Raw genomic sequence first — 56,405 nt, forward strand, 5'->3', positions numbered from 1 at the left:
TGCCGCTCTTCTTCTGCTCGGCCGGCGCTGCGGCGGTGGACGCGGACGTGGCTTCGGCCACGGACATGCGTAATCCCCTTCCCTCATGGGCTTGCGGCCCACGAGGGCCGAGGGATCAAACCAGGATTAGGTCCTCCTAATTCCCGGTTATCAGATATTTAGCCGATTTCACGCAGCTGGATGATGGACAGCGCCCGCCCCCTGCGGATCGGCGATCATCGAGAAGCGGCCGGGAGGCGCGTCCTCCCCGCGCACGAGGACCGACCCGCCCGCGCGCTCGGCGGCGTCGGTGGTGGCGTCGAGGTCGGCGACGGCGAAGTACGTCATCCAGAACGAGGGCGTCTCGGCCGGGTAGTCGGCGAACATCTCCATCATGCCGCCGACGGCCGGCTCGCCCGCGTGCCACTCGGTGTATTTGACCCCGCCCATCTCGAGCAGGTTGGGGGTCCAGCCGAAGACGGCCGGGTAGAAGCTCTCGGCGGCGGCCGGGTCGCGCGTGATCAGCTCGTTCCAGCAGAACGAGACCGGCTCGTTGACCAGCTCGGCGCCGTGGTGCCCGCCCGCCTGCCAGGCGCCCGCGTAGGAGCCGTCGGCGGCGCGGAAGACGGTCATGGTGCCCTGGTCGAAGACCGCCATCGGCTCCATGACGACGGTGCCGCCCGCCTTCCTGACCTTGTCGGCGACGGCCGCGGCGTCGTCGGTGGCGATGAACGTGTTCCACACCGAGGCGCGCTCCCCGCTCGCCACCGGGCTCGCCACCGGGCTCGCCACCGGGCCCAGCCCGGCGACCTTCTTGCCCTGGTGACGGAACATCCCGTAGCCGCCGGCCGCCGGATCGGCGATCATGTCGGCCTCCCAGCCGAAGACCTCTCCGTAGAAGCGGGCGGAAGCGTCGACATCGGTGCTGGACAGGTCCACCCAGCACGGGACTCCCGGGTCGTACGCACTGCGTTGCGACATTGCAACCTCCTGTGACGTGGAGCTCACCGTCAGACTTTCACTCCGTCCCGACACTTTCCTGGAAACGAGCGGGTCAGGGCCTGTCCACATCCGGCCATGCGCCGGCCATGCGCCCGGCATGCATCCGCCATACTTGCGGTCCTGCCCGACTCGTGCTCACCTGCGGCCCGGACCGGGCGGGGTAGTCCCTAAACTCATGGCCATGGAATCCCCAGCCGTCGAGATCGTCGACCTGGTCAAACATTACGGCGGCAGGACCGCCCTCGACGGCCTGTCCCTCCGCGCCGAGCGCGGCGCCGTCACCGCGGTCCTCGGTCCCAACGGCGCCGGCAAGACCTCCACGGTCGAGATCTGCGAGGGGTTCCGCAAGGCCGACGCGGGCACGGTCAGGGTCCTCGGCCTGGCGCCCGCGCTGCCCGAGCTGCGGCCCCGGGTCGGGGTCATGCTGCAGGCGGGCGGCGTGCCGCCGGCCATGCGCTGCGCCGAGTGGCTGCGGCTGGTCTCCCGCTTCTACGCCAGTCCGCTCGACGCCCAGGCGCTCCTGGTGCGGCTCGGGCTCGACGAGCACGTACGCACCCCGTACCGGCGGTTGTCGGGCGGGCAGCAGCAGCGGCTGTCGCTGGCCGCGGCCGTCATCGGGCGGCCCGAGCTGGTCTTCCTCGACGAGCCGACGGCCGGCCTCGACCCGCAGGCCAGGCACGCCTGCTGGGAGCTCGTCGGCGAGCTGCGCGGCGCGGGCGTGTCGATCGTGCTGACCACGCACCACATGGACGAGGCCGAGCGGCTGGCCGACCACGTGGTGATCATCGACAGGGGGCGCGTGGTGGCCCAGGGCAGCCCGGCCTCACTGACCGGGGCCGAGCGGCAGCTCAGGTTCCGGGCCCGTCCTGGGCTGACGCTGGAGGAGCTGCTCAACGCGCTGCCCATGGGGAGCGCGGCCAAGGAGTCGCCCGCCGGCCACTACATCATCGAGGGCCAGGTGGGCCCCGAGCTGCTGGCCACGGTGACGGCCTGGTGCGCGGCCGAGGGCGTCACGGCCGACGACCTGCGCATCGAGCGGCGCACGCTCGAAGACGTCTTCCTCGAACTGACCGGCAGGGAGCTGCGATGACCGCGCTGGACTTCACCCCGGCGCCCGGCGCCGCGCCGTTCCCGCGCATAGTGCTGGCCCAGGCGGGCGCCGAGGTCCGCGCGATGCTGCGCAACGGCGAGCAGCTCCTGCTCACGATGATCATCCCGGTGCTGCTGCTGACCGGGTTCTCGCTGGCGCCGCTGATCGACGTCGGCGGCGGCAGGCGGGTCGACTTCCTGGCCCCGGGCGTGCTGGCGCTGGCGGTCATGTCCACCGCCTTCACCGGGCAGGCCATCGCGACGGGCTTCGAGCGCCGCTACGGCGTGCTGAAGCGGCTGGGCGCCACGCCGCTGTCCAGAGCCGGGCTGATGCTGGGCAAGACGGGGGCCGTGGTGGCCGTGGAGGCCATCCAGGTCGTGGTGATCGTGGCCGTGGGGCTGGCGCTGGGGTGGCGGCCGCACGGGTCGTTCCTGAGCGCGGCGCTGCTGATCGTGCTGGGCACGGCGGCGTTCAGCGGGCTGGGGCTGCTCATGGCCGGCACGCTGCGCGCGGAGGCCACGCTGGCCGGGGCGAATCTCGTCTACCTGGTGCTGCTGGGGGCCGGCGGGGTGATCTTCCCGCTGACGAAGTTCCCCGAGGGGGCGCGGCCGGTGCTGGAGGTGCTGCCCATCTCGGCGCTGACCGGCGGGTTGCGGGCGGTCTTCGTGGAGGGCGCCGCGCTGCCGCTCGGCCCGCTGGCGGTGCTCGCCGCCTGGGCGGTGCTGTCGCTGGGGCTGGTCTCACGCGTGTTCCGCTGGGAGTGACGCCCCCGCGACCCTCGGGCGGTCACTCCGGGCTGCGGGCTCGGGGCCCTCGGGCGGTCACTCCGGGCTGCGGGCTCGGAGCCCTCGGGCGGTCACTCCGGGCTGCGGGCTCGGCGGCTTCGGGCGGTCACTCCGGGCTGCGGGCTCGGGGCCTTCGGGCGGTCACTCCGGCTGGGGCTGGGGGCCTTCCGTACGCAGGGCGCCGTAGCGGCGGCGGGTGAGCGCGGCGACCGCCGTCAGCGGGACCACGGCGCCGGCGGCCAGCCAGAACAGCAGCGCGTAACGGCCCTGCTCGGCCAGCGGCCCGGCGGCCCACGGCGAGACCGCGCTGCCCACGAACAGCGCGGAGGCGAAGAACGCGATCGTCGTCCCCCTGGCTTCGGGGACCACCGAGGTGGCCCAGGTCTGCAGCGAGGAGTGCAGGAACGACCAGCCGCCGCCGAGCAGCAGCGCCGTGACGGCCACCGTGGGCAGGCTCACGTGCACCGCCGCGAGCGCGAACCCGGCGCAGAGCTGCGCACCGCCCACGGCCATCAGCACCGGTGTCGGCCAGCGCCCGGACAGCCGCTTGACCAGCTTCGACAGCAGCCACAGGCCCAGCCCGTACGCGGTGATGGCCAGGCCCGCCACGGCGGTGGCCAGCCCCGTGTGCTCCAGCGCGGGCGCCAGGAACGGCAGGACGCCCAGCAGGATCGCGCCCTCGACGAACGCCAGCCCGAACACCAGCAGCGCCCACGGATGCCCGAGCACCGCACCCAGATACCCGCCCACCCCAGTCCCTCCCCCGGCGGCCCGGTCCTGCGCGCCGGAGCGGGCGCGCTCCGGCCCGGCCACCCCCACGCGGTCCTGCGCGCCGAGGCGGGCGCGTGGTGGCTCGGGGAGGGTGCGGAGCAGGACGGCGCAGACCAGGGCGCAGGCCGCGGGCACCGTGAAGGCCACCCGCCAGTCCAGCAGCCCCGCCACCACCCCGCCGAGCCCGGTGGCCGCGGCCGTGCCGAGTGCGGCGGCGCCCATGAGGTCCGTCAGCGCGCGCTGGCGCACGGACGTGGGCACGGTGTCGCCCACGTACGTCAGCGCGGTCGGGATGACGGCGCCGAAGCACGCGCCGGTCACGACCCTGGCCACCACCAGCGCCCCGAGCACCGGCATCAGCGCGGAGACCACCCCGGCCAGCGCCGCGCCGAACAGCGCCCCGCGCATCACCCGGACCCGCCCGAACCGGTCGGACAGCACCCCCCACAGCGGCTGCGTCAGCCCGTACGCCAGGTAGTAGCCGCTGGCGGCGGTGATGGACGCGGAGAGCGGGACTCCGAGATCCGTCGAGATCAGCACGAGCATCGGGCTCACCGCGAAGCGGTCGAAGCTGCTGACGGCGGCGGCCAGGGACAGGGTCCTCGGCGGGCCGGTGAGGGTGAGGGGAAGTACGGGGGCGTTCATGAGCTCATTTGCTTGTTTGTCCCCAACAAAAGCAGTAATCCCACCCTAAATGGGGGAATGTCGCGCGGCCTGAGTACGCTCTGACGGTTGCCCTCGTTCTCCTTGAGGAGTCCCGTGACCGCCTTCGCCCTGGATGACCCACTCGACCGCGGCTCCGGCCTGCCCAGGCCGGGCAGCCTGCTGCGGACGGCCGCCGACTCGGTCCCGCCCCCGGGGCTCGTGCTGCTGGCCATCGTGTCGGTGCAGCTCGGCGCGGGTTTCGCCAAGGAGCTGTTCGCGGCGCTGCCGCCGAGCGCGGTGGTGTTCCTGCGCATCGGGGCCGGAGCGCTGATCATGGGCGCGCTGGTCAGGCCGCGGCTGAAGGGCCTGGCCTGGCGCGACTGGGCGGTGGGCATCGGCTTCGGCGTCACCCTCGCCGTCATGAACCTGACCTTCTACGAGGCCCTGGCCCGGCTGCCGATGGGGATCGCGGTGGCGATCGAGTTCCTGGGGCCCCTGGGCGTGGCCGTGGCGGCGTCCAGGCGCCGGATCGACCTGCTGTGGATCGGGCTGGCCGGGGCGGGCGTGGTCCTGTTCGCGCCCTGGGGGCAGTCGGCGTCGGTGAGCTGGATCGGCATCGCGTTCGCGATGGCGGCGGGGGCCTGCTGGGCCGGTTACATCCTGCTGTCCGCGGCGGCCGGGCAGCGCTTCCCGGGCACGAGCGGGCTGTCGTTCGCGATGATCGTGTCGGCCGTGGTGATCGCTCCCGTGGGTGTGGCGACCGGCGGGGCCGACCTGTTGCAGCCTGAGCTGCTGCTCATCGGGCTGGGCGTGGGGCTGCTGTCGTCGGTGATCCCGTACTCGCTGGAGCTGCAGGCGCTGCGGCGGATGCCCAAGCATGTGTTCGGCATCCTCATGAGCCTGGAGCCGGCCGTGGCGGCGCTGATCGGGGTGCTGCTGCTGCACGAGTTCCTGCAGGTGCAGCAGTGGGCGGCGATCATCTGCATCGTGGCCGCCAGCCTGGGCTCGACCCGGCTTTCCCGGCGCAAGGAGTAAGCGGCCCTCAAGGAGTGAGCGGCCCTGGAGGGCCCGCCGCGCGCCCGTGGGATGGGGTCTCGGGCGCGCGGCGGAGGGCTCGGCGATGGGCGGGGTGTGCCGAGCCCGCGGAAGGTCAGCGGAGTGCGGGGGTCCGCCTGACCAAGCTGACGCCGGCCTCCTGAAACTGGGTGGCCCCAGGGGAGACCGGGTCGGTCCGATGAGGATCAGGAAGGCGGACCGTCGCGCGTGGCGCCGTCCGGTCGGCCTCAGATTGAGAGTACCTTCCCCGGCGGGTGCCCGATCCCTAAATGTCAGAATTCAGTGCTCGGCCCAAATGCCGCGTACGTGGCCGATGTGCTCCTCCATGAGCTGCGCCACACCCGCGGCGTCGCCGCTCTTGAGCGCGTCGAGCAGCGCGAGGTGCTCCCTGGCGGAATCGCCCAGCGTGCCGCGCTCGGAGAGCTGGGACAGACCGTAGAGCCTGGCCCTGTTACGCAGGTCGCGCACCACCTCGACCAGGTGGGCGTTGCCGGACAGCGCCAGCAGCTCGACGTGGAAGCGCAGGTCGGCGTCCACGTACGCGAGCAGGTCACCGCGCTCGCTGGCCGAGACGATCTCCTGGGCGATGGGCCTGAGCCGCTCGAACTCCTCCGCCCGCGAGCTGTCGGCCAGCCTCGCCGCGGTGGGCACCTCGATGAGCTGGCGGATCTCGGTGAGCTCGTCGAGGTCGCGGTCGGACAGCTCGGTCACCCTGAAGCCCTTGTTGCGCACCGCCTCGACCAGGCCCTCCTTGGCCAGGTCGAGCATGGCCTCGCGGACGGGCGTCGCCGAGACGCCGAACTGCGCGGCCAGCACCGGTGCGGAATAGACCACGCCGGGGCGCATCTCACCGGTGATCAGCGCGGCGCGCAGCGCGTGCGCGACCTGTTCGCGCAGGCTCTGCCGCTCCCCCACCATCGGCAGGTCGAGCCGGTCATCGGCAGCCATCCGCCCATCCCTTCATATCCACGCCTCATAAGCGGCAGCCGCGACCACGAGGTCCTCCCACGCCATGCCCGTGCTCTTGAACACGCGCGGCCCCGGACCGGTGACCACTCCTCCGGCGATCAGCTCGGCGAGGTTACCGGCGAGATGACCAGTCGCGATCGTACCTTGGGAGATCGGGATGATCACATCCCCCGCCTCTTCCAGGGCGGCCGACCTGGCCTCGACGACCACGGTGGCGCGGGCGACGAGGTCGCCGTCGAGCTCGCGGGCGCCGGGCTCGTGCGACCCGACCGCGACGACGGTGACGCCGTCGCGGGCGAGCTTACCGGGGAACAGCGGCTCCCTGGCGGTCGTGCAGCAGGCGATGAGATCCGCCCCGGCCACCGCCTCCGCGACCGCGCCACCAGCCACGACGGGGGCCGGCAGGGCGCGGGCGGTGAGGCCGATTTCGCGGCATCGGACGGCGAGCGCCTCGGCGCGGTCCGCGTCCCGCCCGACCACGGTCACGTCCTCCACGGGCCGCACCGCGCGCAGCGCCAGCACGTGCCCCCACGCCTGCGGCCCGCTCCCGAACACCACCAGGCGCCTGGCCTCGGGATCCGCCAGATGACGGACGGCGAGCGCGGAGACGGCCGGCGTGCGCAGCGAGGTGAGCGCGATCCCGTCCATGGCCGCCAGCGGCGCCAAGGTGCCGCCGTCGAGCAGCAGGTACGTCCCCTGGATCCGGGGCAGCCCCAGCCCGGGGTTGCCCGGCGCGATGGTGACGGCCTTCACCCCGGCGTACCGGCCGGCCGCGGCCGGCATCAGCAGGAGCTGCCCGGCCGGCAGCTCCACGATCGGCCGCTGCGGCGTGCGCTCGGGATCGAGCCCGGCGCGCAGGGCGTCCTCCAGAATCTGTACGGCCCGCCCGACCGGCACCAGCCGCTCCAGCGTGTCCGCGTCGAGATATGGCAGAGCGGTCATCGCAGCGTGAACCCCAAACCGATCGGATCCCCTGGATCGAGCTCGAACGCGTGCCTGCCGGTCCGGTAGGCCATGCCTTCGATCTCGGGAACGACTCCTTCGCCCGCGGGACCGGCCACGCGGGCGCGGAACGTGCTGCCCACGATGCTGCTGTGGATCAGCGGCCCGCGCAATCCCGAGTCGTGCAGCAGCGCCAGCCGGGCGGCCGTGCCCGACCCACAGGGCGAGCGGTCCACCTCGCCGTCGGCGAACACGGTCACGTTGCGCTGGTGCGCCGCGCCGCCGGTCTCCGGCAGTTCGTCGTAGAAGATCACCCCGTAGACGCCGGACAGCCGGTCGTCGGACGGGTGCCTGGAGGCCGGATGCCGGGCCAGGTCGGCCTTGACCAGCCGGGCGTGCTCGACCAGCGCGCCCAGGTGCTGGGGCGCCACCGACAGCCCGAGCGCTCCCGCGGGCATCGACGCGTAGATCGCGCCGCCGTACGAGATGTCCACCTTCGTACCGGCGGCGACCACGTCCCTGGCGATCACGTAGGACGGGACGCTCACGAACGTCACCGACTCCACCCGGCCGCGCGAGCTGCGCACCCGTGCCGTGACCCGGCCGGACGGAACGTCGACGACCACGTCGGTCTCGCCGTCCGGGTCCGCTTCGACCAGCCCTTCGTGCACCGCGTACGCGCCCAGCGCGATCGTGCCGTGCCCGCAGGCGGTGGAGAAGCCGTCCTTGTGCCAGAACAGCGCGCCCAGATGGGCGCCGGGGTCGTCGGGCGGGACGAGGAAGCAGCCGTACATGTCGGCGTGCCCGCGCGGCTCATGGCACAGCAGCCGCCGGACGTCGTCGAACTCGGCGGACGAGGCGGCGGTGGCGCGGCGCGAGAGCACGTCGGCGCCGGGGATCTCGGGCACGCCGCCGGTCACGATGCGGAACGGCTCGCCGCCGGTGTGGTAGTCGACGGTGGTGATCGGCCGCCCGTTCACAGCTCGAACCCGGCGGGGAACGGGTCGCGCGGGTCGAGGAAGTATTGGGCGGTGCCGGTGATCCAGGCCCGGCCGGTGATGGAGGGGACGACGGCGGACGCGCCGCCCACGGTGGTCTCCTCCAGGAGCCTGCCGGTGAAGCTGGTGCCGATGAACGACTCGTTGACGAAGTCCCGCCCGAGCGGCAGCTCGGCGCGCGCGTGCAGCTGGGCCATCCTGGCGCTGGTGCCGGTGCCGCAGGGCGAGCGGTCGAACCAGCCCGGGTGGATGGCCATGGCGTGCCGCGAGTGGTGGGCGTCGGAGCCGGGGGCGGCGAAGTAGACGTGGTGGCAGCCGCGGATGCGGTCGTCCTCGCGGTGCACGGGCTCGTCGGCGGCGTTGATCGCCTCCATGGTGGCCAGCCCGGCGGCGATGATCTCGTTCTTGGCCTTGCGGTCGAAGGGCAGGCCGTAGTGGTCGAGGTTCACGATGGCGTAGAAGTTGCCGCCGTACGCCAGGTCGTACGGGATCTCCCCGAATCCGGGCACGTTCACGGTGGCGTCGAGCCTGTCGCAATAGGAGGGCACGTTGCGCAGGGTCACCGACGTGGCGGCCCCGTCCTCGACGGCCACGTCCACCTCGACGAGCCCGGCCGGGACCTCCAGGCGCACGGTGGTAACCGGCTCGACCACCTCCACCATGCCGGTCTCGACGAGCACGGTGGCCACGCCGATGGTGCCGTGCCCGCACATCGGCAGCAGCCCCGACACCTCGATGAACAGCACCCCCCAGTCCGCGTCCGGCCTGGTGGGCGGCTGCAGGATGGCGCCGCTCATGGCCGCGTGGCCGCGCGGCTCGGTCATCAGCAGGGTGCGGATGTGATCGAGGTGATCACGGAAGTAGACGCGCCGCTCGGCCATGCTCCCGCCGGGGACCACGCCCACCCCGCCGGTGATCACGCGGGTGGGCATGCCCTCGGTGTGGGAGTCGACGGCGTGGAATACGCGCTTGGTCCTCATCGCAGCCCTTCTGCCAGTGCCTTCTCGGTCGCGGCGCGCACGACGGCGGCCTGCTCTCCGGCCAGCGGCAGCCTGGGCTGCCTGCACGGCCCGCCGTGCCGCCCCGCCAGGTCCATCGACAGCTTGATGGCCTGGACGAACTCGGTCTTGGAGTCCCAGCGCAGCAGCGGGTGCAGCGTGCGGTAGAGGGGCAGCGCGGTGTCCAGGTCGCCGTCGAGCGCGGCGCGGTAGAGGGCGACGCTCGCGGCGGGCAGCGCGTTCGGGTAGCCGGCGACCCACCCTACCGCCCCGGCCACGCCCAGTTCGAGCAGCACGTCGTCGGAGCCGACCAGCAGGTCGAGGTCGGGGGCCAGCTCGGCGAGCTCGTACGCCCGCCGCACGTCCCCGCTGAACTCCTTCACCGCCACGATGAGCCCCTCCTCGTGCAGCTTGGCGAGGAGCGCGGGCGTCAGGTCCACCTTGGTGTCGTACGGATTGTTGTAGGCCACGATCGGCACGCCGGCCTTGGCGACCTCGCGGTAGTGCGCGACGACGGCCCGCTCGTCGGCCCGGTAGGAGTTCGGCGGCAGCAGCAGCACCGAGCCGCAGCCCGCCGCGCCGGCCTGCTCGGCCCAGCGGCGGGACTCGGCCGCGCCGTACGCGCCCACGCCCGCCATCACACGGGCGCCGCCGACGGCCTCGACCGCGGCCTCGATCACCCGGGTCCGCTCCTCCGGGGTGAGCGTCTGGTACTCGCCGAGCGACCCGTTCGGCACGACGCCGTCGCAGCCGTTCCCGACCAGCCAGCGGCAGTGGCCGGCGAAGCCGTCGAAGTCGACCGACAGGTCGTCGTGCAGGGGCAGCGCGGTGGCGACCATGACGCCGTGCCAGGGCTTGCTGCGGTTGTCCATCGAAGTCCTCCGTCTAAAGGGTCGTGTGAAGTGGATCGGGTCTCACGTCTCAGGGGGATCCATCGGCATCGCCCCCGCCGGGCGCGTCGCCGGGAGTGCCGGGGGCGCTGGTGCCGGGGATGCTGGAAGCCCTGGACGTGCTCGGGGCACTGGCGGCGCTGGACGTGCTCGGAGCACCGGAAGCGCTGGACGTGCTCGGAGCACCGGTAGCGCTGGACGTGCTCGGAGCACCGGTAGCGCTGGACGTGCTCGGGGCACCGGCGGCGCTGAGGGCGCCGAGCGTGACAGGCTGGGCGATCGGGCGGCGGGGCGGCTGCGGCGGCTCCCCTGCCAGGCAGGAGACGGCGTAGCCGCAGATGCGGCCCTGGCACCAGCCCATGCCGGGCCTGGCCAGCAGCTTGACGGAGCGCGCGTCGGTGGCGCCGAGATCCTGCGCCTCACGTACGCGCGCCAGCGGCACCTCCTCGCACCGGCACACCAGCGTGTCGTCCCGCAGCCACCCCTGCCAGCCGGGCTGTACCGGGTACGCCCGCTGCAACGCCGCGCCGAACGCCCGCCACCGCGCGCGCCGCCGCGCCAGCACCCCCGCCACCTCACCACCGGCACCACCGGCCGCAGCGCTGGCACCGCTGGCCACACCGCTGGCGATACCGCTGGCCGCACCACTGGCCGCACCACTGGCTGGAGGGCCGATGGCGTCGGCGGCGATGGTCAGGCCGGCGATCCGGCCCTCCAGCTCGGAGAGCCGCCACCCGCCCACCCCCGTGGGCTCGCCGGCCGCCCAGACCCCGGGGACGGTGGTGCGCTGGTCGCCGCCGACGTTCAGCACAGGGCTGCCGTCCACGTCCGCCCGGGTCTCGCAGCCGAGCTGCACGCCCAGCTCGATCTGCGGCAGGAACCCGAACCCGGTGGCCACGGTGTCGCACTCGACGACGCGGGTGGCGAGAACGTTCCAGTCCTTGTCGAGCCTGGCCACGGTGACGGCCTCCACCTGGCGCTCGCCGTGCGCCGCGACCACCGCCTGGCGCGTCCGGTACGGCACCCCGTGCCGGGCCAGCTTCGCCGCGTACCCGGCCGCCTCCCCGGCCTTGCCCAGGGCCAGCAGCGGATGCCTGGCCAGCCCGAGCCCGCCGTTGGCCTCGAACACGCCCAGCACCCTGGCCCCCGCGCCGGCCAGCCCGGTCGCCACGGGCAGCAGGAAGGGCCCGGTGCCGGACACGACGATCCGCCCGCCCGCCACCACGCCGTTGCCCTTGAGCAGCGCCTGAGCACCGCCCGCGGTGAGCACGCCGGGCAGGTCCCAGCCGGGGAAGGGCAGCGGCCGGTCGTACGCGCCGGTGGCGATCAGCAGCCGCCGCGCCCGCACGGCCACGGGCCGCTCCACCGGCGAGCCCGAGGCTCCGGGATCCCGCGTCACGCAGTGCACGACGAGGCCGCCGTCCGGCTCGCGGGCCACGCTCCACACCTGATGTCGCAGCAGCAGGTCGGCCCGCTCGCCGAGCGCCCGCGCCTGCCGCAGGAACCGGCCGAGCGCCGCGTCCGCACCGGAAGCGGGCCCGGAAGCGGGCTCAGGGCGGGCGGTGTGGCGGAAGTACTGGCCGCCGAGCCGCGCCGCCGAGTCGACGAGTGCCACGCGGAGCCCGGCCTGCGCCGCCGTGAGCGCGCCCGCCACCCCGGCGGCCCCGCCGCCCACCACCACCAGGTCGTACGTCATGACGTCGTCACCTCGTCACCGGGAGCCGCCTCGACCAGGCAGGCCCGCTCAGGACCCCGCCCGTTGACGGAGATCAGGCAGTCGAAGCAGACCCCGATCCCGCAGAACAGTCCGCGCGGCCGCCCCTCGAACCGGGTGCTGCGCCACGACCGCACCCCGGCCGCGTGCAGCGCCGCGCCGATCGTCTGTCCTGGCACGACCGGCACGGACCGGCCGTCGATCGTGATGTGGAACGTCACAGCGTCTCCTCTGCGAAGCGGTCCGGACGGAAGGGACGCAGGTCGAGATCGGGTTCGGCCCCGGTGAGCAGCTGCGCGAGCAGGTGACCGGTGGCCGGCGCGAGCCCGATGCCCGCCCCTTCGTGGCCGCACGCGTGGTACAGGCCGGGCATGCGCGGGTCGGCGCCGATGACGGGCAGATGGTCGGGACAGTACGGGCGGAACCCGCAGTACGACCTGATGGCCCGCACGTCCCGCAGCGCCGGGAAGAGCGCGACCGCCTGCTCGGCCAGCCGCGCGAGCACGGGGACGGACGTCGTCCTGTCGAACCCGACCCGTTCCCTGCTGGCCCCGATGAGCACGGTCCCCGCCGGGGTGCCCTCCACGACGGCCGAGGTCTCCAGGTCGGCCGAGTCGCTGGCCACATTCGTCACGTAGGCGGCGGTGTAGACCTTGTGCCTGATCAGCGGCTCGGCGAGGGGCTCTGTGACGAGGACGAAGCCGCGCCTGGGCAGGATCGGCAGGTGCACGCCGGCCAGCGCGGCCACCTCGCCGCCCCACGTGCCCGCCGCGTTGATCACAGCGTCGCCGCGCACGTCGCCGTGCGAGGTGCGGACGCCCGTCAGCCGGTCTCCCGAGCTCGTGACCCCGGTCACCGTGACCCCCAGGCGCAGCCGCAGCGTGCCGTGGCCGAAGCGGTCGCCGCCGTGCCTGAGCAGGCGGGCGGCGGCCAGCATGGGCTGCACCTGGGCGTCCTGCGGGTAGTGGACGCCGCCGGCCAGATCCCCCGCCAGGTGCGGCTCGTACTCGCGCAGGGACCCCGCGGCCACGATGGTGTGCTCCACCCCCTGCTTGGCGGCCAGCTCGGCCAGCTGCCGCTGCACCTCGCCGGTCTCCGCGACGACCAGCCCGCCCTTGGCCTCGAACTCGAAGCCGCCCCCCGCAGCGTCATCCGCAGCGCCACTCTCAGGGCCGGGCTCGGCCAGCGAGCGCCACAACCGGTTCGACAGCACGGCCAGGTCGAGCTCCGGCCCCGGCTCCTTGTCGGACACCAGCACGTTGCCCTCACCCGAGCCCGTCGTGCCGCCCGCCACGGGCCCGCGGTCGACCACGGTCACGTCAAGTCCCGCACGCGCGGCGTAGTAGGCGCAGGCCGCCCCCACCACTCCCGCGCCGACGACGATCACGTCGGACATCGACACCTCCCGCTCAGTAATATGTCACATACTTTGTGGCTTGAGAAGTCCGTTCCCACGGGCTGGGACGAGAGCCGGTTCCCGGTGGGCGGACCGGACGACCAGGCCCTTACCATCGATGACGTGAAGCTACCCACGGACCACGCCAACCCTCTCGTGCGCCTGTTGCTCTCCTTCTGGGCGCCCACCACGCGGACGATGCGCGGCTGGGCGATGGCGTCGGTCGTGGTGAACGCGGGCATCGCGGTGACGGGCGCGGGCGTGCGCGTCACCGGGTCCGGGCTCGGCTGCCCGACCTGGCCGAAGTGCACCCCGGACAGCTTCCTGCCGGCCCCGCACCCCGAGGTCTCGATGATCAGCATGTTCGTCGAGTTCGGCAACCGGCTGCTGACGTTCCTGGTGCTGGCGGTGGGGGCCGTGTGCGTGCTCGCGGTGCTGCGCATGGCGCCGCGCAGGCGCTCGCTGCTGTGGCTGGCCGCGCTGCAGCCGGTGGGGATCGTGGCCCAGGCCCTCTGGGGCGGGCTGGTGGTCAGCACGATGCTCAACCCGTTCACGGTCGGCATGCACTTCCTGATCTCCACCGGCCTGATCGCCGCCTGCTGGATGCTGTACGCGCGCTCGGGCGAGGGCGACGGCCCCGCCAGGCGGGTGGTGCACCGCGACCTCCGCCGGCTGGGCTACGCCCTGCTCGCGGCGGTGTTCGCGCTGCTGGTGGCCGGGGTGGTGGTCAGCGGCACGGGCCCGCACTCGGGCGACGTGATGGCCTCGCGCTTCGACCTGGACATCGAGGCCGTGGCGCGGCTGCACGCCGACATCGTCTACATCGTGGTCGGGCTGACGTTCGCGCTGCTGCTCGCGCTGCACGTGAGCAAGGCGCCCAGGCCCGCCAGGCGGGCGGCGCTGGCGCTGCTCGGGGTGGAGCTGGCCCAGGGCGTGATCGGCTACACCCAGTACTTCCTGGCCGTGCCCGCGGTGCTGGTCCTGCTGCACGTGCTCGGCTCCACGGTGGTGTGGATCGCGGCGCTCAGGGTGGTCACCTCGCTGCGCGAGCGGACCCCCGAGACGGTCCCGGCCGGCCACTCCCCCGCCGAAGCGGCCGCTGCCGTCTGAGGGATATGCCAGGGTATGGGGTGCTAAGTCCGCCACTCCCCCGCCCTCGGAGGTGTGCGATTTGCTCGGAAAAGTCCGTCCCACGCGTAAGACGCTGCGCCGTGCGTACCAAGGTCTGGTGGGGCTCAGCGTGCTCGCGCTCGCACCCATGACCTGGGCCTGGCTCAGCAGCTCGGGGCATCGGGCGGCGGCCGAGGGCGACGGCTGGCTGGCCCGCGTGCCCGTGACGCAGGCGGCGCTGGTGCTGGGCGCCGGCGTGTACGGCACGCAGCCCACCCAGATGCTGGCCCGCAGGCTCGACATCGCCGCCGACCTCTACCACGCGGGCAAGGTGCGAGCGCTGCTGCTCTCGGGCGACAACAGCCGCAAGGACTACGACGAGCCCACGGTCATGCGCGACTATCTGCGCGGCAAGGGCGTGCCCGACGCGGTGATGGTGCTGGACTACGCCGGGTTCGACACGTGGGACTCGTGCGTGCGGGCGCGCAAGGTGTTCGGGGCCGAGCGGATCACCGTGGTGACGCAGGAGTTCCACATGCCGAGGGCCGTGACGCTGTGCAGGACGGCCGGGCTGGAGACGTTCGGGGCGGGTGACGACTCGGCCAGGAGATGGGCCTCGATCACCTACGTCTACGCCGCCCGCGAGCTGTTCGCCACCGCCAAGGCGTTCGCCGACGCGAAGATCCTGCACTCCGACCCCGTCTACCCCGGGCCGCGCGAGGTCTCGCTCACCCGGATCCTGGCTCAGCCGGGCGCGCCCGGCGCGTAGCCGGGTGGCGGGCTGCCCCTGGCGACCGACCTGGCGTGCATCGACGGCACGGGGAAGTCCGCGCGGGCGGTGCTCATGCACTCCAGCAGGGCCCGCTGCTCCTCGTGGAAGACCTGCTCGTCGACCATGTGCCGGGCCGCCCGCTCGTGCAGCAGGCCCAGCTCGGTGGCGGCGAGCTGGTAGTCGCGCATCGCGCGCAGCCCGCGCTTGCCGCCGTGGGCCTTGGCCCACTGCCTGGCCTGCCGCCGCCTGGCGAACGCCGACAGCATGTAGACGTCGGCCTGCGTGACCAGCTTGGTCGGCTCGTACGGCGGCAGATACCGGTGGATGAGCGCGACGATGCGCCGCCGGTCCCTGAACACCACGCCCATCAGCACGACGAGCACGACCAGCAGCGCCAGGTAGGCCACCACGAGCCCGGGGAAGCCGCCGTAGGAGGCCAGGCCGTTCCACAGGCCGTGCAGGACCATCGCGCCCGACCAGCCGGCCAGGATGTAGAAGACCCGCTCGGAGCCGCCGCGCTGGGCCGCGTAGGCGACGCCGACTCCGATCATGGAGCTGAACAGGGGGTGCGCCAGCGGCGACAGGATGCCGCGCAGCACCACCGTGACCGCCAGCCCCTTGACGCCCGCCTCGGAGTTGAGGGCGGCGATGTAGTAGCTGACGTTCTCGCTCATGGCGAAGCCGAGGCCGACCATGCTCGCGTAGATGATGCCGTCGGTGGGCCCGTCGAGCTCGGCCCTGCGGAACTTGAGCAGGCCCAGCAGCACCAGGCCCTTCATCGTCTCCTCCACCACGGGGGCGCCGAACGTGGCCGCGATGTTGCGGGCGCTGGCCTCCGACAGCCGGGCGGTGTCGATGATGTAGTGCAGGTTGAGGGAGTTGACCACGCCCGCCGCCAGCACCGCGATGCCCGCGCCCCACGCGAAGGCGAAGATCAGGTTGCTGCGGGGCTCCGGCTCCATCCTGTCGAGCGCCAGCACCCCCGCCAGCAGCAGCGGCACCGGCGCCAGGGCCAGCACGAGCGCGATGAAGAACTGCACCGGCGCGCCGTTGAGCACGTCGAAGGAGAACGAGACGAGAGCGCAGATGCCGGTGAGGACAAGCCCGATGATCAATGCGAACGATGGGCGGTCCTTCAACACCCAGCGTGGATCACGGGTCGCCATAAAGTGACTTTAACGGATCAGGCTGCCGGGGTCCGTGCCGGTCCGCGCCGACCCGCGACGCGGGTAGTCACTCGTCACCGTACGGACATGGATGTCGTTCATCTTCGGCCAGAAGCGCGTCAGGCGAGCAGCGGATCGATCGCGACCGCGAGGAAGAGCAGCGCCAGATAGGCGTTCGACCAGTGGAAGAAGCGCATGGGCCGCAGATCGACGCCGGTCTTGCCGGCGTTGAGCCGGCCCAGCAGGCGGTGCACCTCCCACAGGCACATGACCCCGAGCACGGCCGCCACGGCCGGGTAGAACAGCGTGGTGCCCGCCACCGGCCACAGCGCCAGCGAGCACAGCACCGTCGCCCAGGTGTAGGCGATGGACTCCATGATGACCCGGCGCTCGGTGGCCACGACCGGCAGCATCGGAATCTTGGCCGCCGCGTAGTCCTCCTTGTAGCGCATGGCCAGCGTCCAGGTGTGCGGCGGCGTCCAGAAGAACACCACGCCGAACAGCACCAGCGGCGCCCAGTCGAGCCGCTCCGTGATGCCGGCCCAGCCGATCATGACGGGCATGCAGCCCGCGATGCCGCCCCACACGATGTTCTGGGCGGTGCGCCGCTTCAGCAGCATCGAGTAGACCAGCACGTAGAACAGGATCGCCGCGAGGGCCAGCACCGCGGCCAGCCAGTTGGTGGTGAGCCACAGGCCGGCGGTGGACAGGATGCCCAGCACGATCCCGAAGATCAGCGCGCCGCGCGGCGACACCTGGTGCCTGGCCAGCGGCCTGCGCCGGGTGCGGCGCATCTTCGAGTCGATGTCGCGGTCGACGTAGCAGTTGAGCGCGTTGGCGCTGCCCGCCGATAGGGTGCCGAACACCATGACCGAAATGGACGTCCACAGCGGCGGCAGGCCGCCCGCCGCGAGGAACATCACCGGCAGCGTCGTGATCAGCAGCAGCTCGATGATCCGCGGCTTGGTGAGCGCGATGTAGGCCTTCACGGTCGTGCTGATCGAGCGCGGCTTCCCCACCTGCGGTGATGGGGCCGTGGCCTGCTTGTTGGTCAGCACCGTCAAGGCGCTTCCAGCCTGTGCGGAGTCAACGCGTAACCTCTGATAGAGCGGATCCATGGGTGGGCGCCGTGACGCCCCTGCGAACAACCAAACTGTAGTCGCAGGGGCGGCCGGTCCGGCCAATGGGGGGCTTGCGCCGCACATGGACACGCGAGGGTGGAATGGGAATCGATCGCCAGCTCCACTCGGTTAGGGTCCCGTGTGGGCGGGATAGCCAACCGGCATAACCAATGACAACTAGACTCCGGAGACCGAGCACTTGAGCACCGAACTCGTGCCAGCCCTTGAATGGACCGACCTGGACAGCCGGGCGGTCGACGTCGTTCGAGCCCTGGCGATGGACGCAGTGGAGAAGGCGGGCTCGGGCCACCCCGGCACCGCCATGAGCCTGGCCCCCGCCGCATACCTGCTGTTCCAGCGTGTGATGCGGCACGACCCGACCGACCCGAACTGGATCGGGCGCGACCGGTTCGTGCTGTCGTGCGGGCACACCAGCCTCACCCTTTACATCCAGCTCTACCTTTCCGGCTACGGCCTGACGCTCGACGACCTCAGGCGGCTGCGCCAGTGGGACAGCCTCACGCCGGGTCACCCGGAGCACGGTCACACCGCGGGCGTCGAGACCACCACGGGCCCGCTGGGCCAGGGCCTGGGCAACGCGGTCGGCATGGCGATGGCGGCCCGCCGCGAGCGCGGCCTGTTCGACCCCGAGGCGGAGGCGGGCGCCTCGCCGTTCGACCACCACATCTGGTGCGTCGTCAGCGACGGCGACATCGAGGAGGGCATCAGCCACGAGGCCAGCGCGCTCGCCGGCCACCAGAAGCTGGGCAACCTCGTCGTCCTGTACGACGACAACCACATCTCCATCGAGGACGACACGCTGATCGCCAAGTCCGAGGACGTGGTCAAGCGCTACGAGGCCTACGGCTGGCACACCGAGAGCGTCGACTGGACCTCCTCCGGCGACTACGAGGAGGACGTCCAGGCGCTCTACGACGCGCTCGAGGCGGCCAAGGCGGAGACCGACAGGCCGTCGTTCATCCGGCTGCGCACCATCATCGGCTGGCCCGCCCCCAACAAGCGGAACACCGGCAAGATCCACGGCTCGGCCCTGGGCGAGGCGGAGATCGCCGCGACCAAGGAGATCCTCGGCCTCGACCCGGCCAAGAGCTTCGACGTCTCCGCCGAGGTGCTGGAGCACGCCCGGGGCATCGCCCAGCGCGGTCGCGCCGACCACGCCGAGTGGGAGAAGTCGTACGCGGAATGGCGGCTGGCCAACCCCGAGCGCGCCGCCGAGCTCGACCGCATCTCCCACCGCGAGCTGCCGGCCGGATGGGCCTCCGCGCTGCCGTCGTTCGAGACCGGCACGTCGGTCGCCACCCGCAAGGCCTCGGGCTCGGTGCTCGACGCGCTGGCGCCGGTGCTGCCCGAGCTGTGGGGCGGCTCCGCCGACCTGGCCGAGTCCAACAACACCACGATGAAGGGCGAGCCGTCCTTCATCCCCGACGAATACCAGACCAAGGCGTTCCCGGGTAACCGCTACGGCCGCACGCTGCACTTCGGCATCCGCGAGCACGCCATGGGCGCGATTCTCAACGGCATCGCGCTGCACGGCGGCACGCGCCCGTACGGCGGCACGTTCCTGGTCTTCTCCGACTACATGCGCCCGGCGGTGCGCCTGGCCGCGCTGATGAAGCTGCCGGTCACGTACGTGTGGACGCACGACTCCATCGGCCTCGGCGAGGACGGCCCGACCCACCAGCCGATCGAGCACCTGTGGGCGCTGCGCGCGATCCCCGGCCTCGACGTGGTGCGCCCGGCCGACGCCAACGAGACCGCGTACGCGTGGAAGGCCGTGCTGGAGCACACCGACCGGCCCGCCGCGCTGGCGCTGACCAGGCAGAACCTCCCGGTCTACGAGGGCACCAGCGCCGACGGCGTGGCGCACGGCGGCTACGTGCTGCGCGAGGCGTCCGACGGCCAGCCCAAGGTGATCCTCATCGCCACGGGCAGCGAGGTGCAGGTCGCCGTCGAAGGACGCGAACTGCTGGAGGCGCAGGGCATCCCCACGCGCGTGGTGTCGATGCCGTGTGTCGAGTGGTTCAACGGGCAGGAATCCGCATACAGGCAGACCGTCCTGCCCTCCGCCATCCGAGCCCGGGTGGCGGTCGAGGCGGGCATCGGACTCGGCTGGCACCAGTTCGTCGGCGAGTGCGGAGAAGTGGTCAGCCTCGAACACTTCGGTGCCTCGGCCCCGTACAAGACTTTGTACGAGCAGTTCGGGCTGACGGCGGAGCGCGTGGCGGCGGCGGCCAGGGCGAGCCTGGCCAAGCTGGGTCAGGACAAGGGCGAGACGACGGGAAACTGAACGAACATGAGTGAGATCCTCAATAAGCTGTCCAGCCAGGGCGTGGCCATCTGGCTCGACGACATCAGCAGGGAGCGGCTGCGCACCGGCAACCTGGAGCAGCTCATCCGCGAGAAGAACGTCGTCGGGGTGACCTCCAACCCGACGATCTTCGCCGGCGCGCTCAGCAAGGGCGACGCCTACGACGCCCAGCTCCACGACCTCGCCGTGCGCGGCGTTGACGTGGGCGAGGCCGTGCGGGCCATCACCACCTACGACATCCGCTGGGCCGCCGACGTGCTGCGCCCGGTCTTCGACTCCAGCGGCGGCGTGGACGGCCGCGTCTCGCTGGAGGTGGACCCGCGCCTGGCCCGCGACAGCGACAGGACGATCGCCGAGGCCCGCGCGCTGTGGTGGCTGGTCGACCGGCCCAACCTGTTCATCAAGATCCCGGCCACGGCCGAGGGCCTGCCCGCGATCACGCAGGCGCTCGCCGAGGGCATCAGCGTCAACGTCACGCTGATCTTCTCCCTCGAGCGTTACCGCGCGGTCATGGACGCCTGGCTCGCCGGGCTGGAGGCCGCGCAGGCCAAGGGGATCAACCTGGCCTCGATCGAGTCGGTGGCCTCGTTCTTCGTCAGCCGCGTGGACACCGAGATCGACAAGCGCCTCGACAAGGTCGGCAAGCCGGAGCTGAAGGGCAAGGCGGGCATCGCCAACGCCCGCCTGGCCTACGCGGCGTTCGAGGAGGTCTCGAACTCCGAGCGCTGGCAGCGGCTGCGCGCCGCGGGCGCCCGCCCGCAGCGGCCGCTGTGGGCCTCGACCGGCGTGAAGAACCCCGAATACTCCGACACGATGTACGTCGACCAGCTCGTCGCCCCCGGCACCGTCAACACCATGCCGGAGAAGACGCTCGACGCGGTGGCCGACCACGCCAACATCTCGGGCGACACCGTGCGGCCGTTCTACGAGCAGGCCTGGAACACCATGGCCGCGCTCAAGGACGCCGGCGTCGACTACGACGACGTGGTGAAGGTCCTGGAGGACGAGGGCGTCGAGAAGTTCGAGGCGTCCTGGAACGAGCTGCTGGAGAGCGTCACCAAGAACCTGGTTCCGTGATGGAGGTCTCCTACCGCGAGGAGGGGGTGGCTTCGGCCGCCTCCTCCCTCGCGGGGCGCCTCGTCGCCGACGGCGTGCCCGCGCGGCTCGCCGGCGGCGACCCCACGTTGTGGGGTGAGGACGCCGAGGCGGAGGCGGCGGTCAGGCTCGGCTGGCTGACGCTGCCCCGCTCCTCTCGCGAGCTGCTGCCCGAGCTGGGCAAGCTCGGCGAGAGGGCCCGCGCCGAGGGCCTGACGAACGTGGTCCTGGCCGGCATGGGCGGCTCGTCGCTGGCGGCGGAGGTCATCTGCGCCACCGCCGACGTGCCGCTCACCGTGCTCGACACGACCGACCCCGGGCAGGTGCGCCGCGCGCTGACGGACCGGCTCGACGCCACGATCGTGGTCGTGGCGAGCAAGAGCGGCTCGACCGTGGAGACGGACTGTCATCTGCGGATCTACCAGCGGCTGTTCGCCGACGCGGGCATCGAGCCGGCCGGCCGCATCGTGGTCGTCACCGATCCTGGCTCGCCGCTGGAGCAGCTGGCCGTGGACGGCGGTCACCAGCTCGTGCTGGCCATGCCGGACGTGGGCGGCCGCTACTCGGCGCTGTCGGCGTACGGGCTGGTGCCCAGCGCGCTGGCGGGCGCCGACGTGGAGCGGCTGCTCGACGACGCCGAGGACGTGCTGCCGCTGCTCTCGCGCGACACCGGCAACCCCGGGCTCGACCTGGGGGCCGCGCTCGGCGGCGCGGCGCTGGCCGGGCGCGACAAGCTGCTGCTCGAAGACCAGCTCTCCCCCATCAACGGGCTGCCCGACTGGATCGAGCAGCTCGTCGCGGAGTCCACCGGCAAGCGGGGCAGGGGGATCCTGCCGGTCGTGGGCGCCGACCCCGCCCAGGCGGGCGACGAGCTGATCGTCGCGATCGAGTCCGACATCGGCGACGTACGCGTGGACGGCCCGCTGGGCGCGCAGTTCCTGGTCTGGGAGTACGCCACCGCCGTCGCCGGGCTGCTGCTGGAGATCGACCCTTTCGACCAGCCGAACGTGGCCGAGTCGAAGGAGAACACCGCCGCCCTGCTGGCGCTGCCCGACCTGCCGACCGGCGCCCCGGCGTTCGCGGACGGGCCCGTCGAGGTCTACGGCGCGGTCACGGCCAAGGACCTGCCCGGGGTGTTCGCGGAGCTGCTGCGCGCGATCCCCGACGGCGGCTATCTGGCGATCATGGCCTACCTCGACCGGCTGGCGGCGTTCGACGCCCCGGTGCCTGAGGGGGCCGACTTCGAGCAGATGACCGACGCCTGGATGATGGCCGATCCGGCGACGCTGCGGGCGCTGCTCGCGATGCGTACCGACCGGCCGGTGACGTTCGGGTGGGGGCCGCGGTTGCTGCACTCGACCGGCCAGTACCACAAGGGCGGGCCCCAGAACGGCGTCTTCCTGCAGATCACGGGCGTGGTGACGGACGACGTCGCGGTGCCGGGACGGCCCTACACGCTGGGCCGGCTCCAGCTGGCCCAGGCGCTCGGTGACCTCGGCGCGCTCGAAACCCGCGGGCGGCCGGCCGTACGCCTGCATTTGACCGACCGCGCGGCCGGAGTCGCGCGGCTGCTCGAAGCCGTACAGGAGGCTTGAGATGACAGAACCGGCAGCACCCGCGGAGGAAGCCGCCACCGTGGCGGCCGCCGTCGCGGGAATCGCCACCACTTTGGAAGTGGCGGCCGCCAACCCGCTGCGCGATCCGCGTGACAAGCGGCTGCCCCGGGTGGCCGGACCGTGTGTGATGGTGTTGTTCGGCGTGACGGGTGACCTGGCCAAGCGCAAGCTGCTGCCGGCGATTTACGACCTGGGCAACCGGGGGCTGCTGCCGCCCGGCTTCTCGCTGGTCGGCTTCGCCCGGCGCGATTGGAAAGACCAGGATTTCGCCCAGCTGACGCACGACGCCGTCAAGGCGCACGCCAGGACGCCCTTCCGCGAGGAGGTCTGGAAACAGATCCGCGAGGGCATCCATTTCGTGCCCGGCGAGTTCTCCGACGACGGGGCGTTCGACGCGCTGGCCATGGCCCTGGCTGAGATCGACGAGACGAGGGGCACCGGCGGAAACTACGCTTTCTACCTGTCGGTGCCGCCGAAGTTCTTCCCCGTGGTGGTGGAGCAGCTCAAGCGGACGAAGCTGTCCGACGCGCCCGAGGGATCGTGGCGGCGCGTGGTCATCGAGAAGCCGTTCGGCCACGACCTGAAGTCGGCCCACGAGCTGAACGAGATCACCACCTCGGCCTTCCCGGAGAGCTCGATCTTCAGGATCGACCACTACCTGGGCAAGGAGACCGTCCAGAACATCATGGCCCTGAGGTTCGCCAACAACCTCTACGAGCCCATCTGGAACCGCAGCTTCGTCGACCACGTCCAGATCACGATGGCCGAGGACATCGGGATCGGCGGGCGGGCCGGCTACTACGACGGCATCGGCGCGGCCCGCGACGTCATCCAGAACCACCTGCTCCAGCTCCTCGCGCTCGTCGCGATGGAGGACCCGACCTCGTTCGACGCCTCCGCGCTGCGGCGGGAGAAGGAGAAGGTGCTCAAGGCCGTGCAACTGCCGGCCAACCTGGGGCTCAACACGGCGCGCGGGCAATACTCCGCGGGGTGGCAGGGCGGCGAGAAGGTCGTCGGCTACCTCCAGGAGGACGGCATCTCGACCGAGTCCACGACCGAGACCTACGCCGCCATCAAGCTGGAGATCGCCAACCGCCGGTGGGCGGGAGTGCCGTTCTACCTGCGCACCGGCAAGCGGCTGGGCCGCCGGGTGACGGAGGTCGCGGTCGTGTTCCAGCGGGCGCCGCACCTGCCCTTCAGCAAGGACGACACCGAGATCCTGGGCCAGAACGCGCTGGTGATCAGAGTGCAGCCGGACGAGGGCATCACGGTCCGTTTCGGGTCGAAGGTGCCGGGGACGGCGATGGAGGTGCGCGACGTCTCCATGGACTTCGCCTACGGGGAGTCGTTCCTGGAGTCGTCGCCGGAGGCGTACGAGCGGCTGCTGCTGGACGTGATGATCGGCGACCCGCCGCTGTTCCCGCACCAGCGGGAGGTCGAGCTGTCGTGGAAGATCCTCGACCCGATCGAGGAGTTCTGGGGCACGCAGGGCCAGCCCCAGCCCTATGAGGCGGGCTCGTGGGGGCCGGAGTCGGCCGACGCGATGATGGCCCGCGACGGCCGCGTCTGGAGGAGGCTCTGATGACGACGTTCATGTTGTCGGACACGACGGCCGGGAAGATCTCGGCGCAGTTCATGCATCTGCGCCACCAGATGGGCGCGCCCGCCATCGGCATGGTGCTGACGCTGGTGGTGGTCTGCGAGGAGCGCCACCAGTACGACGCGCTGCGCGCGGCCACCGAGGCGGCCCGCGAGCACCCGTCGCGCATCATCGTGGTGATCAACCGCGAGGAGGACGAGCAGATCAGGCTCGACGCCGAGCTGCGCATCGGCGAGTCCACGCCGGGCGAGGTCGTGGTGCTGCGGCTGTACGGCGAGCTCACCGAGCACGCCGACTCCGTCGTCAGCCCGCTGCTGCTGCCCGACACGCCGGTGGTGGTGTGGTGGCCGGGCAAGGCCCCCGAGGTGCCCTCCAAGGACGCGGTCGGGGCGCTCGCGCAGCGGCGCATCACCGACGCCAAGGGCTTCGACGACGGCGGCGTCAGGTCGCTGGTGGTCAGGGCCAAGGGCTACGCCCCCGGCGACACCGACCTGGCCTGGGCCCGGCTGACGCCGTGGCGCAGCCTGCTGGCCGCCGCGTTCGACCAGCCCGTGGGCAAGGTGCGCAAGGGGGTCGTGGAGGCCTCTCCGGGGCATCCGAGCGCGCCGCTGCTGGCCGCGTGGCTGTCCGACCGGCTCGGGGCGCCGATCAAGGTCGCCGACTCCGGCGGTCCCGGCCTGACGTCCGTACGCCTGCAGCTCGGCGACGGTGAGCTGGTGGTCGGCAGGGCCGACTCCCGGCTCGCCACCCTCTCGCGGCCCGGCCAGCCGGACCGGAACGTGGCCCTGGCCCGCCGGCACACCTCGGAGCTGCTGGCCGAGGAGCTGCGCAGGCTCGACAGCGACGAGATCTACGAGGCCTCCGTCAAGCGTTTCGCCCGGACGTACAAGGGATGATCGTGAGCGTTCCGAACGTGGTCGTGCACCGCAATGCCGACGTGCTGGCCAAGGCCGTCGCGGCGCGGATCATCACCCGGCTGGTCGACGTGCAGTCGGCCAAGGGGTCGGCGTCGATCGTGCTGACCGGTGGCTCGGTCGGCATCGCCACGCTGGCGGCCATCGCCGCCACGCCGGCGCGTGACGCCGTGGACTGGCGGCGCCTGGACGTCTGGTGGGGCGACGAGCGGTTCCTGCACTCCGGCGACAAGGAGCGCAACGAGACGGGCGCCCGCGAGGCCCTGCTCGACCACGTGGACCTGGATCCCGAGCGGGTGCACGTCATGCGCGGGCCCGACTCGGGCATGTCGGCCGAGGAGTCGGCCGACTCCTACGCCGCCGAGCTGCGCGCGGCCTCCAGGCCGGAGGACCACGGGCCGGTGCCGGGCTTCGACGTGATGCTGCTCGGCATGGGCCCGGACGCGCACATCGCCTCGCTGTTCCCCGGGATGCCCGCGCTCTACGACACGCGTCCGGTGGTGGCCGTGCACGGCGCGCCGAAGCCGCCGCCCACCCGCATCAGCCTGACGCTGCCCGCCATCCAGGCCGCGCGCGAGGTGTGGGTGGTGGCGGCCGGTGAGGAGAAGTCGGGCGCGGTGCGCCTGGCCCTGTCCGAGTCGGGCTACGTCCAGGTCCCGGCCGCGGGCGCCAAGGGCCGGGGGCGGACCCTGTTCCTGCTGGACCGGGCCGCGGCCGGCAAGATCCCGCCGGGGCTGGGGCGGATCTCCTCCCCGTGACCGTCCGCGGGCGGCGTCCCTTCCGGTACGCCGCCCGCCCTCGGCCGCACGCGTCGGCCGGTCGTCCCGGTCCCCGGCCCCATGCGTCAGCCGGTCGTGCCGGTCCCCCGGCCCCATGCGTCGGCCGCTCGGCCTCATTCGTCAGCCGGCGGCGACCAGTGCGTCGATCTCGGCCGTCAGGGCCCGCTTGCGGTCCTCGCCGAGGTAGGACGCCTGGACCCCGTTGCGTGCGAGCAACGCCAGCTCCTCCTTCCCGAACCCGAACTCCCTGGCCGCCACCCGGTACTCCTGCGCCAGCGTGGTGGCGAACATGGGCGGGTCGTCGCTGTTGAGCGTCACGTACAGGCCCTCTTCGAGCATCCGGGGCAGCGGGTGGTCGCCGATCACGCCGACCTGCCCGGTGCAGACGTTGGAGGTCGGGCAGACGTCCAGCGGGAGCTGCGTCTCGCGCAGGTGGGCGACGAGGCGCGGGTCTTCGAGGCAGTTGATGCCGTGGCCGATGCGCTCGGCGCCGTAGCCCTCGATGACCTCCCAGATCGTCTCGGGGCCGGACATCTCGCCGCCATGCGGGACGCTGTGCAGCCCGGCCGCCCGCGCCGCCGAAAACGCGGAACGGTAGGCGTCACGATATTTCGGCCGCTCCTGCTCGATCCCGCCGATGCCGAAACCTACCAGCGCGGCGGGAGGTTCCTGGAGAGCGTGCTCCACCGTCACCTTGGCGGCCTCCGCACCGAACTCGCCGGGGATGTCGAAGATGTAGGCCATCTCCACGCCGTGGTCGCTCAGCGAGCGGCGGGCGGCCAGGTCGAGCGCCTCGGTCACCTCGCGCATGGGCATGCCGACGATGTGGTGCGCGTAGGGCGTGACCTGCAGCTCCACGTAGCGGGCGCCCTGCGGGGCGAGGTCGCGGGCCAGGCCGAGCACGAGGGTCGCCACGTCCTCCGGCTCCCGTACCAGGTCGTTGACGGCGGCGTACACCTGGGCGAACTGCGGGAAGTCGCGGAAGGTGTAGAAGCGGCGCAGGTCCTCCTCGCTGGTGGGGACGCGGCTGCCGGGGTGGCGGCGGGAGAGCTCCAGCACGGTGGGGACGGAGGCCGAGCCCACCAGGTGAACGTGGAGCTCGACTTTGGGAAGCGCGTCGATGAAGGCGTCGAGGGTGGTCATGCCGACGACCCTAGGGGCGACATTTCGCGAAAAAATAGGCTTTATGGCGAAATTTCACATGAAGATGTTAGTTTTGGCGGCTGAGCTAAGCTGGCGTGCGTGACCAACGCCGAAGCGTACGATCGCGGCTTCGCCCACCTCAGCTCCCACACCGTCGCCCCGCTCCTGGCACTGACCTGCGCGGGCCGTGCCCCGAGGCTGCTGGACGTCGGCTGCGGCACCGGCGTGGTCACCTCGGCGGCGCTGGCGCTGGGCGCCGAGGTCACCGCCGTGGACGCCGATCCCGGCATGCTGGAGCTGACCGCCCGCCGCCACCCCTACGCGACGATCCGGCGGGCCACGCTGCCCGTGCTGCCGTTCGAGGACGAGCAGTTCGACGCCGTGACGGGGAACTTCGTCATCAACCACGTCGCGGGCACGGCCGAGGCGCTCAAGGAGCTCCACCGCGTGCTGCGTCCCACCGGCATCCTCGCCCTGACCTGGTGGAAGGCCGACGAGATGACCGCCACCAACGTCTTCGCCGACGCCATCGCCGCCTCCAGGATCCCCTACGAGCCCCCGGACCGGCCGTTCACCGGCAACGACACGCCACCGCGCTTCACCGCCCTGCTCGCGCAGGCGGGCTTCCAGGCGGCGGCCGTGGACACCGTGCGCTGGCGCCACCAGGTGGACCTCGCGTCGTGGTGGACCGACGTCGTCCAGGCGGGCGGCCCGCGCTTCGACGTGATCGCCAGGCAGCCGCCGGAGACCGTCGAGTGCATCAGGGGCCACTACGACCGGCTCGCGGCCCCGTACGCGCGCGAGGGCTTCCCCGTATGCGCCTACCTGGCCCACGCCACCCGCTGACCCCTTACACCGGCCTTTTCACCGGGCCAGGGTGTCGCTCGACGACCAGGCGGTGACGAGGGGCATCAGCACCCCGTCGACCGACTCGGCGGCGAACGGCTCGTCGAACGCCGGCCCCGTGAAGATCATGCGGTGCCACACCAGCGCCTCGGCGACCGCGAAGACCCGGCCGGCGTCCACCGGACCCGGCAGCTCGCCCCGCGCCACAGCCCGCTCCAGGAGCGCGCGCACGTCGCCGAGGTTCTTCGTCGGCATGTGCTCGCGCAGCGTGCGGGCCAGCTCCTGGTTGGACACCAGCGTCGAGGACAGCCCGATGACCAGCGTGTGCTTGCGCTCCACCGCCTCGCACAGGCCGCGGAAGATGGAGGCCAGGTCGCCTCTGAGCGTCCCGGTGTCCTCCCCCGGCGGCGTGTCCATGTCGAACCGCCGGCAGATGACGTCCACGACCAGCTCGGGCTTGCCGGCCCAGCGCCGGTAGATGGTGGCCTTGCTGGCCCTGGCCCGCTTGGCGATCTGATCGACCGACATGCGGTCGTAGCCGACCTCCGACAGCAGCTCCATCGTGGCGTCGAGGATGGCCCTGTCGCGCTCAGGGTCGAGTGGAGCCACGTACACGTCCTTCAGCTGTAGGCGATCTCATCGAATCGTACGCCGGTCAGCTCGGTGGACACGTCCCACAGCCGTCTGGCGACCTCCTCCGACCTGGCCGTCTCCGAGGGGGTGAGCAGCTTGAGCGTCGGGCCGACGAACTCGCCGCCGCGCAGGTCCGGGGAGGTGGCGGCGTACAGGGAGGACAGGGCGCCGCGGGCCGGGCCCTTGAAGAGCAGGCCGAGGAGGGGCTGCAGGGGACCGAGCTTGAAGATGCTCGTGGCGGTCGCGCCGGGGTGGGTGGCGACGCTGATCAGGTCCGCGCCGGCCCGCTGGGCGCGCCGCTGCAGCTCCAGGGCGAAGAGCAGGTTGGCCAGCTTCGACCGGCCGTACGCGCTCATCCTGCCGTAGCCGCGCTCCAGGTCCAGGTTGCCGAAGTCGAGCCTGCCCATGGCGTGCGCGTCGCTGGAGACGTTCACCACGCGGGCCCCCGGGGCGGCGAGCAGCAGCGGCAGCAGCAGGCCCGTGAGCGCGAAGTGGCCCAGGTGGTTGGTGCCGAACTGCATCTCGAAGCCGTCCTTGGTCTCCTGACGGGGGATCATGCCGATGCCCGCGTTGTTGACCAGGAGGTCGACCTTGCCGACGCCCGCGGCGAACGTCCTGACCGACGCCAGGTCCGACAGGTCGAGCCGGCCGTACTCGACCTCCGCGCCGGGCACCGCCCGCTGGATCTCGGCGACCGCGGCGGCGCCCTTGCCCGGATTGCGGGCGGCCACGACGACATGGGCGCCGTGCCTGGCCAGCTCCAGCGCGGTGGGCAGGCCGATGCCGGTGTTCGCGCCGGTCACGATCGCCGTCTTGCCCGTCAGGTCGGGCATGGAGGCAGGGGTCCAGGTCGTCATCGCCACTCCAAGTGTACGGAACCGTTTCGTACACCATAACCCATGCACGTCCGCCGCGAGCGGGTCAGCGTTCCAGGCGCCGGCGCGCCTGACGTTCCTCGCGCTGGGTCACCTCCAGCCGCTGCCGGCTGTCGTCGAGCTTCTTGCGCGCCTTGGCGAGCTTGCCCTCCAGCCGCGCCACCTTCTCCGCGCGCTCGTCGTGCTCCTTCGCCGCCGCGTCGAGCGCCGTACGCCACTCCTTGTGCGCGGCCTCCGCCTCGGCGCGTTCCCCGGCCTTCCTGGCCTCGGCCTCCGCGCGCTCCCGGGCCTTGGCGGCCTCGCCCTCCGGCGTCTTCTTCCTCGCCGCGGGCCGTGCGCGCGTCACCGGCGCGGGGGCGAAGCCGCTGTAGCTGAGCGGCTTGGCCAGCGTGCCGCGCCGTACCTGCTCCGCCGCGTCCGCGTCCACGACGGCCGCGTCGAGCGTCTGATCCACCTCGCCGCCCGCGGCCGCCGACAGGCCGGCCGACTGCCTGATGAGCCGGCCCAGCCGCCCCGTGACGTCGTTGCGGCGCTGGGTCAGCTCGGCCAGCGCGCCGGCGTCCTGCTCCTGCCAGGCCGCGCGCAGGCGCTCGCCCACGTCGAGGAGCTCGGCCAGCTCGTCGGGATGTTCGCGGGCGGCCCGGTTCACCGCCGACGCGGACACCGTGGGCCTGCGCAGCTTCGCGATATCGCGCGACAGCCGTACGTCGCCCGCGTCCTTGGCCGCGCGGGCCTCTGCCTCGCGCGCGGCGGTGAACTCGGACGGCGGCAGCGCGTAGAGCCTGCCTGCCACTTCGTCAAGATCCACACAGGACAAATACCCCACATCGCCGAGTTTGTAGCGCATAGTGGAGGCAGCCCCAGTCGATCGGAGGGCCCCCGGTGTTCGAACGCTTCACCGACCGTGCGCGAAGGGTCGTCGTCCTCGCTCAGGAGGAAGCGCGGATGATGAGCCACAACTACATCGGCACGGAGCACATATTGCTCGGCCTCATCCACGAGGGTGAGGGCTTGGCCGCTCTGGTGCTCGACAGTTGTGACGTGGAACTGGACCACGTACGGGCCTTCGTCGAGCGCGAGGTCGGCCGCGGCGCCAAGTCGCCCGGCGGGCACATCCCCTTCACACCGCGGGCCAAGAAGGTCCTGGAGCTGTCACTGCGCGAGGCGCTCCAGCTCCGGCACAACTACATCGGCACCGAGCACATCCTGCTCGGCCTCATCAGGGAGGGCGAGGGGCTGGCCGCCCAGGCGCTCGTGGACGCGGGAGCGGACCTCACCGACGTGCGCCAGCGCCTGCTCGACCGCGTGGGCAGGGGCCCGAAGGAGCGGCCCGCCGAGATGTTCTTCCCGTCGGGACACGCCCTGGGCGAACGTCTCGCGCAGATCCAGGAGAGCCTGGAACGCATCGAACGCCACCTCGGCATCCAGCCGCCCGCCGCGCAGACCGATGATCAGGCGGGCGACCGGCCCGAGGAGCGGCGGGACGACGAGGGCCTAGGCTGACACCATCGTCCCGACCGGGAGCCTGGCCTCGACGACGCCGGGGTCCTCGGTGTAGCCGAGCGTCGCGCCCAGGGAGACGAGCAGCCGGCGCATCCGCGCGTTGTCGGACAGCATGGTGGCCCTGACCTCGGCGTACCCGAGATCGCGGGCCGCGCGTACGAGCATCCTGGCCATCGCCGTGCCCAGACCGCGCCCCTGCCAGCGGTCCTCGACCAGGAAGGCCATCTCCGCGATGCCGGGGTCGGGGGTGAACATCAGGTTGGCCATCCCCACGACCTGCCCGTCGTGCCCGGCGACCATCGAGTATCCCCTGCTCCTGTCGCACAGCCGGTCGAACATGCGCGGCGGCAGCGCGGGCATCGAGGTGAAGTAGCGGAACCTGCGCGACTCCGGCGAGCACCTGTCGTGCAGGTCGCGTACGGCCTCGCGGTAGATCGAGGTGAGCGGCCGGACGGTGACCTCCACGCCGTCGGCGAGCTTGACGCCGCGCTCGGCCGGGCTCTGCTCGGACGCCGGCTGGGCGAGCCTGGCGAACGAGGCCGCCCTGGCCGCCTCGGTCAGCGTGAACGGCAGCTCGGCCCGGCGCAGCCGGACGGCGCGCCTGGGCGCCACGGGCACCACGAGCTGGGTGGGGTCGGGGAGATCGCTCACGGCCTCACCATAGATCCACCTGGCGTCGTCCGCGCGCAGCAGCTCGGCCAGCAGCTCCGGCAGCCGCCACGGCATCGAGCGCAGCCTGGAGGCCAGCAGCAGCGCCCTGGTGGGCTCGTCGGTCAGCTCGTGGGCGGTGGCGGGCACGACCTGGACGCGACGGCCGCCGGCCGCCTCCAGCGCCGCGCGTACGGTTTCGGGGTTCGCGGGGATGTCGGCGACGAACTCGTCGACGGTGCCGTCGGCGTCAGACTGTACGCTCAGGCCGAGGATGTTGCCGCCCCGTGCGGCCAGGGCCGCGGCGAGGGAGGCCAGCCGTCCGGGTCGCTCGTCCACGGTGGTGCGGATGCGCAAGAATCCCATGCCTCCGAGCATGCCTGGTGGCTGTTACGCCGCCGCTAACTACGTGTTTCATTGCGCACTTCGTCGCATGATGCGACGACTTATCCCGATATAGGATGATATGTCGCTATGAGCGCGCGTGTTCCCCTGTCGTCCGGGTTCGTAAACGGCGACGTGTCCTACTGGTACCGGTCTTCCGGCGTACCGGAGCCCGGCCCTCGCCTCGACGGCGACCTCCAGGCGGACGTGGCCATCGTCGGAGCCGGCTACACCGGCCTGTGGACCGCGTACTACCTCAAGCGGGCGCGCCCGTCCCTGCGGGTGGTGGTGCTGGAGCAGGAGTTCGCGGGGTTCGGCGCCTCGGGGCGCAACGGCGGCTGGCTGACCGGCGACCTGGCCGGCTCCCACGAGCGCTACGGCGAGGGCGCGCGGCGGCTGCAGCGCGAGATGTACGCCTCGATCGACGAGGTGATCGCGGTCTGCGAGAAGGAGTCCATCGACTGCGACCTGGTCAAGGGCGGCGTCGTGAACGTGGCCCGCACCCCGGCCCAGGCCGGCAGGCTCCGCGACAGCGTGTCCTCCGCCCGCTCGTGGGGCATCGAGGAGCCCGACCTGCGCCTGGTGGACCCGTCGGCCCGCATCCGGGTCGCCGGGGCACTGGCGGCCTCCTGGAGCCCCCACTGCGCCCGCATCCAGCCGGCCAAGCTGGCGCAGGGCCTGGCCAGGGTCGTACGCGAGCTCGGGGTGACCGTCTACGAACGCACCCCCGTGACCGGGATCACGCCGCACCGGGCGGTCACCCCGTACGGGACCGTGTCGGCCGGCCACGTGATCCGCGCGACCGAGGGCTTCACGGCCCGCCTGGACGGCCTGCGCAGGCAGTGGCTCCCCATGAACAGCTCCATGATCGTCACCGCCCCCCTCCCCCCGTCCTTCTGGGACGAGGTCGGCTGGCAGGGCGCCGAGCTGCTCGGGGACATGGCGCACTACTACATGTACGCCCAGCGCACCGCCGACGACCGCATCGCGTTCGGCGGGCGGGGGCGGCCCTACCTCTACGGCTCGCGCATCGACGCCCGCGGCCACACCCACGAATGGACGGTCGAGGCGCTGTGGGGGCTGCTGACCGAGTTCTTCCCCGCCGCCCGCTCCTCCTCGGTCGAGCACGCCTGGTCTGGGGTGCTCGGGGTGCCGCGCGACTGGTGCTCGACGGTCCACGTGGATCCCGACACCGGCCTGGGCTGGGCGGGCGGCTACACGGGCCACGGGGTCACCACGACGAACCTGGCGGGCCGGACGCTGCGCGACCTGATCCTCGGTGAGGAGACGGAGCTGACGTCGCTGCCGTGGGTGGGCAGGAAGGTCCGCGCCTGGGAGCCGGAGCCGCTGCGGTGGCTGGGCGTGCACGCGATGTACCGCCTGTACCGGGTGGCCGACCATCGTGAACGCACCATGCCGCGTACCTCGGCCCTGGCCCGGTTCGCCGACCTGATCACCGGCCACTGATCCCGGCTCCCCGGCCCGGCCGCCCTCGGCCCGAGCACTGGGCCGGGGCGGCAAGATGGACCGGTCGAGAAAGGGACTCTCATGAACATCCTCTTCCGAGGAGGCCGCGTCTTCACCCCGGAAGGCGTCCTGGCCCAGGCTGTGCTGGTGAGCGGCGGCCTGATCGCCGCGGTGGGTCCGGAGGGCGAGCTGGCACGGCGGGCCCACGAGACCGTGGAACTGGACGGCGGCCTGCTGACACCGGGGTTCACCGATGCACACGTGCATCCGGTCCAGGCGGGCCTCGAACGATCAAAGTGCGATTTGTCCGAAGATTTCGGACTCGATGTCTACATAGCGAAGATCGCCGACTACGCCGCGAAAAATCGCGATAAAGAGTGGATCGACGGCGGTGGCTGGGACATGTCGGCATTCCCGGGCGGCCTCCCGCACCGCGACCAGCTCGACTTCCTCGACCGCCCCGCCTACCTGATCCAGCGCGACCACCACGCCGCCTGGGTCAACACCCGCGCACTCGAACGCGCCGGCGTCACCGCCGACACCCCCGACCCCGCCGACGGCAGGATCGAGCGCGACGCCGCGGGCGTGCCCACCGGCGTCCTGCACGAGGGCGCCATGGACCTCGTCGGCCTGCTCACCCCCCGTCCCACCCCCCAGGACCTGCAGGACGCCCTGGCGGACGCCGAGGCCCACCTGTTCTCGCTGGGCGTCACGGGCTGGCAGGACGCCATTGTGGGCTCCTACGCGGGCTCGGAGGACCAACTGCCCACCTACGTGGCCGCGGCCCGCTCAGGACGGCTACGGGCGCGCGTCACGGGCGCCCTGTGGTGGGACCGCACGCGCGGCCTCGACCAGATCGGCGACCTGCTCGAACGCCGTGCCGCCGCCGCCGGCCTCGACCGTTTCGCGGCCACCTCGGTCAAGATCATGCAGGACGGCATCACGGAGAACTTCACCGCGGCCACGCTGGAGCCCTACTGCCGGTGCGGCGGCACGGGCCTGTCGTACGTGGACCCGTACAAGCTCAAGGAGTACGTGGCCGAGCTGGACAGGCACGGCTTCCAGGTGCACTTCCACGCCATCGGCGAACGGGCCGTGCGCGAGGCCCTGGACAGCTTCGAAGGCACCGACCCCGCCAATAGGCACCACATCGCCCACCTGCAGATCATCGAGCCCACGGACGTTCCGCGCTTCGCCGCCCTCGGCGTCACGGCCAACCTGCAGCCCCTCTGGGCCACGCACCACGCCCAGATGGACGAGCTGACGCTGCCGTTCCTGGGCGAGCCGCGCTCGTCGTGGCAGTATCCGTTCGCGGACCTGCTGGCGCACGGCACGCGGTTCTGCGCGGGCAGCGACTGGCCGGTGTCGAGCGCCGACCCGCTGCAGGGCATGCACGTGGCGGTCAACCGCACGGAGCCGGGCGGCTCGGTGCACGCCGGCTACCCGACCGCGCAGACCCCGTTCCTGCCCGGCCAGCGCATCGACCTGGCCACGGCCATGACGGCGTACACGGCGGGCTCGGCCTGGATCAACCGCTCCCCGGCCGGCGCCGTCGCGCCGGGCCGCCCGGCCGACCTGGTGGTCCTGGACCGCGACCCGTTCGAGCTCGCGCCAGGGGACATCTGGACGACGCGGGTGCGGATGACGTTCGTGGACGGCGTCCCGGTCTACGAGCGCCCCTCAGGCTGAGCCTCGGGAACGACGAAGGGCCCTGGGACAACATCCCAGGGCCCTTCGATCAACGCCTGTCTACCAGGGGGACTTGTTGTTGCGCAGGCGCTCCAGTGCCTCCTCGAGGATCGCCTTGCCGTCCTTGTCGCTCCTGCGTTCCTTCACGTAGGCCAGGTGCGTCTTGTACGGCTCATTCTTGGGCGGGGCAGGCGGGGCCTCCTCGTCCTGTCCGGCTGGGAGGCCGCAACGTGGGCAATCCCACATCTCGGGGACCGCCGCGTCGCTGGCGAAACTGGGGCGCGTCTCGTGCATGTTGGCGCACCAGAACGAGACCCGCACTCTCGGAGCTGCCTCGCCGCGCTCGGCCTCCCCCATCGGGCCGGCACCGACTCGGCTGCCACGGATCGCGTTGCCACTACCCACGGATGAACTCCTCGCTCGATCGCCCCGCGCGCAGGCACGGGGGGAGAATCACTGTCACGCGTTAACTTTGTTGCTCAGGGCCGCAAAAGCAGGCCGAGAGCGATGATGCAGACGAACCACACGGTGCCCGTGATGACGGTCAGCCGGTCGAGGTTGCGCTCCACCACCGAGGAACCACCGAAGTTCGACGAGAAGCCGCCGCCGAACATGTCAGACAGGCCGCCACCCTTGCCCTTGTGGAGCAGCACGAGCAGGATCATGAGACCGCTCGCCAGGATGAGGGCGATGGAGATTCCGATTTCCACGGTATGCCTGTTCCTTCAATGCTCTGTTACGCGTGACGATTCAAACTTGCTTCTTGAGGGTACGGCCTGGTGTCAAGTCGCACCCCCCGAACGACTCAGTTAGCCAGGCATATCGGAGAAACGACAGATCTTCGCGAACTCTCCCGCGTCGATGCTGGCGCCACCCACGAGCGCGCCGTCGACATCGGGCTGCGCCATGATCCCTGCGATATTGCCTGACTTGACCGAGCCACCGTAAAGGATACGTACCGCAGAGGCCACTTCGGCGTCGTAGAGCTCAGCGAGTCTCACTCGCAACGCTCCACAGACCTCCTGGGCGTCCTCTGGGGTGGCCACCTCGCCGGTGCCGATCGCCCACACCGGTTCGTAGGCCACCACTATCGATTTTGCCTGCTCGGCGGTGATTTTGCGCAGCGCGGCGTCGAGTTGGGCAAGACTGTGCGCGATGTGGCGGCCTTCTTGACGCACCGCCAGCCCCTCTCCCACACACAGGATGGGGGTGAGCGAGTGCCGGTAGGCGGCCTGGACCTTGGCGTTGACCAGGTCGTCGTCCTCGTCGTGATACTGCCGGCGCTCGGAGTGGCCGATCGTGACGTAGGTGCAACCGATCTTGGCCAGCATGACGCCGGACACGTCTCCGGTGTAGGCGCCTGCGTCGTGCTGCGACAGGTCCTGGGCGCCGTACACGATCCTGAGCTTGTCGCCGTCGACGAGCGTCTGCACGCTGCGCAGGTCGGTGAACGGCGGCAGGACGGCGACGTCGGTCTTGTCGAAGTCTTTGTCGCCGAGCGCGAACGCCAGTTTCTGGACGGTTGCGATGGCCTCGAGGTGGTTGAGGTTCATCTTCCAGTTGCCGGCGATGAGGGGCTTCCGCTGAGTCAACTCAGTCCTCCAGGGCTGCGAGTCCGGGAAGGCTCTTGCCCTCAAGGTATTCGAGGCTGGCCCCGCCACCGGTCGAAATGTGCGAGAAACCGTCCTCAGGGAGCTCCAGCTTGCGCACGGCGGCCGCCGAGTCGCCGCCGCCGACCACGGTGAAGGCGTCGGACGCGATCAGCGCCTCGGCCACCGCTCTCGTGCCGCCGGAGAACGCCTCGAACTCGAACACGCCCATGGGCCCGTTCCAGAAGACGGTCTTGGCGTCGGCCAGCTTCGAGGCGAACAGCTCGCGCGTCTTCGGCCCGATGTCGAGCCCCTCCCGGTCGGCGGGGATCGCGGTGGCCTCGACCACGTCGTGATCGGCGTCAGCGGCGAACGTGACCGCCGCCAGCACGTCTACGGGCAGCACGAGCTCGACGCCCCGCTCGATGGCCTCGGAGAGGAAGCCGCGCACCTGGTCGAGCTGGTCCTCCTGGAGCAGCGAACCGCCCACCTCGTAGCCCTGGGCCTTGAGGAAGGTGTAGGCCATGCCGCCGCCGATGAGCAGCCTGTCGACCTTGGTCAGCAGGCTCTCGATGACGCCCAGCTTGTCGGAGACCTTCGCGCCGCCCAGCACCACCACGTAGGGGCGCTCGGTGTCCTCGGTCAGCTTGCGCAGCACCTCGACCTCGGCCACGATCAGCCCGCCCGCCGCGTGCGGCAGCAGCTTGGGCACGTCGTAGACGCTGGCGTGCTTGCGGTGCACGGCGCCGAAGCCGTCGCCCACGTAGAGCTCGGCCAGGCCGGCCAGCTTCGCCGCGAACGCGCCCCTGGCGGCGTCGTCCTTGGACTCCTCGCCGGGCTCGTAACGCAGGTTCTCCAGCAGGGCGACCTCACCGTCCTGGAGCGATGCCACGGTCTCGCGCGCGCTGTCGCCCACCACGTCGGCGGCGAAGGCCACGTCCTGGCCGAGCAGCTCGCCCAGGCGCTCGGCCACCGGCTTGAGCGAGTATTTCGGGTCCGCCTTGCCCTTGGGCCTGCCGAGATGGGCGCAGACCACGACCTTGGCGCCGCGGCCGACCAGTGTCCTGATCGTCGGCACCGAGGCCCTGATGCGGCCGTCGTCGGTGATCGTCTCCCCGTCGAGAGGGACGTTGAGGTCGGTGCGCACGAGCACGCGCCGGCCCTTCACGTCGAGATCGTCGAGCGTGCGCATGCTCATGCTCCTGTTCCCGGGGGGCGCGCCTGCCGCGCGCCCCGACGTGTGCGCCTCGGCATCAGAGGCCGCGGCCCACCAGCTCGATCAGGTCGGCGAGGCGGTTGGAGTAGCCCCACTCGTTGTCGTACCAGCCGACGACCTTGACCTGGTTGCCGATGACCTTGGTCAGACCGGCGTCGAAGATGCAGGAGGCCGGGTCGGTGACGATGTCGGAGGAGACGATCTCGTCCTCGGTGTAGCTGATGATGCCCTTGAGCGGGCCGTCGGCGGCGGCCTTGACCGCGGCGTTGACCTCCTCGACCGTGACGTCGCGGCCGAGCTCGACGGTGAGGTCGGTGGCCGAGCCCGTGGGGATCGGCACGCGCATCGCGAAGCCGTCGAGCTTGCCCTTGAGCTGCGGCAGCACCAGGCCGATGGCCTTGGCGGCGCCGGTGGAGGTGGGCACCACGTTGAGGGCGGCGGCGCGGGCGCGGCGCAGGTCCTTGTGCGGGCCGTCCTGCAGGTTCTGGTCCTGCGTGTAGGCGTGGATGGTGGTCATCAGACCCTTTTCGATGGTGAAGGTGTCGTGCAGGACCTTCGCCATCGGCGCCAGGCAGTTGGTGGTGCAGGAGGCGTTGGAGATGATCGTGTGGTTGGCCGGGTCGTAGTCGCCGTCGTTGACGCCCATCACGATGGTGACGTCCTCGTTCTTGGCGGGCGCGGAGATGATGACCTTCTTCGCGCCGTTGTCGGCGTGCACCTTGGCCTTGGCGGCGTCGGTGAACAGGCCGGTGGACTCCAGGACCACGTCCACGCCCAGGTCGCCCCAGGGCAGCTTGCCCGGGTCGCGCTCCGCGAAGACCTTGATCGCCTTGCCGTCGACGATGATCTCGTCGCTGGTGGCCTTCACCTCGTACGGCAGGCGGCCCAGGATGCTGTCGTACTTCAGCAGGTGAGCGAGCGTCGCGTTGTCGGTCAGGTCGTTGACCGCGACGATCTCGATGTCCTTGCCGCTGGCGGCGACAGCGCGCCAGAAGTTGCGACCGATGCGGCCGAAGCCGTTGACGCCTACGCGGATGCTCACGGGAACCGATCTCCTCGAACCAGATGGCGGGCTGAACCTCAACCACGAACCTTATCGGACCCAAATTGGTTTAGACCACTGCAGGTACCCGGCTCTGAATCGTCGTTCAGACGACACCTTTTGTGAGGTTCGAGTAAAGTGCCCGACTCATCGGAGTAAATTCGTGCATTCTCTGGGGGCTGAGATGTCACATAAGCGGTCCGGTCTACTACCCGGACTACTAACAGGGCTGCTCACCGCACTGATCTGTGCGGCCGCGCTGGGGGCGGCCGTCCTGTTCCAGGAGCGGATGCCGAGCGGCGTCACGACGTTCGGCAACGGCTTTCCGCTCTCGCTGGCGCTGTCGCTGGCGATCGCCCTCCTGGTCGCCTTCGCGATGGGCGCCGTACGCCCGCGCAGCGTCGTCCTGCTTCCCTTCTCGGCGCTGTACGCGGGCGGCGCCGTCGCGGCCGGGCAGGTCGCCGGCAAGTCCATCATGATCGGCGCTCTGGCCGCGGCTCCCACCGAACGGGGGCCCGCCGACCTCGCCGACGTCACCCTGGACAACTTCCTGGCGGGCCTCCCCTCCGCGCCGTCGCTCTACCGGGGCTCACCGGCGGAGACGTGGGCCGCCTGGCTCTACGTCGGCGTGGCGGCCCTGGCCGCTCTGGCGCTGCTCACGCTCAGGGTCATCCGCGTGCGCCGTGCCCAGCGTGCGGAGCTGACGGAGGCGGCGGAGGAGTCGCAGGAGCCCGAGTACCGGGCCCCGTTCGAGCCGGCCCAGGCGCCCGCGCAACAGCCCACGACGGACCTGTTCGCCCCCCGCAAGCCCGCCAAGGAGTAACCCGGGCCACTCCCTGGCCCGGGCGCTTCCCCCGACCCGGACCCTTCCTTCCGCGGGCAGTTCCCCGCCCCGGGCTTTCCTTGATCCCGGGCCCATGATCGGGCAAAGGTAGTTCCTCCTCCCCCACGGGAACCCCTGAACATGTCGCAGCGAAGGTCAGCCCTGCTCCCGGGCATCATCACCGGCCTGCCGGTCATGCTCGCCGGAGCGGCACTCTACGGCGCGCTCATCGGCCTCACGCAGTACGAGATCGGCCTGGCGACCATCGGCTTAGGCGCCCTGACCGGCCTCGGCGTCACGCCCACCAGGGCCAGCAGGACCACCGGCCCGCTCCTGCCGCTCCTGCCACCCCTGGCCGCCCTACTCGGCCTCACAGGCGCGGCCCTCGGCCAGGTGGCCGGCACCGCCCTCCTGCTCATGGACCACGCCGGACAGCAGGGCCTGCCGATGACGTACGCGACCGCCGCCGCAGAGATCGTCACCGGCTTCAACGCCCTGATCGGCGAATCCCCAGAATCCATCCTGTACTGGGCGGCGAGCGCGATAACCGCCTGCACCGTCGCCATCAGACGCACCACCGGCACGGCAAGCAGGCACGCCCGCACTCATGCCACCGCCACGGCCGCCACCCACCCCAGAATCGCCCAATCCGTCACCGCACCGAATTCCCCCAGCACGCCGACCACCTGAGCCCCGCCGGCACGCCCTCCGGAGCGGCACCCATCAACGCGCGCATCGTGGCGGCAGACCACACGCCCGGCCCGACCCCACCACCCCAGCACATGCACACGCGCCGAACGCCCGGGACCCACACGGCCGACAACTCCCGTAGTCGCTCGCCCCGGCCTCCGAACGTGCAGACTCCCGCGAGTTCGTGGGCCACGGACCAGGCCGACTTTGCGCGTCGTCACGGCGCCAGGCCCGTGAGCCTTCACGACCGGCCATGACAGACGGCCACGCACGTCGGCGCGTGCGGCCCACCGTGCACCGCCGTAACGGATGGTGGTAAAACCCCCACCGCGTCACAGATCGGCGGTCAGGGGGCGAGCATGTCGACGGTGAGGTTCGCCTCGGTGTTGGGAATCCCCAGGTCGGACGCGCGCTTGTCGGCCATCGCCAGCAACCGCCGGATCCGCCCGGCGATCGCGTCCTTGGTCAGCGGCGGATCGGCGATCTGCCCCAGCTCCTCCAGCGACGCCTGCTTGTGCTCCACCCGCAGCCGCCCCGCCACCACCAGATGGTCGGGAGCCTCCTCCCCAAGGATCTCCAGCGCCCGCTGCACCCGCGCGCCCGCCGCCACCGCCGCCCGCGCGGACCGCCGCAGGTTGGCGTCGTCGAAGTTGGCCAGCCGGTTCGCCGTGGCCCGCACCTCGCGGCGCATCCGCCGCTCCTCCCAGGCCAGCACGCTGTCATGCGCCCCCAGCCGGGTGAGCAGCGCGCTGATCGCGTCACCGTCGCGCACCACGACCCGGTCGACGCCGCGCACCTCGCGCGCCTTGGCGTGGATCTTCAGCCGCCGCGCCGACCCCACGAGCGCCAGCGCCGCCTCCGGCCCCGGGCAGGTGACCTCGAGCGACATCGAACGCCCCGGCTCGGTCAGCGAGCCGTGCGCCAGGAACGCCCCGCGCCAGGCCGCCTCCGCGTCGCAGGCGGCCCCCGCCACCACCTGGCGCGGCAGGCCGCGCACCGGGCGGCCATGATTGTCGATGAGCCCCGTCTGGCGGGCCAGGGCCTCGCCGTCACGGTAGACCCGCACCACGTAACGCGACCCCTTACGCAGCCCAGCGGGCGCCAGCACCAGCACCTCCGCCTTGTGCCCGAACACCTCTCCGATGTCCTTGATCAGCCGCCGCGCGGTGGCATTGGTGTCGAGCTCCGCCTCGATCACGATCCGCCCGCCCACCAGGTGCAGGCCGCTGGCGAACCGCAACAGCGTCGAAACCTCCGCCTTTCGGCAGCACGGCTTAAGCACCGGCAGGCGGCTCAGTTCGTCTTTCACCACACCTGTCATCGCCATAAGCGTTAGTCCTCCCCCATTCAGACCGGCTCTCGTCAGTCTCTCGCACCTTCGCGCCACGCCGACCAGGATCAACGCTTCTGGAGGAAAATCTCGTCCAGGACGGAGGCAAGACGTCGTGGGTCATGCTTCGCGGAGCCGTCCGAGGCCGCCACGTCCGCCATGACGAGCCGCGCGCCGAGGGCCGCGGCGGCCTTGTCGAGCGCGTCGGGGTCGTCCACGACCCTGGTGTCGGCGAGTACGACGTCCATCGACAGCTCGGGAGCGTGCTGCCTGAGCACCTCCAGATGCTGCTGGGGGGAGAAGTCGTCGGTCTCGCCGGGCTGGGGCGCCAGATTGAGCGTGACGAGCCGCTTGGCCCTGGTCTCGTGCAGGGCCCTGGCCAGCTCGGGCACCTTGAGATGCGGCAGCACGCTGGTGAACCACGACCCAGGCCCGAACACCACCCAGTCGGCGTCCAGCACCGCCGCGACCGCCTCGGGCCGCGCCGGCGGGTCCTCCGGGACCAGGGAGATCGCCTGCACCCTGCCGGGCGTCAGCGCGCACGCCACCTGCCCGCGCACTATCGAGACGACGCCGTCGAGCTCCACCTCGGCCACGATGTCGAGCGGCACCGAGGCCATCGGCAGCACCCGGCCGTGCGCGCCGAGCAGCCGCCCGACCCAGTCGAGCCCTGCCACGGGGTCGCCGAGCAGCTCCCACAGCGCCACGATCAGCAGGTTTCCGACGGCGTGCCCGTGCAGATCACCCTCGCTGCGGAAGCGGTGCTGCACCACCTCGCTCCAGGTGCTGCCCCACTCGTCGTCACCGCACAGCGCGGCCAGCGCCATCCGCAGATCACCGGGCGGCAGCACACCGAGCTCGCGACGCAGCCGCCCGCTCGATCCGCCGTCGTCGGCCACGGTCACCACGGCGGTCAGCCGGTCGGTGACGACCCGTAAGGCGGAGAGGGAGGCGAACAACCCGTGCCCGCCGCCCAGCGCCACCACCCTCGGCCCGATCCCCGGATAGGGCCCGCCACCCTGCAAACTCTCACCCGAAGGAAGACTTCCGCCCAAACTCACTCCGCCCGCGACCTGCGCAGAGACCTCACCCGAATGACCGCCTTCGCCCGTAGACGCACTTTCGCCCGAATGACCGCCCTCGCCCAGGACACTCCCGGTCCCGTCGCCCCCGCCGGGGGCATCCCCAGCCGGACGGCGCGGGATCCCCTCTACCGGGTCCGGCAAAGCCGCGGAGACTTCTTCATCGGTCACTCCCGCCCCACATCCCGGTGACTCACCTGGACCTCCATCCCGCGGTCACGCAAGCGGGCGCCGACCTGCTCGGCCATGGCCACGCTACGGTGCTTGCCACCGGTGCAACCCACCGCAAGCGTCGCATAGCTCTTGCCCTCGCGCGCATATCCGGCCGCAACCACCTGCAGGACCTCCTCGTACGCGTCGAGGAACTCCTTGGCGCCCGGCTGCCCGAGCACATAGTCGCGGACCGGGGCCTCCAGGCCGTTCATCGGCCGCAGCTCGGGCACCCAGTGCGGGTTGGGCAGGAACCGGCAGTCGACCACCAGGTCGGCATCGACCGGCAGCCCGTACTTGAAGCCGAAGGACACGACGTTGAGCCGCAGCCCCGGCCGGTCCTCCCCGCCGAAGTAGGCGACGATCTTGTTACGCAGATCGTGCACGTTGTGCGACGACGTGTCGATCACCAGGTCGGCGTTGGCCCGGACCTCGCGCAGGATCCCGCGCTCCCGCGTGATCCCGTCGACCAGCCGGCCTTCGCCCTGCAGCGGATGCGGCCTGCGGACGTTCTCGAACCTGCGCACCAGCTCCTCGTCGCTGGCCTCCAGGAACACCACGCGCACCCGGACGCCGCGCCCTTCGAGCTCCTCGATGGCGGCGTTGAGGTCGGTGGTGAAGGCGAGGCTGCGCACGTCGACGACGGCCGCCACCTTGTCGGCGGCCAGCTTGACCTTGCCCGCCTCCTCCGCCATCGCGAACAGCAGCCCGGGCGGCAGGTTGTCGATGACGAACCAGCCCAGGTCCTCGAGCGCCTTGGCCGCCGTGCTGCGCCCCGCGCCGGACATGCCGGTGACGATGACGAACGCCCGCTCCGTGCTCACTGCATCACCCCGATCCGCGGGACCGGCTTCACGGGTGTTCATTTCAGCGTCCTCCCCGGCCACGATTGCGAACGGACCAACCTGCTCCCGGCGTGGCCGGCCGGGTCTCCTGTCGAGATCACGATGACTCTCCCTTCAGCGTGGACACGATGACCTCGGCGATGGACGGACCGATGCCGGGAACCTCGCAGATCTCGGCGGCAGTGGCCTCGCGTAGCTTCTTGACGGAGCCGAAGTGCTTGAGCAGCGCCTGCCTGCGCGCCGGGCCGAGACCGGGCACGCTGTCGAGCGCGCTCTCCTTCACCGTCTTGGACCTCTTGGAACGATGGTAGGTGATGGCGAACCTGTGTGCTTCGTCTCGCACCCGTTGCAGCAGGTAGAGACCCTCACTTGAACGAGGCATGATGACCGGCTGGTCATCGCCGGGCAGCCACACCTCCTCCAGCCGCTTGGCCAGGCCGCACACCGCCACGTCGTCGATCCCGAGCTCGTCGAGCGCCCGCTGGGCGGCCGCCGCCTGCGGCCCGGCGCCGTCGACCACGACCAGGTTGGGCGGGTAGGCGAACTTGCGCGGCCGGCCCGTCTCGGGGTCGATGGGCCCGTGGCCGTCGTCATCGTCGGCCGCCAGCTCGCCGGTGGCGGAACGTTCCTCCAGGTAGCGGCGGAACCGTCGCATGATCACCTCGTAGATCGAGGCGACGTCGCCTTCCTTGGTCTTCACGGCGAAACGCCGATATTCGCTCTTGCGCGCCAGACCGTCCTCGAACACCACCATGGACGCCACGACGTTCTCCCCTTGCAGGTGGGAGACGTCGTAGCACTCCATGCGCAGCGGCGCCTGGTCGAGGTCGAGCGCGTCGGCGATCTCCTGCAGCGCCTTGCTGCGGGTGGTCAGGTCGCTGGCGCGGCGGATCTTGTGCTGGGCGAGCGACTCCTTGGCGTTGCGCTCGACGGTCTCCATCAGCGACTTCTTGTCGCCGCGCTGCGGCACGCGCACCTCGACGCGGGCGCGGCGCTGCTCGGTGAGCAGCTCGGTGACCGCCTCGTTGTCGGGCGGCAGCACGGGCACGAGCACCTCGCGGGGCATCGAGTCGGGGCTCGCCTCGGCGTACATCTGCAGCAGGAACTGCTCGACCAGCTCGCCGGGCGAGGTCTCCTCGACCTTGTCGACCACCCAGCCGCGCTGCCCCCTGATGCGGCCGCCGCGCACGTAGAAGACCTGGACCGCGGCTTCGAGCGGGTCCTCGGTCAGCGCGATCACGTCGGCGTCCGTCGCCTCCCCCAGCACGACCGCCTGCTTCTCCAGCGCCCGCTGCAGGGCCTGGATGTCGTCCCGCAGCCGGGCCGCGCGCTCGTATTCCTGCTCGGAGGCGGCGTCGCGCATCTCCTTCTCCAGCCGCTTGATGAAGCGGCTGGAGTTTCCCGCCATGAAGTCGCAGAAGTCCTCGGCCAGCTCGCGGTGCTCCGCCGGGGTGACCCGGCCGACGCAGGGCGCCGAGCATTTGTCGATGTAGCCGAGCAGGCACGGCCGGCCGATCTGCCCGGCCCGCTTGAACACCCCCGCGCTGCACGTGCGCACCGGGAAGACCCGCAGCAGCAGGTCGACGGTCTCGCGGATGGCCCAGGCGTGCGAATAGGGGCCGAAGTAACGGGTGCCCTTGCGCTTGGCGCCGCGCATGACCTGCACGCGCGGGAAGTCGTCGCCCATGGTGACCGCGAGGTAGGGGTAGGACTTGTCGTCGCGGTATTTGACGTTGAAGCGCGGGTCGAACTCCTTGATCCAGGAGTATTCGAGCTGCAGCGCCTCGACTTCGGTGCTGACGACCGTCCAGTCGACGTCGGCCGCCGTGGTCAGCATGGTCTGCGTGCGCGGATGCAGCGCGGAGAAGTCGGCGAAATAGGAGTTGAGCCGCTGCCGGAGGCTCTTGGCCTTGCCTACGTAGATCACCCGGCCGTGCGCGTCCCTGAACCGGTAGACCCCGGGGGAATCGGGGATCGAACCCGGTTTGGGCCGGAAACTCAAGGGGCTGCCCGCTGATCTCGCCACGTACAAAGAGTAGTAGCCCGCACCGACAAGGTTGCCCGCCGTACCTTCAGCCAGGGTACGGCGGGCAGTCTCGGGGTGCCGTCACGCTAGGCGAGCGTGATCTGGTCGCCTTCGACCTTGATCTGCTGCTCGGGCAGCGGCTTGTCGGCGGGGCCATCGGTGACGGCGCCGTCGGCGATGGCGAACTTGCTGTTGTGGCACGGGCAGACGATCACGCCGTCGGAGACGCTGCCGACGGTGCACCCGTTGTGCGTGCACACCGCGCTGAACGCCTTGAACTGGCCCGACGCGGGCTGCGTGACCACGATCTTCTGGTCCTTGAAGATCGTGCCGCCGCCGACGGGGATGTCGGCGGTCTTGGCCAGCGCCCCACCGGCTTGCGGCGCGCTGGACTGAGGCGCACTGGACTGAGGCGCGCTCGAGTCCGTGGCGCCACCGGCGGTCTGTGCGGTGTCGGTGCCGCCGCCGCAAGCGGTGATCGCCAGCGCCAGGCCACCCGCTCCCACGCTCGCGATCACCGCCCGGCGACTCTGAAGGTCATCTCCCATGCGCTCACCCAACCGCACGCAGGTGAGAAATTCATGAGACGCCCGCTAGGCCAGCATGATCTTGTCACCGTCCACGGTGATCTTCTTCTCCTTGAGCGGCTCGCTCGCGGGACCGTCCGCGACGGAGCCGTCCTCGATCTTGAACTTGCTGCCGTGGCAGGGACAGTTGATCGTCCCGTTCGAGACGCTGGCGACCGTACAACCCTGGTGGGTGCACACCGCCGTGAACGCCTTGAAATCACCATCGGTCGGCTGCGTGACCACGATCTTCTGACTCTCGAAGACCTTCCCGCCGCCCTTGGGGATGTCATCGGTGGCGGCCAGCGCTTTGGCCGCCTTCTTTTCCGTCTTCTTCTTCGGCGCGTCTGACGACGCCTCTTCCTCGGGCTCCGCGCTGGCTTCCGTCGTCGGCGAGCCGTAGCTCGCACACGCCGTCAGAACCGCCGCGAGCCCGGCGCCGCCAGCGCCGAGCACCATATTCCGGCGCGTCGTTTCCGTCATGGTGCGTCCTCCCAGATTGTTTCTCTCTTCAGGTACGGCCAGCGACCTCGCGCCGGTTCAGCGTGCCTGAGCCCAATCGGGGCAACTACGCACAATTACCTGTTCAGAGCACCACCCTGCTCAGACGACGACGATGCCGTCGCCCTCCACCTTGATCTGGAACGAGGCCAGCGGCGCGGTCGCGGGCCCCTTCGTGGCCTTCCCGCTGTCGGCGGCGAACTCACTGCCGTGGCAGGCGCACTTGATGATGTTCTCCTTGGGCGTGCTGACCGCGCACCCCTTGTGCGTGCAGACCGAGCTGAACGCCTTGTAGACGCCCTCCGCCGGCTGCGTCACCACGAGCTGCAGATCCTCGATGAGCTTGCCCCCGCCCACGGGCACGTCGGCGGTCTTGGCGATGACCTTGCCCTTGATGCTCTGCTGCGCCTTGGCGCCGCCCGTGCCGCACCCGGCCAGCGCCAGCCCGCACGCCGCGACGCCCGCCACCCCCAGGATCTCGCGCCGCCCGAGCCCGTTTTCCGGCATGGCTCCGCCCCGCTCCTTAACCGCCATTTTTTGCCGACCCTCCGCGTCCCCGCTGACCCCGTGCAGGTCAGGCCGTTACCCTCACTCAACTTTATGGGCGGCACCCCTCGGTCCGGTCAGCGGGTGGTAGGCCCGCGGTCAGCGGCACGGGTCACATTGCGCCCATGACTGTTACGACCACACGCCCGGAAGAATCCGCCGCAGAGCCTGCCAAGCCCCGGTGGTGGCGCCGTCCATGGGTGGCGCCGCCGGCGGTGGTGGCGGCCGTGTTCCTCGCGTTCTCGGTGCCGCCCTACCTGTCCATGGACCCCGCCCAGTCCCGCGTGCCGGCCCCGGACTTCTTCCCGCCGCACTTCGTGATGCTCTCCTTGCACGTCGTCTTCGGCTCGATCGCGATGATCACGTGCTGCCTGCAGATCTGGCCGTGGTTCCGTCAGCGCCATCCGCGGACGCACCGCATGATCGGCCGCGTGTACGTCTTCGGCGGCTGCCTCCCCGCCGGCCTGCTGGGCCTGACCGTCGGGGTGGCCACTCCCTTCGGCCCGGTCACGATGGTGAGCGACGTCATGCTGGCGCTGCTCTGGCTGGGCTGCACGCTGGCCGGATGGCGGATGGCCAGACAGCGCAGGTTCGTCGACCATCGCCGGTGGATGGTGCGCAGCTTCGCCCTGACGATGTCCATCATCACCAACCGCCTCTGGGGCGTGCTGTTCACGATCATGCTGTCGCCGCAGCTCGGCACGACGTTCCATGGTGACGAGGCGCTGCTGGTCGCCACGATCTCGGGGCTGGGCGCGTGGCTCGGCTGGGTCCTGCCGCTGCTGCTGGCGGAGTGGTGGCTCGAACGCGGAGACGCCGCCAAACGCCGCCGCACCCGCTGAGGCCGTCCTGAACCTGCCGCCCCGCGCCCGTTGAAGACCGTCCCAAGCCTGCCCCGCGCCCCCATCGAGACCGCCCCCGGCCGCGGCCTCGCCCCGCAGCACGTCGGCCCCCACGCCCTCAGGCGCGGGGGCCGACTCAGAGCCTCGGTCCGGCGAGAACGGACCCACCCGGCGAACGGGTCAGAACTCGAGGATCTTGCGCAGGAACCGCCCCGTGTGGCTGTCGTCCACCAGCGCGACCTCCTCCGGCGTCCCGCTGGCCACCAGCGTGCCGCCGCGGGACCCGCCCTCGGGCCCCATGTCGATGATCCAGTCGGCCGTCTTGATGACGTCGAGGTTGTGCTCGATGACGATCACGGTGTTCCCGCTGTCCACCAGCCGCCCGAGCACCCCCAGCAGCCGCCGGATGTCCTCGAAGTGCAGCCCGGTCGTCGGCTCGTCGAGCACGTAGATGGTCCGCCCGGTCTGCCGCCGCTGCAGCTCGGAGGCGAGCTTGACCCGCTGCGCCTCGCCGCCGGACAGCGTGGTCGCCGGCTGCCCGAGCCGCACGTAGCCCAGCCCCACGTCGTTGAGCGTCTGCAGGTGACGCTTGATCGCGGGGATCGCGTCGAAGAAGCCCAGGGCCTCCTCGATCGGCATGTCGAGCACCTCGGCGATCGTCTTGCCCTTGTAGTGGACCTCCAGCGTCTCCCGGTTGTAACGGGCGCCGTGGCAGACCTCGCAGGGGACGTAGACGTCCGGCAGGAAGTTCATCTCGATCTTGATGGTGCCGTCGCCCGCGCACGCCTCGCAGCGCCCGCCCTTGACGTTGAAGCTGAAGCGCCCCGGCTGGTAGCCGCGCACCTTCGCCTCGGTCGTGGCCGCGAACAGCTTGCGCACGTGGTCGAACACCCCGGTGTAGGTGGCCGGGTTGGAGCGCGGCGTCCGCCCGATCGGCGACTGGTCGACGTGGACGACCTTGTCCACCTGATCCATGCCGTTGATCCGCGAATGCCGCCCCGGCACCGTACGTGCGCCGTTGAGCTCCTTGGCCAGCGCGCTGTACAGGATGTCGTTGACCAGCGTCGACTTCCCGGACCCCGACACCCCGGTGACGGCCGTGAACACGCCGAGCGGGAAGTCGATGTCCACGCCCTGGAGGTTGTGCTCGCGCGCACCCTTGACCGTGATCTGCCGCTTCTTGTCGCGCTTGCGGCGCTTGGCGGGGATCGCGATGCTCTTGCGCCCCGACAGGTATTGCCCGGTCAGCGACTCCTCGCTGGCGAGGAGGTCCTGAACGGTCCCCGAGACGACGACCTGGCCGCCGTGCTCGCCGGCGCCCGGCCCGATGTCGACGACCCAGTCGGCCGCCGCGATCGTGTCCTCGTCGTGCTCCACCACGATCAGCGTGTTGCCCATGTCACGCAGCCTGATCAGCGTGTCGAGCAGGCGCATGTTGTCGCGCTGGTGCAGCCCGATGGACGGCTCGTCGAGGACGTAGAGGACGCCGACGAGACCGGAGCCGATCTGCGTGGCCAGCCTGATCCGCTGCGCCTCACCGCCCGCCAGCGTCGCCGCCGCCCTGTCCATGGTCAGGTAGTCGAGGCCGACGTCGAGCAGGAAGCCCATACGGGCGTTGATCTCCTTGACCACCCGCTCGGCGATCTGCATGTCGCGGTCGGACAGCTTGAGCGCGGCCAGGAACTTCGCGCACTCGCCGATCGACATGCCCGCCACATCGGCGATCGACATGCCCGCGACGGTCACGGCCAGCGTGACCGGCTTGAGCCTGGCGCCCTTGCAGGCGGGGCAGGGGATCTCGCGCATGTAGCCCTCGAACCGCTCGCGGCTCGAGTCGCTCTCCGCCTCGGCGTGCCTGCGCTGCACCCACGGGATGACCCCGTCGTAGGTGGTGTAGTAGGAGCGCTGACGGCCGTAGCGGTTGGCGTAGCGGACGTGCACCTGCTCGTCGTGGCCGTGCAGCAGGGCCTTCTGCGCCTTCTTCGGCAGCTTCTCCCACGGCGTGTCGAGCGTGAACCCGACCGCGTGGCCGAGCGCCTCGATCAGCCTGACGAAATATTCGCTCGTGTGGCCGCCGGACCACGGGTGGAGCGCGCCGTCGCCAAGCGTCCGCTCGGGGTCGGGCACCACCAGATCGGGGTCCACCTCCATCTTCGTGCCGAGGCCCGTGCACTCGGGGCAGGCCCCGAACGGCGAGTTGAACGAGAACGAGCGCGGCTCCAGTTCCTCGAACGACAGGTCGTCATAGGGGCAGTAGAGGTGCTCGGAGTAGAAGCGCTCACGGTTGGGGTCGTCTTCCGGCAGGTCGACGAACTCGAGCGTGATCGTGCCCCCGGACAGCTGCAAGGCCGTCTCCACCGAGTCGGTGAGCCTGCGCCGCGCCGACTCCTTGACCGACAGGCGGTCGACGATGACCTCGATGTCGTGCTTCTCGTACTTCTTCAGCGTCGGCGGCTCTTCCAGCCGCACGACGGTGCCGTCGACCCTGGCTCTGGCGAATCCCTTGGTCTGCAGCTCGCGGAACAGCTCCGCGTATTCGCCCTTGCGGCCGCGGATGACCGGCGCGAGCACCTGGAACCTGGTGCCCTCCTCCAGGTCCATCACCCGGTCGACGATCTGCTGCGGCATCTGCCTGGCGATCGGGCGCGCGCACACCGGGCAGTGGGGCTTGCCGATGCGCGCCCACAGCAGCCGCAGGTAGTCGTAGACCTCGGTGATCGTGCCGACGGTCGAGCGCGGGTTCTTGCTCGTCGCCTTCTGGTCGATCGACACCGCGGGCGACAGGCCCTCGATGAAGTCGACGTCCGGCTTGTCCATCTGGCCGAGGAACTGGCGCGCGTACGCCGACAGCGACTCGACATAGCGCCGCTGCCCCTCGGCGAAGATCGTGTCGAAGGCCAGGCTCGACTTGCCCGAGCCGGACAGGCCGGTGAAGACGATCAGAGAGTCTCGCGGAAGGTCCAGCGAGACGTCTTTGAGGTTGTGTTCTCGTGCACCACGCACGATCAGGCGGTCTGCCACGGCGATCCCGGAAGTCGAAAGGCGGATAGGTCCACGGGGGATGGTAGACGGGGGCTCCGACAATTTCGGCGACTCGATCCACGGCCCCCGAAAATCCGTCCCTCACAGGTTACGGCCATCTGCCACCCCGGCAGGAAGCCTTTAGCTTTCAACCATCTGACCTGCGACTTTATGCCCACCACCGGCTCAGACACCCAAATAACGAAATATCCAGACATGAGCCTCCTACCCACGCCGCAGGCCGAGCCGACCTCCGCGGCCCGCCACCTGCCGGGCTGGACCAGGGGCGCGGCCGGCGCCACCGCGAACGAGACCACGGCCCGCCGACCCGCCGCCGTGACCGAGATCCGGCTCGTACGAGACGGCGAGATCTGGCGCAACCTCGGACCCGCCCCTCCCCTCCACGGCACGCCGTCCGACATGCTGGCCCGGCTGACCGGCAGGCCGGGGGGCGATGGCGTTAGTCTGGTGCCCGTGGGGCAGTCGTTCACGCCAGGCCCCGGAGGCACAGGGCTTCCAGAGCCGCCACCGTGGCCGACGATGCCGGCCCCGCTGATCTGCCCACGACGCCCCCAGAGGACTATCCATGACCTACACAGGTGACGTCCAGGTCGGCGGCCCCGCCGACGTGCGCGAGCTGCCCGCGCTCACGATCTGCAAACTCGCCGTCGGCCCGTTCGACAACAACGCCTACCTGCTGCGCGCCACCGAGACCGGCGACGGCCTGCTCATCGACGCGGCCGCCGACGCCGACCGCCTGCTCGCCCTGATCAGCGACCAGCCCGTCGGCTCCATCGTCACGACGCACCAGCACGGCGACCACTGGCAGGCCCTCGAACAGGTGACGAAGGTCACAGGCGCGCAGCTCATCGCCCACCCGCTCGACGCGTCCGCGCTCCCGCTGCCGGTGGACCGCACGGTCGACGACGGCGACACCATCTCCGTCGGCCCGATCACGCTCGAAGTCATCCACCTGCGGGGCCACACGCCCGGCTCGATCGCCCTGCTGTACGACGGCGGCGAGGCCGGCCACCACCTGTTCACGGGCGACTCGCTGTTCCCCGGCGGCGTCGGCAACACGTGGAAGGACCCCGAGCGCTTCAACCAGCTCTACAACGACGTGGTGGAGCGCATCTTCGACCGCCTGCCCGATGACACCTGGGTCTACCCGGGCCACGGCAAGGACACCACGCTGGGCGCCGAGCGCCCCGCCCTGCCGGAATGGAAGGCCAGAGGCTGGTAGCCGGTTCCCGCTCTGGCTTCAGGTGTACGACGGCCCTAGCGCGCGGCCAGAACGTGCACGATGCGCTGGGCGGCCAGGGCGGGATCGTCGGTCTCACCGACGAGCTCGCCCCAGGACCACCGGTAGAACCATCCGTCGGACAGCGGCACGCAGTCCACGGTCTCGGCCAGCATCGCCGCGTCGGGATCGCTGACCCGCAAGGCGGGCGGATACGACCTGAGCGTCGCCGTCAGCCCGCGCAGCTCCAGCTCCGTGGCCAGCTTGCCGAGATGGTACGTGCGCGTGTGCTCGCGCGGCATGGCCGACATGGATCCATCAAAGCCGAAGTAAGACGAAAAATCCCGTCAGTTGCCAATGCGCTCGGCTTCGCGGCGCTGCTCCCGCTTGTAGAACAGCACCCGCAACGGGATCGCCGCCACGAGCGCGATCTGCATGCTCGCACCGATCTTGATCGGCAGGTCGCCGCCCTCGGGCCAGGCGACCCAGAAGGTCAGGAACGCCACGTTGACCATGATCCAGCCGAGCACGACCGCCGCGAGCTGCCCCTTCGGCTTGGGGTATTCGATGCGGCTGACCATCAGCCACGCCACGCCGAGCACGGCCAGCAGCGACCAGATGCTCGGCTGGAACAGCAGCACGATGGAGATCACGGTCATCGCGCCCATCGGGATGGGCAGCCCCATGAAGTCGCCGCTCTTGGTCTTGACGCAGGCGAACCTGGCCAGGCGTACGACCCCGGCGACCAGCACGGCCGCGGCCGCGGTGACCACCGCCGCGAACGGCACCTGATCGGTGAACCCGCCCCAGATCACCACCATGAACGCGGGCGCGAACCCGAAGCTGATGACGTCGGCCAGGTTGTCGAGCTCGGCGCCCATCGCGGAGGCGCGGAAACGCCGCGCGACGAGACCGTCGAACAGGTCGCACGTCGCGCCGATGAGCAGCAACACGACGGCCGTGGCGAAGTAGCTGGGCGCGGGCGTGAACGGACCACCGGCGACCTGGAGCTGCTTGATGGCGGAGTACGCCAGCACGCAGACCGCGAGAAAGCCGCAGACCGCGTTGCCCAGCGAGAGGGAGTCGGCGGCGGACAGACGGAAGGCCTTGCCGACGGGGCCACGAGGCTCGTCATCATCCGCCTGCCAACTACCGGCGTCAGCCGCGGTCAATTCTGGTCACCCCCGCAACCGTCTTCTCCCCTACGGACACCGCGGGAGAGATGCCTTCTGGAAGGTAGATGTCGACCCTCGACCCGAACCTGATGAGCCCGATCCGCTCGGCCGGCTCGACCTTCGCACCGGCGCTCAAGTACGGCACGATCCGGCGCGCCACCGCGCCTGCGATCTGCACCATCTCGATGTCGCCGAGCGCGGTCTCGAAATGCCACACCACGCGTTCGTTCTGGTCGCTGTCCTTGTTGAAAGCCGGCAGGAACCCACCTGCGACATGCTGCACGGAGGTGACATTTCCCGCAAGAGGGGCACGATTGACGTGCACGTTCAGCGGGCTCATGAAGATCGCGACCCTCGTGCGGCCATCGGGCCACGGGTCGATGCTCTGCACCACGCCGTCGGCGGGTGACAGAACACGTCCTCGGCCCGGCGTGCGGTCAGGGTCGCGGAAGAACCAGAGCATGCCACCGGTGAGCACGCTCAGCGGCACAGCCGCGAGCGCCCAACGCCGGTCCCTGCGCGTCAGCAGCGCGGTGGTGGCCGCCGCGGCCACCGTAGGGAAGAGCCACGGGGAGACCCCGCGTGCGAGCCTCACGCGGCTCGGCTTAGCAGAATCGTCTGACACGTACAACCTTTGGTGGTGACTGGACTGGGCGCTTTGCCGTGATGTTACAGAGCCAGTAACTATTACACGGCGCAACTACACAAGCAAAGCGCCTCGAAGCCCTTTTCGCTAGACCTGCTCCGGATGCGTCTCCTCGCCCTTGCGCGCGTCCATGCGCGCCTTGATCAGGCTGGCCACGGTGGTGATGACCATGGTGGCGCCGATGACCGAGAGCGACACCCAGATGGGAATTTCGGGCGCCCAGGAGACATGGCTGGCATGCAACGCCTCCAATATCAGCTTAACCCCGATGAAGCCGAGGATGAACGCCAAACCATAGCTGATGTAGACGAGCCGTTGGAGCAGCCCGCCCAGCAGGAAGTAAAGCTGACGCAGTCCCATCAGGGCAAATGCGTTGGCGGTGAAGACGATGAAGGGGTCTTTCGTGAGCCCGAAGATGGCGGGAATCGAGTCCAGCGCGAACAGCAGGTCGGTGCTGCCGATGGCGACCATCACGATGAGCATGGGCGTGACCATGCGCTTGCCGTCGATCTTCACGGTCACCTTGGAGCCGACGTAGGTCTCGGTGGTGGGGAAAGCCCTGCGCACCCACCTGAGCACGACGTTCTCGTTGAACTCCTCCTCGTCGCCCTTGAGATGCTGGCGGACGAGGTTGATCGCGGTGTAGACCAGGAAGGCGCCGAACACGTAGAACAGCCAGCTGAACCGCTCGAGCGCCGCCGCGCCGAGCGCGATGAAAATGCCGCGCATGACCAGCGCGAGCAGGATGCCCACGAGCAACACCTTGTGCTGGTACGCCCGTGGCACGGCGAACCTGCTCATGATGATGAAGAAAATGAAGAGATTGTCGACGCTCAGGCTGTATTCAGTGATGTAGCCGGCGAAGAACTCTCCTGCTTTGGCACCGCCCACCGTGGTCCACAAGACCACCCCGAACACGGCGGCGAGGAAGACGTAGAACGTCACCCAATATCCGGCCTGCCGCATGGAGAACTCTCGGGCTTCTCCACGGTCGACGATCCACAAGTCAACGGCAAGGACGACGAGGAGGCCGCCGATCACGGCGATCCAGGCCCACACGGGTACGGTCACTCAAACCCTCCGGCACGCACGACTCATTGCCGGAGGTCTCTCCCGCCCGCCGAAATCTGCGGACCGGCAGCCCCGGGGGCCCCGTGGAGCGGGGCTGCACCGTGATGACGAGGCTGTCGCGAAGGGATACTCCCCTCCCTAACCCACGCAGTATACGAGAACGCCCCCACCTCGCCTAATCGTCCGTTCGATCACCATGGCGGTAGACGGCCAGCGCGCTGTCCACCGCCTCGTCGTCGCCGGGCATCTCCCGCCCCCGCCGCTCGGCCGCCGCAGCCAGCCTTTCCGCAGATCCGGGCGTTACAAGCAGCTCGCGTACGGCTCCGCGCAGCCCGTCCACATCCCCGTACGGAACCAGGATCCCGGCTTCTCGCAAAATTTCCGGAATCCCCCCAACATCGGAGGCAATTACCGGTTTTCCCGCCATAAGCGCCTCCCTGAGGGTGAGCGGCTGGCCCTCCCACCGGCTGGGCATCACCAGCGCGGTGGCCGCGCCGAGCAGGTCGGGCACATCCCGCCGGTTGCCCAGCAACGTCACGGGCAGCCCTTCGGCGTCGATCCTCGCCTGCAGCTCCGCTCGCAGCGGCCCCTCCCCCGCCACCACGAACAGCGGCCCACCCCCCGCTCCGCGCGCCGGACCCCCAGACCCACCACCGCCTTCGCCCGCCCAGCCCCCGGACCCGCCACCAGCTTCCCGCGCCCGCTCCCCAGACCCGCCACCGCCTTCGAGCGCCCGGCCCTCGGACCCGCCACCAGCTTCGCCCGCCCAGCCCCCGGACCCACCCCCAGCTCCGCGCGCCGGATCCCCAGACCCGCCGCTGCCTTCGAGCGGCCGGTCCCCGTCCCACGGCCCCACAGCCACGTCGAGCAGGGTGTCCAGGCCCTTCTGCTGGGCAAGCCTGGCGATGGTCAGCAGTATCGGGCGCGCGCCGGCACCCAGCTCGTCCCTGACCTCCTCCGGCGTCCGCTTCGCCGGCGGCAGCGCGGGCGCGGCCACCACGGCCGCCCGCACCCGCCGG

54 protein-coding genes and 1 pseudogene (2 of these 55 running past the window's edge) are annotated in these 56,405 nt (G+C 70.9%); 19 read left to right on the top strand and 36 right to left on the bottom strand.

The window, feature by feature from the left end:
• Together ABEA43_RS52955 and ABEA43_RS52960 are read right to left on the bottom strand one after the other, a co-directional pair.
• Positions 1-67, bottom strand: the 5' portion of a protein-coding gene (locus tag ABEA43_RS52955; RefSeq protein ID WP_345574264.1) for a multidrug effflux MFS transporter. It extends 1,175 nt beyond the left edge of the window; 67 of the gene's 1,242 nt are visible here — the first part of the coding sequence; its start codon is at positions 65-67; its stop codon lies beyond the left edge, outside the window.
• 101 nt (positions 68-168) lie between these two features.
• On the bottom strand, positions 169-960 hold the full coding sequence (locus ABEA43_RS52960) for a VOC family protein (protein WP_345574266.1): 792 nt from the start codon (positions 958-960) through the stop codon (positions 169-171).
• Between the two features lie 202 nt (positions 961-1,162).
• Here ABEA43_RS52960 and ABEA43_RS52965 point away from each other — a divergent pair, with 202 nt between their 5' ends.
• On the top strand, positions 1,163-2,071 hold the full coding sequence (locus ABEA43_RS52965; protein WP_345574268.1) for an ABC transporter ATP-binding protein: 909 nt from the start codon (positions 1,163-1,165) through the stop codon (positions 2,069-2,071).
• The gene (locus ABEA43_RS52970) at positions 2,068-2,835 is read left to right on the top strand and encodes an ABC transporter permease (RefSeq protein ID WP_345574270.1); all 768 of its coding nucleotides are present in this window, start codon (positions 2,068-2,070) and stop codon (positions 2,833-2,835) included. Before ABEA43_RS52965 ends, ABEA43_RS52970 begins: the two co-directional genes overlap by 4 nt.
• 162 nt (positions 2,836-2,997) lie before the next feature.
• On the opposite strand, the gene ABEA43_RS52975 is transcribed toward ABEA43_RS52970, so the two are convergent.
• The gene (locus ABEA43_RS52975; RefSeq protein ID WP_345574273.1) at positions 2,998-4,272 is read right to left on the bottom strand and encodes an MFS transporter; all 1,275 of its coding nucleotides are present in this window, start codon (positions 4,270-4,272) and stop codon (positions 2,998-3,000) included.
• Between the two features lie 114 nt (positions 4,273-4,386).
• Between ABEA43_RS52975 and ABEA43_RS52980 the strand changes: the two genes are divergently transcribed.
• Positions 4,387-5,307 carry an EamA family transporter gene (locus ABEA43_RS52980; protein ID WP_345574275.1) on the top strand — a complete coding sequence of 307 codons (921 nt, stop codon included), beginning with the start codon at positions 4,387-4,389 and terminating at the stop codon, positions 5,305-5,307.
• 300 nt (positions 5,308-5,607) lie between these two features.
• On the opposite strand, the gene ABEA43_RS52985 is transcribed toward ABEA43_RS52980, so the two are convergent.
• The 8 genes from ABEA43_RS52985 to ABEA43_RS53020 are packed head-to-tail and all read right to left on the bottom strand — an operon-like array spanning position 5,608 to position 13,235.
• Positions 5,608-6,276 carry a GntR family transcriptional regulator gene (locus ABEA43_RS52985; protein WP_345574277.1) on the bottom strand — a complete coding sequence of 223 codons (669 nt, stop codon included), beginning with the start codon at positions 6,274-6,276 and terminating at the stop codon, positions 5,608-5,610.
• 12 nt (positions 6,277-6,288) lie between these two features.
• Positions 6,289-7,239 (bottom strand): ornithine cyclodeaminase family protein, encoded by a 951-nt coding sequence (locus ABEA43_RS52990; RefSeq protein ID WP_345574279.1) that lies wholly within the window; start codon positions 7,237-7,239, stop codon positions 6,289-6,291.
• Positions 7,236-8,219: a proline racemase family protein gene (locus ABEA43_RS52995; protein ID WP_345574281.1), complete on the bottom strand. Its 984-nt coding sequence runs from the start codon at positions 8,217-8,219 to the stop codon at positions 7,236-7,238. The genes ABEA43_RS52990 and ABEA43_RS52995 overlap by 4 nt, the downstream gene beginning before the upstream one ends.
• A complete protein-coding gene (locus ABEA43_RS53000; protein WP_345574283.1) occupies positions 8,216-9,217 on the bottom strand; it encodes a proline racemase family protein in 1,002 nt (333 codons plus the stop codon). Before ABEA43_RS53000 ends, ABEA43_RS52995 begins: the two co-directional genes overlap by 4 nt.
• The gene (locus ABEA43_RS53005; protein WP_345574285.1) at positions 9,214-10,107 is read right to left on the bottom strand and encodes a dihydrodipicolinate synthase family protein; all 894 of its coding nucleotides are present in this window, start codon (positions 10,105-10,107) and stop codon (positions 9,214-9,216) included. Before ABEA43_RS53005 ends, ABEA43_RS53000 begins: the two co-directional genes overlap by 4 nt.
• A gap of 49 nt (positions 10,108-10,156) precedes the next feature.
• On the bottom strand, positions 10,157-11,821 hold the full coding sequence (locus ABEA43_RS53010; protein WP_345574287.1) for an FAD/NAD(P)-dependent oxidoreductase: 1,665 nt from the start codon (positions 11,819-11,821) through the stop codon (positions 10,157-10,159).
• The gene (locus ABEA43_RS53015) at positions 11,818-12,060 is read right to left on the bottom strand and encodes a (2Fe-2S)-binding protein (protein WP_345574289.1); all 243 of its coding nucleotides are present in this window, start codon (positions 12,058-12,060) and stop codon (positions 11,818-11,820) included. Before ABEA43_RS53015 ends, ABEA43_RS53010 begins: the two co-directional genes overlap by 4 nt.
• The gene (locus ABEA43_RS53020; protein WP_345574291.1) at positions 12,057-13,235 is read right to left on the bottom strand and encodes an NAD(P)/FAD-dependent oxidoreductase; all 1,179 of its coding nucleotides are present in this window, start codon (positions 13,233-13,235) and stop codon (positions 12,057-12,059) included. Before ABEA43_RS53020 ends, ABEA43_RS53015 begins: the two co-directional genes overlap by 4 nt.
• A gap of 123 nt (positions 13,236-13,358) precedes the next feature.
• Here ABEA43_RS53020 and ABEA43_RS53025 point away from each other — a divergent pair, with 123 nt between their 5' ends.
• Together ABEA43_RS53025 and ABEA43_RS53030 are read left to right on the top strand one after the other, a co-directional pair.
• The gene (locus tag ABEA43_RS53025; RefSeq protein ID WP_345574293.1) at positions 13,359-14,345 is read left to right on the top strand and encodes a COX15/CtaA family protein; all 987 of its coding nucleotides are present in this window, start codon (positions 13,359-13,361) and stop codon (positions 14,343-14,345) included.
• A 61-nt stretch (positions 14,346-14,406) separates the two neighbouring features.
• Complete coding sequence (locus ABEA43_RS53030; protein ID WP_345574295.1) at positions 14,407-15,114, top strand: SanA/YdcF family protein; 708 nt, start codon at positions 14,407-14,409, stop codon at positions 15,112-15,114.
• Here the strand turns inward: ABEA43_RS53030 and ABEA43_RS53035 are convergent.
• The gene (locus ABEA43_RS53035) at positions 15,090-16,283 is read right to left on the bottom strand and encodes a PrsW family intramembrane metalloprotease (protein WP_345574297.1); all 1,194 of its coding nucleotides are present in this window, start codon (positions 16,281-16,283) and stop codon (positions 15,090-15,092) included. The two genes, ABEA43_RS53030 and ABEA43_RS53035, sit on opposite strands and share 25 nt — an antisense overlap.
• Positions 16,284-16,402: 119 nt before the next feature.
• Positions 16,403-17,347, bottom strand: coding sequence for a heme o synthase (locus ABEA43_RS53040; RefSeq protein WP_345574299.1), 945 nt, complete (start codon positions 17,345-17,347; stop codon positions 16,403-16,405).
• A 334-nt stretch (positions 17,348-17,681) separates the two neighbouring features.
• On the opposite strand from ABEA43_RS53040, the gene tkt reads away from it, so the two are divergent.
• The 6 genes from tkt to pgl are packed head-to-tail and all read left to right on the top strand — an operon-like array spanning position 17,682 to position 25,716.
• A complete protein-coding gene (gene tkt, locus ABEA43_RS53045) occupies positions 17,682-19,712 on the top strand; it encodes a transketolase (protein WP_425570594.1) in 2,031 nt (676 codons plus the stop codon).
• Between the two features lie 6 nt (positions 19,713-19,718).
• On the top strand, positions 19,719-20,810 hold the full coding sequence (gene tal, locus ABEA43_RS53050) for a transaldolase (protein ID WP_345574304.1): 1,092 nt from the start codon (positions 19,719-19,721) through the stop codon (positions 20,808-20,810).
• Entirely contained in the window at positions 20,810-22,423 is a 1,614-nt protein-coding gene (locus ABEA43_RS53055) for a glucose-6-phosphate isomerase (RefSeq protein ID WP_345574409.1), read from the top strand. Before tal ends, ABEA43_RS53055 begins: the two co-directional genes overlap by 1 nt.
• 1 nt (position 22,424) lies before the next feature.
• Positions 22,425-24,026 (top strand): glucose-6-phosphate dehydrogenase, encoded by a 1,602-nt coding sequence (gene zwf / locus ABEA43_RS53060; RefSeq protein WP_345574306.1) that lies wholly within the window; start codon positions 22,425-22,427, stop codon positions 24,024-24,026.
• Positions 24,026-24,940 (top strand): glucose-6-phosphate dehydrogenase assembly protein OpcA, encoded by a 915-nt coding sequence (locus ABEA43_RS53065; RefSeq protein ID WP_345574308.1) that lies wholly within the window; start codon positions 24,026-24,028, stop codon positions 24,938-24,940. Before zwf ends, ABEA43_RS53065 begins: the two co-directional genes overlap by 1 nt.
• A gap of 2 nt (positions 24,941-24,942) precedes the next feature.
• Positions 24,943-25,716, top strand: coding sequence for a 6-phosphogluconolactonase (pgl, locus tag ABEA43_RS53070; protein ID WP_345574310.1), 774 nt, complete (start codon positions 24,943-24,945; stop codon positions 25,714-25,716).
• 141 nt (positions 25,717-25,857) lie between these two features.
• On the opposite strand, the gene add is transcribed toward pgl, so the two are convergent.
• Positions 25,858-26,880 (bottom strand): adenosine deaminase, encoded by a 1,023-nt coding sequence (add, locus tag ABEA43_RS53075; protein ID WP_345574311.1) that lies wholly within the window; start codon positions 26,878-26,880, stop codon positions 25,858-25,860.
• 99 nt (positions 26,881-26,979) lie between these two features.
• Between add and ABEA43_RS53080 the strand changes: the two genes are divergently transcribed.
• Complete coding sequence (locus ABEA43_RS53080; protein ID WP_345574313.1) at positions 26,980-27,726, top strand: class I SAM-dependent methyltransferase; 747 nt, start codon at positions 26,980-26,982, stop codon at positions 27,724-27,726.
• Between the two features lie 18 nt (positions 27,727-27,744).
• Here ABEA43_RS53080 and ABEA43_RS53085 read toward each other — a convergent pair whose 3' ends face one another.
• From ABEA43_RS53085 to ABEA43_RS53095, 3 genes are all read right to left on the bottom strand, one after another.
• Positions 27,745-28,335 carry a TetR/AcrR family transcriptional regulator gene (locus tag ABEA43_RS53085; RefSeq protein ID WP_345574314.1) on the bottom strand — a complete coding sequence of 197 codons (591 nt, stop codon included), beginning with the start codon at positions 28,333-28,335 and terminating at the stop codon, positions 27,745-27,747.
• Positions 28,336-28,346: 11 nt separating this feature from the next.
• The gene (locus tag ABEA43_RS53090; RefSeq protein WP_345574316.1) at positions 28,347-29,216 is read right to left on the bottom strand and encodes an oxidoreductase; all 870 of its coding nucleotides are present in this window, start codon (positions 29,214-29,216) and stop codon (positions 28,347-28,349) included.
• 64 nt (positions 29,217-29,280) lie between these two features.
• On the bottom strand, positions 29,281-30,042 hold the full coding sequence (locus tag ABEA43_RS53095; protein ID WP_345574318.1) for a hypothetical protein: 762 nt from the start codon (positions 30,040-30,042) through the stop codon (positions 29,281-29,283).
• A gap of 74 nt (positions 30,043-30,116) precedes the next feature.
• On the opposite strand from ABEA43_RS53095, the pseudogene ABEA43_RS53100 reads away from it, so the two are divergent.
• Positions 30,117-30,569: pseudogene (locus ABEA43_RS53100) on the top strand (Clp protease N-terminal domain-containing protein); the annotation flags it as partial.
• 159 nt (positions 30,570-30,728) lie between these two features.
• Here the strand turns inward: ABEA43_RS53100 and ABEA43_RS53105 are convergent.
• Positions 30,729-31,751 carry a GNAT family N-acetyltransferase gene (locus ABEA43_RS53105; RefSeq protein WP_345574319.1) on the bottom strand — a complete coding sequence of 341 codons (1,023 nt, stop codon included), beginning with the start codon at positions 31,749-31,751 and terminating at the stop codon, positions 30,729-30,731.
• A gap of 108 nt (positions 31,752-31,859) precedes the next feature.
• Here ABEA43_RS53105 and ABEA43_RS53110 point away from each other — a divergent pair, with 108 nt between their 5' ends.
• Positions 31,860-33,236 (top strand): NAD(P)/FAD-dependent oxidoreductase, encoded by a 1,377-nt coding sequence (locus ABEA43_RS53110; RefSeq protein ID WP_345574320.1) that lies wholly within the window; start codon positions 31,860-31,862, stop codon positions 33,234-33,236.
• An 81-nt stretch (positions 33,237-33,317) separates the two neighbouring features.
• A complete protein-coding gene (locus ABEA43_RS53115) occupies positions 33,318-34,925 on the top strand; it encodes an amidohydrolase (RefSeq protein WP_345574321.1) in 1,608 nt (535 codons plus the stop codon).
• Positions 34,926-34,985: 60 nt separating this feature from the next.
• Here ABEA43_RS53115 and ABEA43_RS53120 read toward each other — a convergent pair whose 3' ends face one another.
• The 5 genes from ABEA43_RS53120 to gap form a co-directional block, all read right to left on the bottom strand.
• Positions 34,986-35,330 carry an RNA polymerase-binding protein RbpA gene (locus tag ABEA43_RS53120; RefSeq protein WP_082310244.1) on the bottom strand — a complete coding sequence of 115 codons (345 nt, stop codon included), beginning with the start codon at positions 35,328-35,330 and terminating at the stop codon, positions 34,986-34,988.
• 74 nt (positions 35,331-35,404) lie between these two features.
• Positions 35,405-35,635, bottom strand: a complete 231-nt coding sequence (gene secG / locus ABEA43_RS53125) for a preprotein translocase subunit SecG (RefSeq protein WP_189652417.1) — start codon at positions 35,633-35,635, stop codon at positions 35,405-35,407.
• Between the two features lie 99 nt (positions 35,636-35,734).
• Complete coding sequence (tpiA, locus tag ABEA43_RS53130) at positions 35,735-36,517, bottom strand: triose-phosphate isomerase (protein ID WP_345574328.1); 783 nt, start codon at positions 36,515-36,517, stop codon at positions 35,735-35,737.
• 1 nt (position 36,518) lies between these two features.
• Positions 36,519-37,706 carry a phosphoglycerate kinase gene (locus ABEA43_RS53135; RefSeq protein WP_345574330.1) on the bottom strand — a complete coding sequence of 396 codons (1,188 nt, stop codon included), beginning with the start codon at positions 37,704-37,706 and terminating at the stop codon, positions 36,519-36,521.
• Between the two features lie 61 nt (positions 37,707-37,767).
• The gene (gap, locus tag ABEA43_RS53140) at positions 37,768-38,772 is read right to left on the bottom strand and encodes a type I glyceraldehyde-3-phosphate dehydrogenase (protein WP_345574332.1); all 1,005 of its coding nucleotides are present in this window, start codon (positions 38,770-38,772) and stop codon (positions 37,768-37,770) included.
• A gap of 184 nt (positions 38,773-38,956) precedes the next feature.
• Here gap and ABEA43_RS53145 point away from each other — a divergent pair, with 184 nt between their 5' ends.
• Together ABEA43_RS53145 and ABEA43_RS53150 are read left to right on the top strand one after the other, a co-directional pair.
• The gene (locus ABEA43_RS53145) at positions 38,957-39,595 is read left to right on the top strand and encodes a hypothetical protein (RefSeq protein WP_345574334.1); all 639 of its coding nucleotides are present in this window, start codon (positions 38,957-38,959) and stop codon (positions 39,593-39,595) included.
• Between the two features lie 141 nt (positions 39,596-39,736).
• Positions 39,737-40,285: a hypothetical protein gene (locus tag ABEA43_RS53150; RefSeq protein ID WP_345574336.1), complete on the top strand. Its 549-nt coding sequence runs from the start codon at positions 39,737-39,739 to the stop codon at positions 40,283-40,285.
• A gap of 346 nt (positions 40,286-40,631) precedes the next feature.
• Here ABEA43_RS53150 and whiA read toward each other — a convergent pair whose 3' ends face one another.
• From whiA to ABEA43_RS53185, 7 genes are all read right to left on the bottom strand, one after another.
• The gene (gene whiA / locus ABEA43_RS53155; RefSeq protein ID WP_138714326.1) at positions 40,632-41,612 is read right to left on the bottom strand and encodes a DNA-binding protein WhiA; all 981 of its coding nucleotides are present in this window, start codon (positions 41,610-41,612) and stop codon (positions 40,632-40,634) included.
• 71 nt (positions 41,613-41,683) lie between these two features.
• Positions 41,684-42,640 carry a gluconeogenesis factor YvcK family protein gene (locus ABEA43_RS53160; RefSeq protein WP_345574338.1) on the bottom strand — a complete coding sequence of 319 codons (957 nt, stop codon included), beginning with the start codon at positions 42,638-42,640 and terminating at the stop codon, positions 41,684-41,686.
• Between the two features lie 224 nt (positions 42,641-42,864).
• Complete coding sequence (gene rapZ / locus ABEA43_RS53165) at positions 42,865-43,773, bottom strand: RNase adapter RapZ (protein ID WP_345574340.1); 909 nt, start codon at positions 43,771-43,773, stop codon at positions 42,865-42,867.
• A 76-nt stretch (positions 43,774-43,849) separates the two neighbouring features.
• Positions 43,850-45,754, bottom strand: a complete 1,905-nt coding sequence (uvrC, locus tag ABEA43_RS53170; protein WP_345574411.1) for an excinuclease ABC subunit UvrC — start codon at positions 45,752-45,754, stop codon at positions 43,850-43,852.
• 110 nt (positions 45,755-45,864) lie between these two features.
• Positions 45,865-46,326: a Rieske (2Fe-2S) protein gene (locus tag ABEA43_RS53175; protein ID WP_345574342.1), complete on the bottom strand. Its 462-nt coding sequence runs from the start codon at positions 46,324-46,326 to the stop codon at positions 45,865-45,867.
• Positions 46,327-46,371: 45 nt separating this feature from the next.
• Positions 46,372-46,827 (bottom strand): Rieske (2Fe-2S) protein, encoded by a 456-nt coding sequence (locus ABEA43_RS53180; protein WP_345574344.1) that lies wholly within the window; start codon positions 46,825-46,827, stop codon positions 46,372-46,374.
• Positions 46,828-46,947: 120 nt separating this feature from the next.
• Complete coding sequence (locus ABEA43_RS53185) at positions 46,948-47,352, bottom strand: Rieske (2Fe-2S) protein (protein WP_345574346.1); 405 nt, start codon at positions 47,350-47,352, stop codon at positions 46,948-46,950.
• Positions 47,353-47,516: 164 nt separating this feature from the next.
• On the opposite strand from ABEA43_RS53185, the gene ABEA43_RS53190 reads away from it, so the two are divergent.
• Positions 47,517-48,233: a DUF2306 domain-containing protein gene (locus ABEA43_RS53190; protein WP_345574348.1), complete on the top strand. Its 717-nt coding sequence runs from the start codon at positions 47,517-47,519 to the stop codon at positions 48,231-48,233.
• A gap of 180 nt (positions 48,234-48,413) precedes the next feature.
• On the opposite strand, the gene uvrA is transcribed toward ABEA43_RS53190, so the two are convergent.
• Positions 48,414-51,254, bottom strand: a complete 2,841-nt coding sequence (uvrA, locus tag ABEA43_RS53195) for an excinuclease ABC subunit UvrA (RefSeq protein ID WP_345574350.1) — start codon at positions 51,252-51,254, stop codon at positions 48,414-48,416.
• 586 nt (positions 51,255-51,840) lie between these two features.
• Between uvrA and ABEA43_RS53200 the strand changes: the two genes are divergently transcribed.
• Complete coding sequence (locus tag ABEA43_RS53200; RefSeq protein ID WP_345574352.1) at positions 51,841-52,497, top strand: MBL fold metallo-hydrolase; 657 nt, start codon at positions 51,841-51,843, stop codon at positions 52,495-52,497.
• A gap of 35 nt (positions 52,498-52,532) precedes the next feature.
• Here the strand turns inward: ABEA43_RS53200 and ABEA43_RS53205 are convergent, their stop codons facing one another.
• The 5 genes from ABEA43_RS53205 to ABEA43_RS53225 form a co-directional block, all read right to left on the bottom strand.
• Positions 52,533-52,805 carry a hypothetical protein gene (locus tag ABEA43_RS53205; RefSeq protein WP_345574354.1) on the bottom strand — a complete coding sequence of 91 codons (273 nt, stop codon included), beginning with the start codon at positions 52,803-52,805 and terminating at the stop codon, positions 52,533-52,535.
• 36 nt (positions 52,806-52,841) lie between these two features.
• Entirely contained in the window at positions 52,842-53,666 is an 825-nt protein-coding gene (gene pssA / locus ABEA43_RS53210) for a CDP-diacylglycerol--serine O-phosphatidyltransferase (protein WP_345574356.1), read from the bottom strand.
• A complete protein-coding gene (locus ABEA43_RS53215) occupies positions 53,653-54,294 on the bottom strand; it encodes a phosphatidylserine decarboxylase (RefSeq protein WP_345574358.1) in 642 nt (213 codons plus the stop codon). The genes pssA and ABEA43_RS53215 overlap by 14 nt, the downstream gene beginning before the upstream one ends.
• Positions 54,295-54,402: 108 nt before the next feature.
• Positions 54,403-55,386, bottom strand: a complete 984-nt coding sequence (locus ABEA43_RS53220) for a TerC family protein (RefSeq protein ID WP_345574360.1) — start codon at positions 55,384-55,386, stop codon at positions 54,403-54,405.
• Between the two features lie 175 nt (positions 55,387-55,561).
• Positions 55,562-56,405 carry the 3' portion of a glycosyltransferase family 4 protein gene (locus tag ABEA43_RS53225; protein ID WP_345574362.1) on the bottom strand. 572 nt of this gene lie beyond the right edge of the window, so the window shows 844 of its 1,416 coding nt (coding positions 573-1,416); the start codon falls outside the window, past its right edge — the gene reads right to left on this strand; the stop codon is at positions 55,562-55,564.

Origin of the sequence: Nonomuraea rosea (assembly GCF_039539705.1) — a bacterium.
In the GTDB taxonomy this organism is placed as follows: Bacteria; Actinomycetota; Actinomycetes; order Streptosporangiales; family Streptosporangiaceae; genus Nonomuraea; species Nonomuraea rosea.

Excerpts from the sequence above, each read along its gene's own strand:
- ABEA43_RS53180 (WP_345574344.1), bottom strand. The coding sequence starts at position 46,827 with ATGACGGAAACGACGCGCCGGAATATGGTGCTCGGCGCTGGCGGCGCC.
- ABEA43_RS52985 (WP_345574277.1), bottom strand. The coding sequence starts at position 6,276 with ATGGCTGCCGATGACCGGCTCGACCTGCCGATGGTGGGGGAGCGGCAG.
- tal (WP_345574304.1), top strand. The coding sequence starts at position 19,719 with ATGAGTGAGATCCTCAATAAGCTGTCCAGCCAGGGCGTGGCCATCTGG.
- add (WP_345574311.1), bottom strand. The coding sequence starts at position 26,880 with ATGACCACCCTCGACGCCTTCATCGACGCGCTTCCCAAAGTCGAGCTC.
- ABEA43_RS52970 (WP_345574270.1), top strand. The coding sequence starts at position 2,068 with ATGACCGCGCTGGACTTCACCCCGGCGCCCGGCGCCGCGCCGTTCCCG.
- ABEA43_RS53000 (WP_345574283.1), bottom strand. The coding sequence starts at position 9,217 with ATGAGGACCAAGCGCGTATTCCACGCCGTCGACTCCCACACCGAGGGC.
- ABEA43_RS52965 (WP_345574268.1), top strand. The coding sequence starts at position 1,163 with ATGGAATCCCCAGCCGTCGAGATCGTCGACCTGGTCAAACATTACGGC.
- ABEA43_RS53185 (WP_345574346.1), bottom strand. The coding sequence starts at position 47,352 with ATGCCGGAAAACGGGCTCGGGCGGCGCGAGATCCTGGGGGTGGCGGGC.
- ABEA43_RS52960 (WP_345574266.1), bottom strand. The coding sequence starts at position 960 with ATGTCGCAACGCAGTGCGTACGACCCGGGAGTCCCGTGCTGGGTGGAC.
- ABEA43_RS53200 (WP_345574352.1), top strand. The coding sequence starts at position 51,841 with ATGACCTACACAGGTGACGTCCAGGTCGGCGGCCCCGCCGACGTGCGC.
- ABEA43_RS53205 (WP_345574354.1), bottom strand. The coding sequence starts at position 52,805 with ATGTCGGCCATGCCGCGCGAGCACACGCGCACGTACCATCTCGGCAAG.
- ABEA43_RS53035 (WP_345574297.1), bottom strand. The coding sequence starts at position 16,283 with ATGGCGACCCGTGATCCACGCTGGGTGTTGAAGGACCGCCCATCGTTC.
- tkt (WP_425570594.1), top strand. The coding sequence starts at position 17,682 with ATGGACGCAGTGGAGAAGGCGGGCTCGGGCCACCCCGGCACCGCCATG.
- ABEA43_RS53115 (WP_345574321.1), top strand. The coding sequence starts at position 33,318 with ATGAACATCCTCTTCCGAGGAGGCCGCGTCTTCACCCCGGAAGGCGTC.
- ABEA43_RS53135 (WP_345574330.1), bottom strand. The coding sequence starts at position 37,706 with ATGCGCACGCTCGACGATCTCGACGTGAAGGGCCGGCGCGTGCTCGTG.
- ABEA43_RS53090 (WP_345574316.1), bottom strand. The coding sequence starts at position 29,216 with ATGACGACCTGGACCCCTGCCTCCATGCCCGACCTGACGGGCAAGACG.
- ABEA43_RS52975 (WP_345574273.1), bottom strand. The coding sequence starts at position 4,272 with ATGAACGCCCCCGTACTTCCCCTCACCCTCACCGGCCCGCCGAGGACC.
- ABEA43_RS53150 (WP_345574336.1), top strand. The coding sequence starts at position 39,737 with ATGTCGCAGCGAAGGTCAGCCCTGCTCCCGGGCATCATCACCGGCCTG.
- ABEA43_RS53010 (WP_345574287.1), bottom strand. The coding sequence starts at position 11,821 with ATGACGTACGACCTGGTGGTGGTGGGCGGCGGGGCCGCCGGGGTGGCG.
- ABEA43_RS53190 (WP_345574348.1), top strand. The coding sequence starts at position 47,517 with ATGACTGTTACGACCACACGCCCGGAAGAATCCGCCGCAGAGCCTGCC.
- ABEA43_RS53175 (WP_345574342.1), bottom strand. The coding sequence starts at position 46,326 with ATGGGAGATGACCTTCAGAGTCGCCGGGCGGTGATCGCGAGCGTGGGA.
- whiA (WP_138714326.1), bottom strand. The coding sequence starts at position 41,612 with ATGGCGATGACAGGTGTGGTGAAAGACGAACTGAGCCGCCTGCCGGTG.
- ABEA43_RS53005 (WP_345574285.1), bottom strand. The coding sequence starts at position 10,107 with ATGGACAACCGCAGCAAGCCCTGGCACGGCGTCATGGTCGCCACCGCG.
- rapZ (WP_345574340.1), bottom strand. The coding sequence starts at position 43,773 with ATGAACACCCGTGAAGCCGGTCCCGCGGATCGGGGTGATGCAGTGAGC.
- ABEA43_RS53145 (WP_345574334.1), top strand. The coding sequence starts at position 38,957 with ATGTCACATAAGCGGTCCGGTCTACTACCCGGACTACTAACAGGGCTG.
- ABEA43_RS53065 (WP_345574308.1), top strand. The coding sequence starts at position 24,026 with ATGACGACGTTCATGTTGTCGGACACGACGGCCGGGAAGATCTCGGCG.
- ABEA43_RS53020 (WP_345574291.1), bottom strand. The coding sequence starts at position 13,235 with ATGTCCGACGTGATCGTCGTCGGCGCGGGAGTGGTGGGGGCGGCCTGC.
- ABEA43_RS52990 (WP_345574279.1), bottom strand. The coding sequence starts at position 7,239 with ATGACCGCTCTGCCATATCTCGACGCGGACACGCTGGAGCGGCTGGTG.
- ABEA43_RS53055 (WP_345574409.1), top strand. The coding sequence starts at position 20,810 with ATGGAGGTCTCCTACCGCGAGGAGGGGGTGGCTTCGGCCGCCTCCTCC.
- ABEA43_RS53110 (WP_345574320.1), top strand. The coding sequence starts at position 31,860 with ATGAGCGCGCGTGTTCCCCTGTCGTCCGGGTTCGTAAACGGCGACGTG.
- ABEA43_RS53105 (WP_345574319.1), bottom strand. The coding sequence starts at position 31,751 with ATGGGATTCTTGCGCATCCGCACCACCGTGGACGAGCGACCCGGACGG.
- zwf (WP_345574306.1), top strand. The coding sequence starts at position 22,425 with ATGACAGAACCGGCAGCACCCGCGGAGGAAGCCGCCACCGTGGCGGCC.